A 55,737-nucleotide genomic window follows, 5' to 3' on the forward strand; every position below is an offset into this window, starting at 1 on the left:
CTGGCCGCTGGCGAACGCTCCAACACATCACCGCCAGCCCCCGCAAAACCGGCGACATCGTCCAAGCCACACTCGTTCTCACCCACCACGAACACAACCGAATCCACTGAGATCACCTCAATGGAAATCGGGTTTCCGGTTTCCATTGAAATCAGGGGCGGGACGGGGGTTGTGGGGCCAGGACGCAGCGGCTGCCGGTGAAGATGGTGACCATGCAGCGGTTGTTGTGGTTGCACAGGGACCTGGTCTCCGGGTCCTGCGCGATGCGGTGGACCAGGTCCGGTTCGCGGAGCAGGGCCCGACCCATCGCGACGAACTGGAACCCCTCGTGCATGGCGGTGTCCATCATCTGCCGGTCGGTGATGCCGCCGAGCAGCACCATCGGCAAGCCGACCGCGGCGCGGATCTGGCGGGCGTCGTCGAGCAGGTAGCCGGCCTGGTAGGGGTATTCGCGCAGGAACCTGCTGCCGACCAGCCGCACCCCGGTGCGCACGGGTTCGCGCATCACCTCGGCGAACTCGCGGACCGGAGCGGCTCCCCGGAACAGGTACATCGGGTTGAGCAGCGAACTGCCCGCGGTCATCTCCAGCGCGTCGACCGTGCCTTCGGCCTCCAGCCACTGGGCCACGGTGATCGCCTCGTCGAGCCAGAAACCGCCGGGCACGCCGTCGTCCATGTTCAGCTTGGCCAGGATCGCGATCCGGTCACCCACCGCCTCGCGCACGGCGCGCATGATCCGCAGGGCGAGCCGGGCGCGGTTGCCGAGATCGCCGCCGTAGTCGTCGGTGCGCTTGTTGAGCTTGGGACTCAGGAACGAGCTCGCCAGGTAGTTGTGTCCCAAGTGGACTTCGACGGCGTCGAAACCGGTTGCCACGGCCATCTTCGCCGCCTCACCGTGGGCTTGCACGACACGGTCGAGGTCGGCGCGGGTCGCGGCCTTGACCGGGCGCAGCGACTGCAGGCTCAGCGACCTGCTCGGCCCGAGCGCGGGCAGCTTCGTCTTCGTCGAGTCGGCAACGGGACCGGCGTGGCCCACCTGCGCCGAGATCGCAGCGCCCGTGGCGTGCACGGCCTCGGTCAACCGGCGCAGCCCCAGGACCGCTTCCTGGCGCCAGACGATCTGGTGCCCGTCGGTGCGCCCCTCCGGCGCGACGGCGCAGTAGGCGACCGTGGTCATCGCGATCCCGCCGGAGGCGTGCCGGACGTGGAAATCGATCAGCTCGTCGGTGACCAGTCCGCGCCGGGCCCGCTTCTCGTAGGTCGCGGCCTTGAGCACGCGGTTGCGCAGCCGTACCGGCCCCAGCTGAGCAGGGCCGAGGACGTCGGGGATGGCCTTCTCACGCATGGGCAGCTCCTCCCGCAGCGTTGCGATCAAGACCCTACCAGCCTTTTGGCGCATTGAGCCAAAAACATCCGCGGCGCCGCTGACCAGCGCTGAGATCGACTAAGGTCGGGCGCGTGAGCAACAGCGACGCCTCCGCTGCGCAGCGCGGCCGCCCGACCGTGCTCGACCGCGGCGCCATCGCCACCGCGACCTTCCGGCTCTGGGCCGAACGCGGTTACGCCGCCGTCGGCTGGAAGGACATCGCCGAGGCGACCGGCGTCAGCGTCCGCACGCTCGTCCGCCACTTCGCGCACAAGTCCGACATCGCCTGGATCGGCGTGCCCGCGGCGACCCGTCGCCTGCGCCAGGCGCTCGAGGACACCCCCGAGCAGACTCCGGTCAGCGACGCGGTGCGCCGCGCGATCGTCGCCTCCATCGCGGACGACCCGATGACGCCTGCGGGTCCCGACTGGATTCAGGTGGTGTGCACCGAACCGGAACTCGCCGTTACCGCACCCGCTGCGTACCGGCCGTGGATCGCCGAACTCGCCCGTTTCCTCGATCAGCGCGTGCCTGACATCACCCCGACTGCCGCCGCTGCGCTGGCCAGCGGTTACCAGGCCGCGACTTTCTCCGCCCTGGTGAGCTGGTGCGAATCCGGCTCGCACGAGCGCGCCGCCGACGCCGCCGATGAGGCCCTGACCTGGCTTTCCGTCCGCGCCGGCTGACCGGAATTCCGCCGGTATCCGCGGCGCCGGAAATCACAATTCAAAATGATTTCACCTCGCACTCCAAAAGCTTCGAACAGTACCGGAACGCTTTCTGCTATACTACTGATGTACCAGAATTTCGATGCGCCAGAACTGCGTTCTGATGAAATCGAGGCGATGATGACTGCGAGCGAGGAGCAACCGGCCACCCTGTCGATGGCGGAGAAGGCCTACCTGGCGATCCGGGACCGGCTGATCATGCTGGACATCCCGCCGATGACGGCCATCGACGACGCCGCGCTGGCGCGGTCGCTCGAGATCGGCCGGACCCCCGTGCGCGAGGCCCTCAAGCGCCTGGAGATCGACCGGCTGGTCGTGTCCTACCCGCGCCGGGGCACCTTCGCCACGTCGGTGGACATCACCGACCTCGCCTACATCTCCGACCTGCGCGTGCACCTGGAGCCGCTGGCCGCGCGCCGGGCCGCCGAGGTCGCCACGGAAGCCGACCTGGAGGAGATCGACTCCCTCCTCGACCGGCTCGACGGCGCGGACTTCCGCTCGATGGAGCGCGACGAGATCATGCGCTGGGACCTGCACGTGCACCGCACGATCTACCACGCGACCGGCAACCCGCACCTCGAGGACACCCTGATCCGCTACGACAACCTCGCCACCCGGATCTTCTGCGTCTTCCTCGACCGCATGCAGGACTTCGACAGCCACGTCATGGAGCACTCCGCGCTGCTGCGCGCGATCGGCTCGCAGAAGCCCGACAAGGCCGAGCAGCTGGCCAGGGAGCACGTCCTCAACTTCGACAAGGCCATGCGCTCGCTGGTCTGAGCCCTCGCGGTGCGGCGCCGGCTGGAACAGCAACCGCCGCACCGCGGAAAGCACCTACAGCCGCTGAGCGAGCTTCCTGCGCCACTGGCCGAACGGACGCGCGCGGTCCACGGCGAGAACACCGACCGGTTCGTCGGCCTCGTCGAGGTAGAGGGCCAGGAAGTCGCCGGATTCCGGGTCGCCCTCCTCGATCTGGACGGTGCAGCCCTCGGTGCGGTGACCGGCGAACTGGATCTTGTGCCCGTACTGGTCGGACCAGAAGTAGGGCACCGCGTGGTGCGCCGGAGCCGAGTGCTCGCGACCGAGCAGCGCCGCCACCGCGGCGGCCGGTTGCTGCAGGGCGTTGGTCCAGTGCTCCAGCCGCATCGGGCGCGCGGTGTAGTCCCGGAAGGAGTGGGCGCAGTCGCCCGCCGCGACCACCTCCGGCAGCTGCGTGCGCCCGCTGGCATCGGTGCGCACACCGTTGTCGACGTCGAGTCCGGAACCGGCCAGCCACTCGGTGTTCGGTTCGGCCCCAATGCCGATCACCACAACGTCGGCGGGCAGTTCGCGGCCATCGGTCAGCCGCACGCCGCTCACCCGCGACTCGCCGACCAGCTCGGCGACTCCGGTCAGGCCGTGCACCCGGACTCCGTTGCGCGCGTGCAGGCGGGCGCACACCTCGCCCATCTCCGCGCCCAGCGCTCGCCGCAGCGGTACCGGCCCGTTGTCGAGGACGTCCACCTCGCACCCGAGGTTCACCGCGGTCGAGGCGACCTCGGCGCCGATGAACCCGGCGCCGACGATCACCAGCCGCGCGCCGGGGACGAGTTCGGCCCGCAGCGCGATCGCGTCGTCGAGGGTGCGCAGCGTGTGCACTCCACCCAGCGCGGAACCGGGCAGTGCGCGCGCCCGCGCGCCGGTGGCCAGCACGACGCCGTCGGTGGCGATGCGAGTGCCGTCGGCGAGCACGACGGCGCGCTCGGTGGTCTCCAGCGCGCTCGCGGGCTGCCCGAGGCGCCAGTCCACGTCGAGCTCGTCGTCGTCGGAGTCGGTGAGCCGGATGTCGTCCTCGCCCGCGCTTCCGGCGAGGAACTCCTTGGACAGCGGCGGCCGGTCGTAGGGCTGGTGCGACTCGTCGCCGATGGCCGTGATCCGGCCGTCGAAGCCCTGCTCGCGCAGCGCGCGGACCGCCGAGAGCCCAGCCAGGGACGCCCCGACGACGGTGATGTGCCGCATCAGACGACCCCCTCCGCCACGGCGCTGTCGACGCGGGTCGACTCGTGCACGTAGATCAGCCCGTCCTCGATCGTCACGGCGTGGGTGCGGACCGGCTTCTTGGCGGGCGGACCGCTGGGCATGCCGGTCTTGAGGTCGAAACACGCGGCGTGCAGCGGACATTCGACCGCGCACCCCTCCAGCCACCCGTCGGACAGCGACGCGTCCTGGTGCGAGCAGGTGTCGTCGATCGCGTAGAGCTCACCATCCACGTTGAACACCGCGATCGCCACGTCACCGTGCACGCGGACCGACTCCCCCGGTGGCAGGTCGACCAGCTCACCAACCAAGATCATTTCGCCTCCTGTTGCAGATAGCGGAACACCGCGTGCCATGCGCAACAACAGGATGGGGCTCCGCTGCCCGCTCGTCAATGGGGAAATTCTGCTGGAAACACAGGATTTTCGAGCGCCACCGGCCGCCGGGCGCGCTGGATCGCGGGGCCGCTCTGGAGCGTCACGACCCCGCGTTCGGGTTCAATGGGGGCTTGCTTCGGCGATACCGAGGGGATACCTTCTCGCCAACAGATATATCAGTTGCCGACCGTTGCCACAACCGTGCGGCCACCAGGAGCGCAGCACCAGCGCTGCACCGCACCCGGGGGAGCCCTGATGACCGATCGCCCCAGACGGCCCCGGCGAGGCCTGAGGCCCCCTGTCGTGCAAGAAGAACGCACGGTCCACCGGGCGGTCGCGGCGGCCTCGGTGGGCAACGTCGCCGAGTGGTACGACTTCGGGCTCTACTCCTACCTGGCCGCCGGCGTGCTCGACCGCGTCTTCTTCCCCGACTTCGGCCCGTGGGCGGCGGTCTACACGCTCGGCGCGTTCGCCGCGGCGTTCGTGATGCGCCCGCTGGGCGGCTTCGTGTTCGGCCGCCTCGGCGACCGGTTCGGCCGCACGAAGGTCCTGTCGGCGACCGTGCTGATGATGGCAGCGGCCACCGTGCTGCTCGGCCTGGTCCCCAGCTACGGCACCGCCGGGCTGCTGGCACCCCTGCTGGTGCTGCTCGTGCGCATGCTGCAGGGCTTCTCCGCCGGCGGCGAGTACACCGGCGCGCTGACGCTGATCGCCGAGTACGCGCCCGACCGGAGGCGCGGCTTCTTCGGCAGCTGGCTGGAGTTCAGCACCATCACCGGCTACACGCTCGGCGCGGGCACCTGCGGCGCGGTGATCGCCCTGCTTCCCACCGACGACCTGCTCTCCTGGGGCTGGCGGGTGCCGTTCATGCTCGCGCTGCCGCTGGGCGTCGTGGGGATCTACCTGCGGATCCGCCTGGAGGACACCCCGGCGTTCCGGCAGCTCATGGAGCGCTCCCCCGTGCTGGCCACGATGTCGTCGCGCCGCGCGCTGCAGATCGTGCGCCGCCACTACCGCACCCCCGCGCTGGTGGCCGCCGGGGTCGTCGTCGCCTGGAACGTCACCAACTACGTGCTGACCAACTACGTGCCGACCTACCTCACCAGCACGCTCCCCCGCCACGGCGAAGGCGGCACCAGCGGCGCGGTGGCCACCGGACTGCAGGTGGCGGTCATGGTGCTCATGCTGTGCGCCATCGTGGGCGTGGGCAGGCTCAGCGACCAGATCGGCCGCAAACCCGTGCTCATGACCGGCAGCGTCGCCCTGGTGCTGCTCGGCCTGCCCGCGGTGTGGCTGCTGCGCGAGGGCATCGCCGGTCAGGTGCTCGGGCTGCTGATCATCGGCATGTGCCTGATGTGCTTCGCCGCGGTCTCGCCGTCGACGCTGCCCGCCCTGTTCCCGACGATGATCCGCTACAGCAGCCTCGCGGTCATCTTCAACCTCGCGGTGTCGCTGTTCGCCGGCACAGCACCGACGATCATCGAGGCCGCGGTCACCACCACGGGCAACCTGGACTGGCCCGGCTACTACCTCATCGGCGCGGGCGTCATCGGCATCCTGGCCACGCACTTCCTGCGCGAGCACGCCGGCAAACCGCTCGACGGAGCCGCTCCGCTGACCTCCAGCGCCGAACTCCCGCCCCCGCCGCTGTCCGACGACGGCGTACCGCTGGAACTCCCCCGCTGACAGAAAAGGGGCCTCGCACCAGCGTGAAGGGGTCCATAGGAGTTGGACTCGGTAATTGAGAGTCTAGGCAGCGAGGGCCTGGGTTCGGTATTGCACCGGGCTCAGGCCCTCGCAGTGTGTGTGGCCCCGGCTGGTGTTGAACCAGGTGATGTAGTCCTCTAGTGCGGTGGTGAACGCCTCGATGCTGAGGTGGCGGGTGTGATGGAACATCTCTTCTTTGAGGTGACCGAAGAAACTCTCGATGACGGCGTTGTCGTGAAAGTTGGCCTTCCGCGACATCGACTGCCTGGCCCCCGCGTTGCTTAACAAGCGCCGCCAGGACCGGTGCTGATACTGGAATCCCTGGTCAGAGTGCACCAACGGTGACTGGCCCTTCTCCAAAGTCGCTAGCGCCTCCCGCAGGGACGCAGTGGTGAGTTCCAGGGTGGGTGAGGCACTGACCGCATAGGAGATGATCTGCCTGTCGAACAGGTCCATCACCGGCGAGAAGTAGATCTTGCGGTCGTTGATACGGAACTCGGTGACGTCGGTAACCCACTTCTGGTTCGGTGCTGTGGCGGTGAAATCCCTGGCCAGGACGTTGTCAGCGACTTTGCCGACCTCGCCCTGATAGGAGACATAGCGCCGCCGCCGGCGGATCGGGCAGACCAGCCCCAGTTCACGCATCAGCTTGAGCACGGTCTTCTTCGCAACTCGCCATCCGGCTTTGCGCAGCTCACGGTGCACGACGCGATGTCCCCGGCGCCTGTTTTCGGCAAAGGCCGTCGTGATCGCCGTCTTCAGTTCGGAGTGGGGATCGGGCCGGTCCCAGCGAGCCTGGTGATAGAAGAACGTCGATCGTGCCAGGCCCGCGATCTCGATCAGCACGTCGAGACGATGCTTGGCCCTGAGGTCGATCACAGCGGCTACTTTCGCCGCTGTTGACGCATCCTCAGGGCACGCAATTTTCCCAGGTAGGCGTTCTCCGCCCGCAACCGCTCGTTCTCGGCCCGCAACCGCTCCAGCTCACTGTCCTGGCCCGAAGCGGTGCCAGCGGGTGATTTGGGCGGACGACCTGCCCGCTTGGGGCGCAACCCGTCCTCACCCTCGTTGCGGTAGGTCCGCACCCACGTCTCGATCAATTTCGGCGATGACAGGCCGAACTCGCAAGCCAGATCAAGCTTGGTCTCGCCGGCCAGGAACCGCTGCACCACAGCAAGTTTGAACTCAAACGAGAACGACTGCTTCGACGGCTTCTTCATCAGCGCCGCCTCCCCACGAACCCGCCACAGGTCAAACAGCCGAGTGATCGCCGAGTGCGACACCCCAAGCCTGGTCGCGACCGACCTCCTCGCCCAACCGTCACCGAACAACCCTATCGCCGCAGCACGCTGCTCCACGGTCAACGAACTGTCCCTACGCATGCAACTGCTCCCCGCAGGTCGGAACTGAATTTCCAGTCCAACCCGCGGGGAGCAGTTCAGCGCGGTGCGAGGCCCCTTCTCGTCGGGCGGGCTCAGCCGGTGCGCTCACGCACCCAGTCGTGGAACTCGGCGATGTGGTGCTCGCTAGGGACGAGGACGCCGCCCGCGGCGTAGGAACGGGAGTCCATCGCCAGCTGGCAGCGCTCGCAGGCGTCGAAGTCCTGCTGGTTGACCCGGTGGAACAGCTCCACCGAGCGGTCGATGTCGGCGCCCGAGTCGACCACCTCCGGCAGGTACAGCCAGTCGCAGCGCACCAGCGTGCGGTCCGGCGCCAGCGGGAACATCCGGTGGAACACCACGTGATCGGGCACCAGGTTGATGAACACCTGCGGCCGGACGGTGATGGCGTAGTAGCGGCGGTCCTGCTCCTCGTTGACCCCCGGCAGCTTGGTGAGCCCGGCCGAACCGTCCACCGTGAAGCCCTCAACGTCCTCGCCGAACTCGGCGCCGTGGCCCACGAAGTACTGCGCGGCCAGACCGTCGGCGAACTCCGGCAGCACCTCGGTGAGCTCCGGGTGGATCGTGGCGCAGTGGTAGCACTCCATGAAGTTCTCGACGATCTGCTTCCAGTTCGCCTTCACGTCGTACTCGATGCGCCTGCCCAGCTTCAGATCGGCGACCTGGTAGCCCACGATCGCGTCCGGCGTGCCCAGCCGCTCCGTGACATCACCGATGACGGTGTCCTCGAACGACGGCGGCTCGTCGGCCAGGCACAACCACACGTAGCCCAGCCACTCGCGCACGTGGACCTCGTTCAACCCGTACTGGGAGCGGTCCACGTCGTCCATCGCGTTGAGGTTCGGCGCGGCGATCAGCTCGCCGTCGAAGGAGTAGGTCCAGGCGTGGTACGGACACTGGAAGGACCGCCGCACCTCTCCCTTCTCCTCGGTGCACAACCGCGCCCCGCGGTGCCGGCACACGTTCAGGTAGGCCTTGATCGCACCCTTGCGGTTGCGGGTGACCAGCACGCTCTCCCGTCCGATCTGGACGGTCTCGAACTTGCCCGGGCCGGTCAGGTCCGCGCTGAGCACGGCGCAGAACCAGCCGGCCTCGAAGATCGTCGCCTGCTCCAGGCGGAAGATCCCCGGGTCGGTGTAGTAGTGCCCCGCCAGCGTCTCGCGCAGGCTCTCGGGCAGTGGGGACTCGGACAGCTGGGAATCGGTGGTGGGAAGCTCACCGGTGGTCATGGGCAAGAACTCCTCAACGCAGAAGTGGGGTCAGGGGAACACGACGGTGCTGTTGCCGTTGAGCAGGACGCGGTGCTCGCAGTACCAGCGCACCGCCCGGGACAGCGCGAGCGCTTCGGCGTCCCGGCCGACGGTCTGCAGGGCTTTCGGGTCGTAGGTGTGATCGATGCGGATGACCTCCTGCTCGATGATCGGCCCCTCGTCGAGGTCGGGGGTGACGTAGTGGGCGGTGGCGCCGACGAGCTTCACACCGCGGTCGTAGGCCTGGTGGTAGGGCTTGGCGCCCTTGAAACCGGGCAGGAACGAGTGGTGGATGTTGATCGCTCGGCCGTGCAGCGCCTTGCACGTCTGGTCGGAGAGCACCTGCATGTAGCGGGCCAGCACGACCAGGTCGGCGTCGTAGTCGTCCACCATCCGCAGCAGCCGCGCCTCGGCCTCCGGCTTGGTGTCAGCGGTGACCGGGACGTGGTGGAACGGCAGGCCGGCGGCCTCGGCCATCGGGCGCAGGTCCTCGTGGTTGGACACCACGGCGACGATCTCGGCGCCCAGCGCGCCCGCACGCCAGCGGTAGATCAGGTCGTTGAGGCAGTGGCCCTGCTTGGAGACCATCACCAGCACGCGGGCCGGCTGGTCCGAGTGGAAGGCGTAGTCCATGCCGAACTCCGTTGCCACCGGCTCGAATGCACGAGCCAGGTCGTCCGGGTCGACCTCGCCGGTGGCCTGCACGCGCAGGAACAGCCGACCGCGCACGGCGTCGTCGAACTGGCGGTACTCGCCGATGTCGCAGCCGTGCTCGAACAGGAAGGAGCTGACGGCCTGCACGATGCCGGTCCGGTTCGGGCAGCTCAGGGTGAGGGTGAACGTCACGGGATTCTCCTCAGCATTCCACGATGTTGAGCGCGAGGCCGCCGCGCGCGGTCTCCTTGTACTTGTCCTTCATGTCGGCGCCGGTCTCGCGCATCGTCTTGATGGCCTTGTCCAGCGAGACGTGGTGCTCCCCGTCACCGCGCAGCGCCATCCGGGCTGCGGTGATGGCCTTGATCGCCGCGACCGCGTTGCGCTCGATGCACGGGATCTGCACCAGCCCGCCGACCGGATCGCAGGTGAGCCCGAGGTTGTGCTCGATGCCGATCTCGGCGGCGTTCTCCACCTGCTCGGGCGTGCCGCCCAGCAGTTCGGCGAGCCCGGCCGCGGCCATCGAGCAGGCCGAGCCGACCTCGCCCTGGCAGCCCACCTCCGCGCCGGAGATCGAGGCGTTCTCCTTGAACAGCGCGCCGACCGCACCCGCGGTCAGCAGGAACCGGACCGCGGCGTCGTCGTCGAAACCCGGCAGGAAGCGGTGGGCGTAGTGCAGCACCGCCGGCACGATCCCGGCGGCACCGTTGGTCGGGGCGGTCACCACCCGCCCGCCCGCGGCGTTCTCCTCGTTGACCGCCAGGGCGTAAAGGGTCACCCACTCCATCGCATCGGCGGTGTCGTCCAGGCTCGCCCGCAGTTCCCGGGCCCTTCGGCGGACCTTGAGCCCACCGGGCAGCACCCCGCCGGTGCGCACGCCCTGCTCGACGCACTCGCGCATCACCTGCCAGATGTGCAGCAGGTGCGCGCGGGTCTCGGCCTCGGTGCGCCAGGCGGCTTCGTTGGCCAGCACGACGTCGCTGATGCGCAGCCCGGTGCGGGTGGTGTGGGCGAGCAGTTCGGCGGCGGTGCTAAACGGGTGGGCCACCGGGGTGGCGTCCTCGACCAGCACCGGGTTGCCCGTTTCGTCCTCGTCGAGGACGAAACCGCCGCCGACCGAGTAGTACTCGCGGTGCACGAGCCGCGCACCGTCCTCGTCGACGGCCTCGAAGGTCATGCCGTTGCTGTGGAACTCCAGCCGCTTCCTGCGGTGCAGCACGACGTCGGTATCCACGTCGAAGGCGATCTTGTGCTCGCCGCCGAGGCTGATCCGGTGCTCCTCCCGCACCGCGCGCACCTGCGGTTCCACGGCCACCGGGTCGACCAGGTGCGGCTGCTCCCCGGTCAGCCCGAGCACGACGGCCTTGACGCTGCCGTGCCCGTGCCCGGTGGCGCCCAGCGAGCCGAACAGCTCGCACCGCACCCGCGCGACCCGGGGCATCGCCCCGGACTCGCGCAGGTGGTCGACGAACAGGTTCGCCGCCCGCATCGGCCCGACGGTGTGCGAACTCGACGGCCCGATGCCGACCTTGAACAAGTCGAAGACGGACAGGCTCATGTGTGCTCCATCTGGTCGTGGACGGCGTTCGGCTCGGTGCTGGCGGTCATCGGCGGATGCGGTGCATCTCGGGGTCGACCAGCGGTTCTGCCGCGACCGTGGCCGAGACCAGGCGGTCGAAGTACTTGATCTGCACCTGCGTTCCGACCTCGGCTGCGGCCGGGAGCCAGGCGTAGGCGATCGGCGTGCCGAGGGTGTGGGCGAAGGCCGCCGAGGTGACGTAGCCGGCGGGCTCGCCGTCGAGGAACACCGGCTCGGAACCGAGGACGACGCTGCGGCCGTCGTCGATCGTCAGGCACGCCAGCCGCCGCTCGACGGAGTCGGGCTCGATGCCCGCCAGGGCCTCGCGGCCCACGAACTCGCCCTTGTTCATCCGCACGGCGAACCCGACACCGGCCTCGTAGGGGTTGTGCTCGGTGGTCATGTCCGCGCCCCACGCGCGGTAGCCCTTCTCCAGCCGGAGGCTGTTGAACGCGGCCCGCCCGGCGGCCACCACCCCGAGGTCGCGGCCGGCCTCGAAGAGGACGTCCCACAGCCGCTGCCCGTACTCGGCGCTGGTGTAGAGCTCCCAGCCCAGCTCGCCGACGTAGGACACCCGCATGGCGGTGACCGGGATCCCGGCGATGTGGATCTGCTTGCAGCGGAAGAACTTCAGCCCCTCGTGCGACAGATCGTCGCGGCTCAAAGGCTGCACGAGGTCGCGCGCCAGCGGGCCCCACACGCCGATGCAGCAGGTGCCGCCGGTGATGTCGCGCAGCGCCACGCTCCCGTCCTCGGGCAGGTTGCGCCGCATGTACTCGTGGTCGAGGTTGCCGTTGGCGCCGACCTGGAACAGCTGCTCGCCCAAGCGCGCCACGGTGAGGTCGCTGCGCACGCCGCCGGCCTCGTCGAGCATCAGCGTGTAGGTCACCGACCCGACCGACTTGTCCACCTTGTTGGTGGTCAGCCGGTCCAGGAAGGCCAGCGCACCGGGTCCGCTGACCTCCAGGCGCTTGAGCGAGGTCATGTCGTAGAGCGCGACGGCGGTGCGGGTCTTCCACGCCTCCACCGCGGCGACCGGGCTGTGGAACATCGCCGACCAGGCGTCCCGCGACGGCGGCTGCCACTCCATCGGCAGGTCCTTGACCAGCGGTGCGTTGGCCTCGAACCAGTGCGGGCGTTCCCAGCCGTGGGCTTCCAGGAACACCGCACCGAGCTCCTGCTGACGCGCGTGGAAGGGGCTGACCCGCAGCTCGCGCGGTGAGAACTTCGGCTGCAGCGGGTGCTTGACGTCGTAGATCTCCACGAAGTTGCGCGAGGAGGTCTCCTCGACGTAGTCGGGCGCGGTCTCGATCTCGTCGAAGCGGTGCACGTCGCAGCCGTGCAGCTCGACCTCGCTGCGCCCGTCGACCAGCAGCTGCGCCACCGAGCGGGCCACACCCGCGGAGTGGGTGACCCACACGGCCTCGGCGATCCAGAACCCCTGCACGTCAGGGGATTCGCCGACCAGCGGCCCGCCGTCGGGGGTGAAGGAGAAGACCCCGTTGAAGCCGGTCTCGACCGTGGCGGTCTCCAGCGCGGGCAGCAGCTGCTTGCTGTGCTCCCAGGACGGCGCGAAGTCCTCCTCGGTGAACGGCAGCATCGAGGGCATCGCCCGCTCGGAGGTCTCCTCGTCCTGCGGCAGGTCAGCGAGCCGCACCGGCATCGGGCGGTGCGCGTAGGTGCCGATGCCCAGGCGGTCGACGTGCTCGCGGTAGTAGAGGTCGCGGTCCTGGTGGCGCAGGATCGGCAGGTTGGCCTCGGTGCGCTCGTCGTTGCGCCCGGCGAGTTCGGGCAGCGGCGCGGTCTTGGCGTACTGGTGGGCCATCGGCAGCAGCGGTACCGTCATGCCGACCATCTCGCCGATCGCCTGACCCCAGAAACCCGCGCAGGACACCACGATGTCGGCGGGGATATCGCCGTGATCGGTCTCCACCCCGGTGACCCGGCCGTGGCTGTGGTTGACGCCGGTGACCTTCACCGCCCCGCGGAACCGCGCGCCGCGCGCCACCGAGCGCCGCGCCAGCGCGACCACGGCGCGGGCGGCCTTGGCCAGACCGTCGGTGGGCGTGTGGAAGCCGCCCAGGACCTTCTCGACGTCCAGCAGCGGGTGCAGCTTGGCGCACTCGTCCGGCCCGATGACCTCGCCCGGAACGCCCCACGAGGTGGCCCAGCCCTGCTTGCGGTGCAGGTCGGCGAGCCGTTCGGGGGTGGTGGCGATCTCCAGGCCGCCGACCTGGTTGAAGCAGGTGCCGCCGTCGTCGTCGAGGCCCTGCAGCTTCTCGACGGTGTAGGTGGCGAACTCGGTCATCGTCTTCGACGGGCCGGTCTGGTAGACGAGGCCGGGCGCGTGCGAGGTCGAGCCGCCGGTGAGCGGCAGCGGCCCCTGGTCGAGGACGGTCACCTGGTTCCACCCGCGGCTGGTGAGCTCGTCGGCCAGGTTCGCGCCAACGATCCCGGCTCCGATGATGACGACGCGTGGGGTCGTGCTCATGCTGGTCTCCTAACGGGGCGGCGGGGTCTGAAGCTGGGGAAGATCCGCCTGCGGCGAGGCGGAGAAGCGTTGCGAGATCAGGAGTTCCGGCACCGGACGGAGCCGCGCGAACATCATCAGCGACCTCTGCACGAGGACTGATATATCAACTGCGCATCACGGTAAGCGGCCGCGCTCCCCCGGTCAACACGTGGCCGAAAATTCCGCCGCAACCCGATCGAGCGACTGCCGCCAGACCCGAGCACCACCGGAATCGCCATGACGAGAGCAGCGGTTTTCACCGCTGCAGCGCGAGGGGCTTGACCGCGCGGCGTGCGGTGCTACCTTGGTATCCATCTGATATGTCAGTTGTCTTTTAGCGCCTCTCCCCTGTTGGGCACCTGTTCCACCGCACCTCGAACGGAGGGCTCTCATGCCGCGCACGCCCGGCGCCGAGCTACCCGAGCACCCGGACTGGCTCTGGGGCCCCGCCGACCCGAAACCCTCCTACGACGTGGTGATCGTCGGCGGCGGGGGTCATGGGCTGGCCACCGCCTACTACCTCGCGGTCAACCACGGCATCACCAACATGGCGGTGCTCGAAAGCGGTTGGCTCGCAGGCGGGAACATGGCCCGCAACACCACGATCATCCGCTCCAACTACCTCTGGGACGAAAGCGCCGGGCTCTACGAGCACGCGCTCAAGCTCTGGGAGGGCCTCGAGGAGGAGCTGGACTACCCGCTGCTGTTCTCCCAGCGCGGCGTGCTCAACCTCGCCCACTCGCTGCAGGAGGTCCGCGACAGCGTCCGGCGCGTGGGGGCCAACCGCCTCAACGGCATCGACGCCGAATGGCTCGACCCCCAGCAGGTCGCCGAGATCTGCCCGATCCTCAACACCTCCCCCGACCTGCGCTACCCCGTCATGGGCGCCACCTGGCAGCCCCGCGCCGGCATCGCCAAGCACGACCACGTCGCCTGGGGCTTCGCCCGAGCGCTGGACCGGATGGGCGTGGACCTGGTGCAGAACTGCCAGGTCACCGGCTTCGAACGGGTCGGCGACCGGATCGTGGGCGTGAAAACCACGCGCGGCGACATCGCCACCGGCAAGGTCGCGCTGGCCGCCGCTGGGCACACCTCGGTACTGGCCGACGAGCTCGGGCTGGCGCTGCCGATCCAGAGCCACCCGCTGCAAGCGCTGGTCTCCGAACTGCTGGAACCGGTGCACCCGACAGTGGTCATGTCCAACGCCGTGCACGTCTACGTCAGCCAGGCCCACAAGGGCGAACTCGTCCTCGGTGCCGGCATCGACGCCTACAACTCCTACGGGCAGCGCGGCTCGTTCCACACCATCGAGCGGGAACTGACCGCGGCCGTGGAGCTGTTCCCGATGTTCGCCCGCGCGCACGTGCTGCGCACCTGGGCAGGTGTGGTGGACGTGACCCCCGACGCCTCGGCGATCATGGGCCTGACCCCGTTCGAGAACCTCTACATCAACTGCGGTTGGGGCACAGGCGGTTTCAAGGCCACACCCGGTGTCGGCTGGTGCTACGCCCACACCATCGCCCACGACGAACCGCACCCGCTCAACGCCCCGTTCAGCCTCGACCGGTTCACCACCGGAGCCCTGGTCGACGAACACGGCGCAGCCGGTGTCGCGCACTAGGAGGAGCCCGCCATGATGTTGATCCCCTGCCCGTGGTGCGGGCCGCGCAACGAGACCGAGTTTCACTACGGCGGACAGGCCGACGTGTCCTACCCGGCCGAACCGCACGCGGTGTCCGATGTGGACTGGGCGCGGTTCCTGTTCTACCGCGCCAACCCTAAGGGAACCTTCGCCGAGCGGTGGAACCACCAGGCGGGCTGCCGCCGCTGGTTCACCGTCCGCCGGGACACCCGGACCAACGAGATCTTCCACGACGACGGGGCGGTGACGAGGTGAGCAACGAGTTCAGGCTGCCCGCAGGCGGCCGGATCGACCGGGAGCAGGTCCTGCGCTTCCGCTTCGACGGGCGCGACTACGAGGGCTACCAGGGCGACACGCTGGCCTCGGCGCTGCTGGCCAACGGCGTCCACCAGGTCACCACCAGCATCAAGCACGGGCGCCCGCGCGGAATCATGGCCGCAGGCCCCGAAGAACCCAACGCGCTGGTGCAGCTCGACGAACCGTTCCCGGAGCCGATGCTGACCGCCACGACCGTCGAGCTGCGCGACGGCCTGGCCGCCACCGGCCTGCCCGGCCAGGGGCGCCTGGCCACCGAAGCCGACCCCGCCCGCTACGACGCGAGGCACGCCCACTGCGACGTGCTCATCGTCGGCGGCGGCCCCGCCGGCCTGGCGGCCGCGCTCAGCGCCGCCCGCAGCGGGGCCCGGGTGATCATCGCCGACGCCAGCACCGAGTTCGGCGGGCAGCTGCTGGGCATCGGCGAAGACCTCGCCGGCAAGCCCGCCGCGAGCTGGATCGCCCGCGTCGTGGCCGAGCTGGAAGCTTCGCCGGAGGTCACCGTCCTGCCGCGCACCACGGTGTTCGGCCACCACGACCACAACTACCTCGTGGCCGTCGAGCACCACGGCGAGGACTCCTACATCCGGCAGCGGACCTGGCACATCCGGGCCCGCGAGGTCGTGCTGGCCACCGGATCGCACGAGCGGCCGCTGGTGTTCCCCGGCAACGACCGGCCCGGCACCATGCTCGCCGGAGCCGCCCGCACCTACCTGCACCGCTACGGCGTGCTGCCCGGCAAGCAGGCCGTCGTGTTCACCACCAACGACAGCGCCTACGCCGCCGCCATCGACCTGCACGACGCCGGGGTCGAGATCACCGCGGTGGTCGACGTGCGGCCGGTCGTCTCCACGGTGTGGGCCACGCGCTGCGTCGAGCGCGGCATCCCCATCCGCAACGGCTCGGCCATCATCGGCACCTGCGGCACCGACCGCGTGACCGGCGCGACCGCCCAGCGCCTCGACGACTCCTCGATCGCCGAGCTCGACTGCGACCTGCTGCTGGTCTCCGGCGGCTGGAACCCGGCGGTGCACCTGCACAGCCAGTCGCGCGGAACCCTGCGCCACAGCCCCGAGATCGGCGCGTTCGTGCCCGCCCGCAGCGCCCGCGGCGTGCGCTCGATCGGCGCTGCGGCAGGCGTTTTCGCCACCTACGACTGCCTGCGCACCGGGTCCGAGGCCGGCAGCGACGCGGCGCGCGACGCCGGGTTCGACGCCGACTTCGCCGAGGTCCCCACCGCCGCCTCTCCCCCGGTCGCCGCTGCCCAGCCCACCTGGCTGATCACCGCCGCGGCCGAGGACGAGCAGTACGTGGACCTGGCGCGGGACGCGACGGTCGCCGACGTGCGCAAGGCCGTCGGGGCCGGCATGGACTCGGTGGAGCACATCAAGCGGTTCACCACCATCGGCACCGCCCACGACCAGGGCAAGACCTCCGGCGTCCTGTCCTCCGGGGTGATCGCCGCGCTGCTGGGCGTGGAGCTCTCCGAGGTGGGTGCCACGACCTTCCGCCCGCCCTACACCCCGGTGGCCTTCGCCGCCCTGGCCGGCCGCGACCGCGGCGACCTCTACGACCCGATCCGGGTCACCGCGATGCACGACTGGCACGTCGAGCAGGACGCGCCGTTCGAGGACGTCGGCCAGTGGAAGCGCCCGTGGTACTACCCGCAGCCGGGTGAGGACATGCAGGCCGCGGTGCTGCGCGAGTGCGACGCGGTGCGCACGGCCGTGGGCATGCAGGACGTCTCCACGCTCGGCAAGATCGACGTGCAGGGCCCGGACGCCGCCGAATTCCTCGACCTCGTCTACACCAACAAGATGAGCACCCTGAAGGTCGGGCGCATCCGCTACGGGCTGATGTGCACCGCCGACGGCATGGTCTTCGACGACGGCACGGTCATGCGCACCGACGAGCAGCGCTACCTGATCTCCACCACCTCCGGCGGCGCGGCCGGCGTGCTGGAGTGGCTGGAGGACTGGCTGCAGACCGAGTGGCCGCACCTGCGCGTGCACCTGACCTCGGTCACCGAGCAGTGGGCCACCATCGCCCTGGCCGGTCCGCGCTCGCGCGAGGTGCTGGCCAAGGTCAGCTCGGGCATCGAGCTGGACAACGAGTCCTTCCCGTTCATGGCCTGGACCGACGGGATTGTCGCGGGCCGGCAAGCCCGGGTGTGCCGGATCAGCTTCTCCGGCGAGCTCGCCTTCGAGATCAACGTGCCCCGCTGGTACGGCCGCGAGGTGTGGGAAACCCTGCACGACGCCGGAGTCCCGTTCGGCATCACGCCCTACGGCACCGAGACGATGCACGTGCTGCGCGCCGAGAAGGGTTTCCCGATCGTCGGGCAGGACACCGACGGCACGGTCACCCCGCACGACCTCGGGATGAGCTGGGCGGTGTCGAAGAAGAAGGACGACTTCCTCGGCATGCGCTCGTACACCCGCGCCGACACCGCCCGCGCCGACCGCAAGCACCTGGTCGGCCTGCTGCCCCCCGCCGACGGCGAGGTCGTGCCGGAGGGATCGCAGCTGGTCGAGGCCGGGGAGCTGCCGGAACCGCCGGTGCCGATGCTCGGGCACGTCACCTCCAGCTACCGCAGCGCCGCCCTCGGCCGCCCCTTCGCCCTCGCGCTGGTCAAGAGCGGGCGCGACCGCATCGGGCAGACCATCTACAGCCACGTCGGCGACCGGCTGGTGCCCGTGGAGATCACCGAACCGATCTTCTACGACAAGGAAGGAGCCCGCCGCGATGGCTGAGCTCTACGGCGAATCCCCCCTGGCGGCCCACGCCGAGGAGCTGGCCGGTTCCTCGGTGCCCGGCCAACTGCGACTGTCCGAAGTGGCCTTCACCGCCCAGGTCACGCTGCGGGTCGATCCGAAGAGCCCCGCGGCGGAGCGGATCGGCACCGCGCTCGGCGCGATGCTGCCCAACCAGGCCGGGCAGGTGGCGCGCACCGAACGGCTGCTCGTCGCCTGGCTCGGACCCGACGAGTGGCTGCTGATCGGCCCGGAAGGCGAGGCCGACCAGCTCCAGACCACCCTCACCCAAGCCCTGGGTGACGAGCACGGCGCGGTCGTGGACGTCTCCGCGCACCGCACGATCATCGAGGTTTCCGGCCTGCGAGCACCGGAGCTGCTGGCCAAGGGCTGCGCCCTGGACCTGCACCGGCGCAACTTCGGCCCGGACCGGTGCGCCCAAACCCTGCTGGCCCGCGCCGGGGTGCTGCTGCTGTGCCGCGAGGCCGAACCGCCGAGCTACTGGATCTTCGTGCGCGCCTCCTTCGCGCGCTACCTCGCCGACTGGCTGCGCGACGCGGCCGCCGAGTACCACCAGACCCGTTGAACAGGAGCGTTGACGTGACCGAAGCACGCGCAGTGGTGTCCACCGGAAAGGGCAAGCCGGTCGAGGTCACCACCATCCACGTCCCCGACCCCGGTCCGGGCGAGGCCGTGATCCGGGTGCAGGCCTGCGGCGTCTGCCACACCGACCTGCACTACCGCGAAGGCGGCATCAGCGACGACTACCCGTTCCTGCTCGGCCACGAGGTCGCCGGGGTCGTCGAGCAGGTCGGCGACGGCGTGGGCAACGTCGAGCCCGGTGACTTCGTGGTGCTCAACTGGCGCGCGGTGTGCGGCAACTGCCGGGCCTGCAAGCGCGGCCGCCCGCAGTACTGCTTCGACACCCACAACGCCGCCCAGCCGATGACGCTGGGCGACGGCACCCCGCTCTCGCCCGCGCTGGGCATCGGCGGGTTCGCCGAGCGCACGCTCGTCCACTCAGGACAGTGCACGAAGGTCGACCCGGCTGCGCGGCCGGCCGTTGCCGGACTGCTGGGCTGCGGCGTGATGGCCGGCATCGGCGCCGCGGTCAACACCGGGCAGGTCGGTCCCGGCGACTCGGTGGCCGTCATCGGCTGCGGCGGCGTGGGAGACGGGGCGATCACCGGCGCGGCGATGGCCGGGGCGCGGCGGATCATCGCGGTGGACAAGGATCCCGAGAAGCTGGCGTGGGCGCGGGAGTTCGGCGCCACGCACACCGTCAACGCCTCCGAAGCCGACACCGTCGAGGCCATCCGCGAGCTCACCGGCGGCCACGGCGCCGACGTGGTCGTCGACGCGGTCGGCGTCCCGGCGACCTACCAGCAGGCGTTCTACGCCCGCGACCTGGCCGGCACCGCGGTGCTGGTGGGCGTGCCGACTCCGGAGATGACGCTGGAGCTGCCGCTGCTGGACGTCTTCGGCCGCGGCGGAGCGCTGAAGTCCAGCTGGTACGGTGACTGCCTCCCCGAACGGGACTTCCCGATGCTCACCGAGCTCCACCTGCAGGGCCGGCTGCCGCTCGAGAAGTTCGTCAGCGAGGAGATCTCCCTTGACGATGTTGAAGCGGCCTTCGCGAAGATGGGCCGTGGCGAAGTGCTGCGTTCGGTGGTGACGTTCTGATGGGCATCCGGCTCGACCACGCCACCGTCGAGGGGAAGTTCTCCCTCGACGGCGAGGTCCACGAAGTCGAGAACAACCTCTGGGTCGTCGGCGTCGACGACCAGTGCCTGGTCATCGACGCACCGCACGACGTCGCGGCGGTCCGCGAGCTCATCGCGGGCCGCGAGGTGATGGCCGTGCTGGCCACCCACGCCCACGACGACCACGTGCGGGTCGCCCCGCAGCTGGCCGACGCCGTCGGCGCCCCGATCTACCTGCACCCGGCCGACCGGCCGGTGTGGGAGCTCACGCACCCGACCCGGGAACCCGACGGGCGCCTGGTGGACCGCCAGACCTTCCACCTCGGGCGGTTGAACCTGCAGGTCATGCACACGCCCGGTCACAGCCCGGGTTCGGTGTGCTTCTACTGCCCGGACCTGGCGACCGTGTTCACCGGCGACACCCTGTTCGCCGGTGGACCGGGGGCCACCGGCCGCTCGTTCTCCGACTACGACACCATCGTCGCCTCGATCCGCAACCGGCTGCTGCCGCTGCCGCCGCGCACCAGGGTCCGCCCCGGGCACGGTCCCGGCACCACGATCGGCGAGGTCGTGGAGCAGTTCGACGAGTGGGTGTCGCGGTGAGCGCGGCCCTGGCCGGCGCGCTGCGCAACGCCTCCTACGAGGTCCTGCCGTTCCGCAGCACCGAGGAGAAGGTCCTCGCCCACGTCCCGCGCGACGTGCCGCTGACGATCACCACCACCGAGGCCCGCGGGCTGGAACCGACGATCGACCTGGCCGTGCGGCTCGGCAAGAACGGCTACACGGCCGCTCCGCACCTGGCGGCGCGGCTGGTCCGCGACCGCGCGGAGCTCGACGAGATCGCCGAGCGCCTGCTGGAATCGGGTGTGGAGCGGCTGTTCGTCGTCGGCGGTGACGCCGCCGAGCCGGCCGGGGAGTTCTCCGACGCCGAGGGCCTGCTGCTCGCCCTCGCCGAGGGCGAGCACCGCTTCGCCCACATCGGCATCGCCGGCTACCCGGAGGGCCACGGCAAGATCCCGGACGCGGTCATCTCGGAAGCGTTGCGGCGCAAGACCGATCACGCGGACGAGATCGTCACGCAGCTGTGCTTCAACCCCGACACCACCATCGACTGGGCCACCGGCCTGCACGCCTCCGGCGTCGGCACGCCGGTGCGCGTGGGCATTCCCGGCAGCGTCAACCGGCAGAAGCTCATCCGCGTCTCGGCCGGTCTGGGACTCGGGCAATCCGCGCGGTTCCTGGCCAAGCAGTCGGCGATGTTCTGGCGCTTCTTCGTGCCCAGCGGCTACCGCCCGGACAAGCTCGCCACCGCCCTGTCCACCCAGATCACCAAGCCCGGCAACAACATCAGCGGCTTCCACATCTTCACCTTCAACGACCTCGAAGGCACAGAACGCTGGCGGCAGAACCAGCTCGCCCGCCTGAACTAGACCTCAGCTCTGCTTGCGGGCCTTCTTGGCGGCGCGGCGCATCTGGATCATCCGCGCCGTGCCCGCCAGCCACACCAGGACGCCCCCGACGATGGCGGCGAACAGCAGCGCCAGGCCCAGCGGCAGGCTGAACTGCAGGCCCAGGAAGTGCACGGTCACCGACATGAAGTTCTGCGCGACGAAGATCAGCAGGAAGACCAGCACGACACCGGCCACCGCCAGCGCCGTCCACAGCACACCGGTGCGGCTCTGAGACGACGCCAGCTCGTGCTTGCCTGCCCCGGGCCGGCTTTCCCCGACCTTCTCCACGGCACCCGTGCCTCCGGAGCCCGGCCCGGTGGCGTCCGTCGCCGCGGCGTCCTTGGCGGTTCCGTTCCCGGTGGTGGCGTCCTCGGCGGTCGGGTCCAGCGCGCCGGACTCCCGCTCCGCACCGTTCCCAGCGCCCTTCGACCCGTTCTCAGACATGAGAACATCATCAACCCCAACCCGGGGCGCACCCCACGACACACACCGCCCCGTCACCGGTTCGATATCTCCCACCCCGCACAAGCCCACCCGATCACCCTCCGCGCACGCACCCCGCCGCCCGCACCGACCACCCACGCGCACCCCGACCCAACCGGACCCGCACCCGACCCCGGCTGCACCTCGCCAGGCGACGACCCGAGCGTAGGCATTCAAATTTCGCGCGAAATTCGACCGCCCCAGCCGGCACGGCACCCTGACCTGCACGTACACGCCCGAGCGCGGGGAACGTTTCACACTTCGCGCGAATTTCGACGGCGACGCGAAGCCTTCGAATTTCGCGCGAAATTCGAAGGGTGGGGGTGGCGTCAGGCGACGGTGGAACCGTGGGTCTGGAGGACTTCGGCGTTGGTCGCCAGCAGGTCGTAGGGGTCGTGGTCGGTGGTGTCGATCTCGGCGACGTGCCACGGGGTGGACGCGGTGGCGGCCAGGACCTGCTCGAGGTCGAGGGCTCCGGTGCCCAGCGGCGTCTGGGGCGTGTCCCGGGTGGCCGGGCCGTCCTTGAGGTGCACCGAGACCACCCGCGAGCCGAGGGTGCGCAGGACCTCGCCGGGGTCCGCTCCGGCCGCGACCGCCCAGTAGACGTCGAGCTCGGCGAGCACACCGGGGTGGGTGCGCTGCCAGAAGCGGTCGTAGGCGGCACCGCCGGCCACCTCCGCCCACTCGAACCAGTGGTTGTGGTAGCCCAGGGCGAGGCCGTCCGGGGCGTCGGCGGCGGCCTGACCGAGCACGTCGGCGAAGGCGTCCAGCGCCGCGGTGTCGGCGAAGGTCTCCTCACCGAAACCCGGGATCTGGCGCGGGTGCGGGATGAAGGCGGTCTCAGCGCCGAGTTCGGCGCACTCCTCGGCCAGTTCGGCCACGCTTGGCAGCGCGGCGTGCACGGCCGAGACCGCCAGGCCCGCGGCGTCGAGGTCGGCGCGGAGCTTGCGGGTGGCCGCCAGCCGCTCGGCCTGGCTCGTGCCCAGCGAGCCCAGCCCGAACGGTTCGACGTACCGGAACCCGATCTCGGCGAGCCGGGCGAGGGTGGCGGGCTGCTCGGCGGCCAGCTGGTCGCGGACGCTGTAGAGCTGAACGGACAGTGTCGGCAAGGTCCTCTTCCTCCCAGGAGAGCGGATCAAGCCACGATCAGCGGCCGCAGGCTCCGCTGCGCGATGCGCAGGCCCTGGGTGATGCGTTCGTCGTCGCCGCCCCACACCGGGTCCTCGTGCTCGACCGAGAGCGTGCCGGTGAACCCGTGCTCGTAGAGCCGGTCGACGACCTTGGGCCAGTCAACCTGGCCGAGACCGGGCACCCGGTAGCGCCACCAGCCCATGTCCCACGGGTTGCCGACCTTGTCGACCTTGCCGAAGAAGCCGTAGCGGTTGCGCGCGCCCGCATCCAGCTCGACGTCCTTGGCCTGGGCGTGCACGATCCGGTCGATGTAGGGAGCGATGGTCTCCACCGGGTCGATCCCGATCCAGGTCAGGTGCGACGGGTCCCAGTTGAGGTAGAAGCCCAGCGAGAACATCCACTCCCACAGCTCCGGCGAATAAGCCAGGTTGCCGGGGTAGCCGTCGGGGTGCCAGCCCTCCATCACGCAGTTCTCCACGATGAGCTTCACCCCGCGCTCACCGGCGTAGTCGACCAGCTCGGGCAGCACCCGCTGCCCCTCGGCGAGGTTGTCGGCCACCGATTTGGTCCAGTCCCGGCCGATGAACGTCCCCACGTAGGGCACGCCCAGCGCTTGGGCGGCGTCGATGGAGTGCTTGAGGTGGGTGCGGATCTCCTCGCGGCGCGCGGGATCGGGGTGCAGGTTGTTCTCGTAGTAGGCCAGCGCCGACAGCTCCAGGCCGTAGCGCTCGAACAGCTGCGTGGTCTCGTCGACCTGCTGCGATCCGAACTCGGCCACCGGCAGGTGCGCGGCCTCGAAGTCGCGGCCGCCGGTGCGCGGCCAGACCGCGACCTCCAGCGCCTCGTAGCCGTTGACCTTCGCCCAACCGGCGAGCTGTTCCAGCGTCCACTGCGGAAGACACGCGGTGAGCATTCCGAGTCGCATCATCACACCTTCGTCCAGGAGCCGTTTCCGGAAGCGCGCACGACGGCCTCGACCAACCTGGCCGAGCGGAGCCCGTCGGTGAACGTGGGGAGTCCTTCGGGTTCGTCGCCGTCGATGGCGGCGTAGGTGTCGGCCACGAACGCGTCGAAGCAGTCGGCGTAGCCCTGCGCGTGCCCGGCCGGCAGCTTGGAGAGCCGGCGGTGCTCGGCGGATCCGGTGCCGATGTCGCGCACCAGGACGCGGTTGCCCTCAGCGCCGCCGAGCCAGACCTGCTCGGGGTTCTCCTGGTCGAACACCGCGCTGCCGCCCGAGCCGTCGAGCTCGAACCACAGCCGGTTCTTCCGGCCCGCGGCGACCTGCGAGATCGTGGCCGAGGCGAGCACGCCGGTGCCGGTGCGCAGCAGCAGCGCCGCGGTGTCCTCGGTGCGCACCTCGACGCGCTCAGCCGTGTCGCCCCTGGGGCCGCTGAAGCTGGCTCCGCCCGCGGCCGGTCGGGTGGGCACGGCGATGGAGAACTCGGCGAAGACGTCGGTGAAGGTCTCCCCCGACACCCATTGCACGAGGTCGCACCAGTGCGAGCCGATGTCGGCGAACGCCCGCGACACCCCGCCCCGCTCGGGGTCGACGCGCCAGCCGGAGGCATCCGGGTCGAGCATCCAGTCCTGCAGGTAGCTGCCGTGCAGCAGGTGCCAGTCACCGAACTCGCCGGCCTGCCGCCGGGCCCGGATCTCGCGCACCAGCGGGTGGTAGCGGTAGACGAAGGGCACGGTGGCCACGAGTCCGCTGGTGTCCGCGGCGGCGGCCATCCGCTCGGCCTCCGCCAGCGAGATCCCCAGCGGTTTCTCGCAGATGACGTGCTTGCCCGCCGCCAGCGCGGCCTCGGCGAAGGGCGCGTGGGTGGCGTTGGGGGTGCAGATGTGCACGACGTCGACGCGCTCGTCGGCGAGCACCTCGTCGACGGAGGCGAAGGCGCACACGCCCCACTCCCCCGCCTTCTCCAGCGAACGCTGCGGTGTGGACGCCAGCACGCCGACGATCTCGGCGCCGACCAGCAGCGCGGAGCGCCGGTGCACCTCGCCGATCATCCCGGCGCCCACGATCGCCGCGCCGCGCCTGGACTTCCCAGGGCTCACGCGCCTGCCTCCTCGTAGTCGGATCAACGAACAACGACGGGTGTCTCACGCCCGATTTTCGTCACCGCTCACGCTAGGACCCCTTTTTTAAGCCGACAAGGGCTATCATTTATTTTCTTTTCGGTCATAAATCAGCCCTAAATCGGCCAAGAGGGGGCCAGCATGGGATGGGAACCGGTCCGGCTCACCGTGCCGAGAACGTCCGGGCGCGCCGACGGCGACCTGGTGCTCAGCGGCCTGACCAGGCTGATCGCCTCCGGCACCGCCGAAAGCCGCGCCGAACTGGTCAAGCGCACCGGCCTGGCGCGCTCCACGGTCAACAGCCACCTCGACGCCCTCATCACCTCCGGAGTCGTCGCCGAACGAGGCGCGGTGGGCGGCGGCGGCCGCGGCCGACCCGCGCACCGGCTGACCATCGCCCCGCGCGCCGGGGTCGTGCTCGCCGCCGACGTCGGCGCCCACAGCACCCGCCTGGCCGTGGCCGACCTCGGCCAGGACCTTCTCGCCGAGCAGCAGGTCGCGCTGGACATCTCGGTCCGGCCGGAGAAGGCCCTCGACGTGCTCACCGAGCAGCTGCGCGCACTGCTGCGCAACAGCGACATCGCCACCGACGAGGTCAAAGCCCTGGTCATGGGCCTGCCCGGACCGGTGGACCCGCGCATGGGCATGCCGGTGCGCCCGCCGATCATGCCCGGCTGGGACGGCTTCCCGGTCGGCGACACGATGGCCGACCGGTTCGACTGCACCGCCTCGGTCGACAACGACGTGAACCTCATGGCGCTGGGCGAGGCCCGCGCGCTGCCCGCCGAGGAATCACCGCTGCTGTTCCTCAAGATCGGCACCGGCATCGGCGGCGGCATCGTCTCGGCCACCGGCGAGCTGCACCGCGGCTCCGACGGCGCCGCCGGCGACATCGGGCACATCCGGGTCCCGGGCGCCGACGACGTGACCTGCCAGTGCGGCAACGTCGGCTGCGTGGAAGCGGTCGCCTCCGCCGCCGCCGTGCTGCGCGGGCTGCGCTCCGAGGCCGGCGGGCCGGAGACCATAGACGACCTGGCCCGGCTGCTGCGCGACGGCGACGCCCTCGCCATCCGCCGGATCCGCACCGCCGCGGCCACCATCGGCGAGGTGGTGGCGATGCTGGTGCACTTCTACAACCCGAAGCGGATCGTCCTAGGTGGACTGATCACCTCGGTCGGCGACGACCTGCTGGCCGGCATCCGCAGCGTCGTCTACCGCCGGGCGCTGCCGCTGGCGACCCGCCACCTGTCGCTGGCCAACAGCACCCTCGGCCGCTCTGCCGGACTCGCCGGCGCGGTGGTCGCCGGCATCGAGAACGTGCTGTCCCCGGAGGGAATTCCCGTCCTGGTCCGAGAGATCCCTTGACACCCCGCATCCGCGCGGCAACGATTTGATCCGTCTCACGCCGCCGTTTCGACCGGTGCCCGGGTCTGCCCGGCGTCACCGCCGACGAACCGCGAAGCGGAGACATCCATGCCTTCACCCCGGCCCTGGGCCGCCGTCGCCGCCGCGGCGCTGGTCCTCAGCGGCTGCGCGAGCGCTCCCCCGACCGGCCCGCCGGGCGAGCACGCACCCCCGGCCCACATCGCCGATCCCGCCTCAGCGCGGGGTGCGCGCGGCGAGGTGACCATCTGCGGTGTGCGCGACACCGGCGTTTTCGAAATCCTCACCCAGGAGTTCAACGCGCGCGGCACCGGGCTGACCGCGCGCTACATCGAGATCGGCCAGGACACCGACTCCACCCGCGCCCAGGCGTTGCAGCGGCTGGAGGGCGGCTCCTCGGAGTGCGACATCTACCTCACCGACGTGACCTGGACCAGCGAGTGGGCCACCCAAGGCTGGCTGCTCGACCACAGCAAGCTCACCGAAGGCCACCGCGACCGGCTGATCCCGTCCACATTGGAAACGGTCCGCTACGACGGGCGCGACTGGGCGGTGCCCTTCTACACCAACGCCGGACTGCTGTTCTACCGCGCCGACCGCGTTCCCCCGCCCACCACCTGGCGCGAGGTCTACGCCCAGGCCGGGCAGGACGGGTCGCAGCGGGTGGAGATGCAGGCCAAGCGCTACGAGGGGCTGACCGCCAACTTCCTGGAACTGCTCTACTCCGCCGGTGGTTCGGTGATCGACGACTCCGGGAGGGTCACCGTCGACTCGCCGCAAACCCGCGAGGTGCTGCGGCTGATGACCCAGGGCCTGGAATCCGGGGCCATCGACCGCGCGTGCCTGACCTACGACGAGGACTACGCCCGCCGCGCCTACGAGTCCGGCGCGGCCGGCTACCTGCGGCAATGGCCCAGCGCGCACAAGCTGATCGAGGAGACCCCGGCAGGGCCGGTCACCGAAGCGGTGGCGCTGCCGGCCTTCGATGAGCGCAGCAAACCGGCCGCGGTGCTGGGCGGCTGGAACCTCGCCATCGCGGCCAAGTCCGACGACCCGGGCGCGGCGATCGCGCTCATCGACTACGCCACCAGCGCGCAGTTCCAGAAGAAGATGGTGCTCGACACCGCCCAGGCCCCGGTGTTCGCCGCCCTCTACGACGACCCGCAGGTGCGCGCCGAGCTGCCGTTCATCCCCCAGCTCAAGGAGTCGCTGCTGCAGGCCAAACCGCGCCCGCGCTCACCGGTGTACGCGCAGGTCTCGCGCGCCATCTACGACAACGTCTACGAGGTGATCTCCGGGCAGACCGACGTGGAATCGGGCGTGCGGAAGATGGCCGCAGACGTCGAGACCGCCCAGGAGACGTTCTGATGAGCCGAGTCGACGCCCAGCAGCGGCGCACCGCGGTGTGGATGGTCTCCCCCGCCCTGGTGATCATGTTCCTGGTGGCCGCCGTACCGATCGGGTACGCGATCTGGCTGTCGCTGAACGTCTACAGCGTCCGGCACGCGGGCCTGTCGCAGTTCGTCGGGCTCAGCAACTACTGGAACGCGCTGCTCTCCGAGCAGTGGTGGCAGGCCTTCGGGCAGACCTTCCTGTTCGCCTTCACCTCGGTGGCCCTCGAAGTCGCGCTCGGCGTGGCGATGGCGCTGCTGCTCAACATGGCCTTCCGGGGACGCGGCCTGCTGCGCTCGGTGCTGCTGGTGCCCTACGCGGTGCTCACGGTGGTCTCGGCGATCACCTGGCAGGCCATGTTCGAGTCCAACCTCGGCCTGGTCACCGGGCTGCTGCGGGCGCTGGGCCTGCCCGGCGGCGAGCAGGTGTGGCTGGCCGAACCGGGCTACGCGATGGTGGTGATCATCGTCGCCGACGTGTGGAAGACCGCGCCGTTCGTCGCGCTGCTGGTCCTGGCCGGGCTGCAGGTGATCCCCGGCGAGGTCTACGAAGCCGCCGATCTGGACGGGGCCAGCCGCTGGCAGACGTTCTGGCGGGTGACCCTGCCGCTGCTGCGCCCGGCGATCGCGCTGGCGGCGATCTTCCGGCTGCTCGACGCGCTGCGGATCTTCGACCTGCCGTTCGTGCTGACCAAGGGCGCCAACGGCACCGAGACGATGTCGATGATCGCCTACCAGGAGTTGCGCGAGCAGCGGCTGATCGGGCAGGGCTCGGCGCTGTCGATCCTCACCTTCATCACCGTGATGGCCGTGTCGCTGGTCTACATCCGCTTCGCCGGCGGCAACATCCGCGAGGTCGCGGAGGAGGAGTCATGACCAGACCCCTGACGTTGCTGTTCGCGCTGCTGGTGATGCTGGCGTCGCTGGTGCCGTTCTACTGGCTGATCAACACCTCGCTCAAGACCGGCGCCGAACTGTCCTCCGGGTCGCTCTACCCCGGTTCGCCGTCGCTGCGCAACTACCTGGAAGTGCTGCAGGACGAGGACTTCCTGACCGCGCTGGGCAATTCGCTCGTGGTCGGGGTGGTCACGACAACGCTGGCGCTGCTGCTGGCATCGCTGGCGGCCTACGCGCTGGCGCGGTTGAAGCTGCCGCGCAAGGGGACCATCCTCGGCCTGGTGCTGTCGGTGACGACCTTCCCGGTGATCGCCATCGCCGCGCCGATGTTCAAGATCTGGAGCGACATCGGCCTCTACGACACCCTCGCCGGGCTGATCATCCCCAAGCTCACCTTCGCGCTGCCGATGGCGATCTTCGTGCTCACCTCGTTCTTCCGCGAAATCCCCTTCGAGCTGGAAGAATCCGCGCTGATCGACGGGGCCAGCCCGTTCACCGCGTTCCGCAAGGTGATCCTGCCGCTGGCCGTGCCGGGCATCGCCACCACCGCCATCCTCGTGTTCATCTCCGTGTGGAACGAATTCCTGCTGGCGGTCACCCTGACCTCCACCCCGGAGGCCAGGACCGTCCCGGTCGCCATCGCCTACTTCTCAGGAACCAGCGATTTCGACCACCCGATCGGCACGATCAGCGCGGCCTCGGTGCTCGTCACCCTGCCGCTGCTGGTGCTCGTGCTGGTCTTCCAGAAGCGCATCGTGGCCGGTCTCACCGCCGGCGCGATCAAGGGCTGAAACCACCGCAGAATGAAGGAGTCCGTGAGATGAGTGACCCCACGTTCCGGGTCGGAGTCGTCGGTGTCGGCTGGGCGGGACAGCAGCACCTCGCCGCCTACCAGGCGTTGCCCCACGTCGAGATCGTGGCGATCGCCGGGCAGGAGACCGACACGCTGGCCTCGCTCGGCCGGCAGTACGGCGCCCGGCACCTGTTCGACAGCTGGGAGCAGCTGGTCGAGCTGGAGGAGCTGGACGCGGTGAGCATCGCGGTGCCGAACTTCCTGCACGCGCCCATCGCCATCGCCGCGCTCAAGCGCGGGCTGCACGTGCTCAGCGAGAAGCCGTTGGCGCGCAACGGCATCGAGGGCAGGCAGATGGTCGAGGCCGCCCGTTCGTCCGGTCGGGTGCTCGACGTGGCGTTCAACCACCGGCTGCGCGGCGACATCCAGACCCTCGGCGAGATCATCCGCAGGGGGGAGCTGGGACGGCCCTACTACGCCAAGGCCTCCTGGATGCGGCGGCGCGGCATCCCCAAGATCGGCAGCTGGTTCACCAGCCGCGAGATGGCCGGAGGCGGACCGCTGGCCGACATCGGCGTGCACGTGCTGGACTACGCGCTGTTCCTGCTGGGCGAACCGAAGGTGGAGTCGGTCAGCGCGGTGACCTACGCCGAGCTCGGACCGCGCGACATCGGCGGCATGAAGTGGGAAACCGCGCAGGCCAAGGGCGGTTTCGAGGTCGAGGACTTCGCCTCGGCGTTCATCCGCCTGCACGGCGGCGGCACGCTGGTGCTGGAGACCTCGTGGGCGGCGTTCCGCAACCCCGTCGATCTCATCGACTTCAGCGTGCTGGGCACCGAGGGCGGCGCCGAGCTCAAGGCGATCGGCGCCACCAAGGCGCAGGTCGGCGACCTGCACGTCTACCGCGACGTCGACGGCGAGATCGCCGACTACCAGCCCACCGCCGAGCCCGGGCGCGCGCACGCGGCCGTGGTGGAGAACTTCGTGCGGGTGCTGGGCACTCCGGCGGAGTGGGCCGACAACGACGGGTCGCAGGCGCTGCGCCGCGCCGAGGTGATCGACGCCTGCTACCGCTCGGCCGCCGAGAAGCGGGAGGTGGCGGTCGCGTGAGCGGGCTGCGCATCACCGTCTGGAACGAGGGCGTGCACGAGGCGGAGCAGGATCCGCCGGTGATGGCCGAGATCTACCCGCACGGCATCCACGGCGCGCTGGCCGAGGGCATCCGGGAGGCGATGCCGGAGGCCACCGTGCGCACCGCGCTGCTGGCCGATCCCGAGCACGGGCTGGCCGAGGAGGTGCTGGCCGACACCGACGTCCTGCTGTGGTGGGGGCACCGCGCGCACGGCGAGGTCGACGACGCCGTGGTCAACCGGGTGCAGCGGCACGTGCTCGGCGGCATGGGGCTGCTGGTGCTGCACTCCGGGCACTTCTCGAAGATCTTCCAGCGGCTGCTGGGCACCACCTGCTCGCTGGGCTGGCGCGACGCCGCCGAGCAGGAGCTGGTGTGGACCGTGGCCCCGCACCACCCGATCACCGAGGGCGTGCCGAACCCGCTGGTGATCCCGGAGCAGGAGACCTACAGCGAGTTCTTCGACATCCCCGCCCCGGACGAGCTGCTGTTCCTCTCCTCCTTCGACGGCGGCGAGGTCTTCCGCTCGGGCGTGACGTTCTTCCGCGGCCACGGCCGCATCTTCTACTTCAGCCCCGGCGACCAGCGCTACCCCGTCTACCACCAGCCCGAGATCCGCAGGATCATCGCCAACGGCATCACCTGGGCCGCCCAACCCGACCGCCCCCGCACACCCCCGCAGGTGGCCAAGCTCGACCGCCACTGGCGCTGACCAGCAGCATTCGAATTTCGCGCGAAATTCGACCGGCCACATCCGGACTCGAACTTCGCGCGAAATTCGAAATTCGCACTCAGGTGGTGTTGGCCGGGTAGTAGTGCTTGGGGTCGCCTCGCTTGTCCGGTGGTGGGTAGTTGCGGGGTGGGGTTTCCACCAACGGGGCGTTCGCGGGGAGCCGGCCCTGAGCGCGGTGCCAGGCCGTGCGGGCGCGGGGGTGGTAGCGGAAGTGGAAGGGCACGAGGGTCCACAGCGCGGCGAAGGCGCGGCCCACCGCGCGCAGCAGCAGTTCGTCGCGGCGACTCCAGCGCAGGCCGAGCTTCTCGCGGATCGGCGGGTCGTAGCAGCCGGTGGTCAACCAGTGCATGAGCCGCACCGTCGGGCGCCGCAGGAGGCGCCACGCCGAATCCGGCAGCCACCGCAGCAGCGGGGGCGCGCCGATGCGGGAGAGGTCGCGGACGTTGAGGGTGGCCTTGTTGACCTCCAGCACGTCGCGGCACATGTGGTCCCAGTAGCGCTGGAAGCTCGGCCAGTCCGGCGGGACCGGGCGCATGCTCATGCCGTAGAGCCGGTACCACTGCACGCCCTCGGCGTAGACCTGTGCCTTCTGCTGCTCGGTCAGGGGTCTGCCGAGCCGCTCGTTGATCAGGATCGGCATCACCAGGAACGTCGCGTGCGCCCAGAAGAATGTCTCCGGGTTGAGCGCGTGGTAGGGCCTGCCCCGCCCGTCGACGCCCTTGATGCCGTTGTGGAAACCGCGCACCAGCCGCGCCGTCTCCGCAGCGCGCGGACCGTCGTAGACCACGCCGCCGATCGGGTACAGCGACCGGTAGAGCCGCTCCCAGCGCTCGTCGAAGAACTCCGAGTGCTCCTCCACCCCGGCGCCGAGCTGCGGGTGCATGTTCTGCATCGACCCGGCCCACAGCGCCAGCAGCAGCCCCCGCCAATCACCGAAGTAGCGCCACATCAGCGAATCCGGACCCAGCGGTTCGGGCATGCGGCGCTCCGTTTCGATCTGCGGACACCCGTTGTCGAAAGTAAGCGCGCCGACACGCAGCGTCAATGCCGCACGCCCGCACCGACACCGCCGCGACGACGCCTAGACTCGGGCACCGGAGGTGGTCCGGCCGTGATGAACAAGAGCCGACTCGGCATCCTGCTGGTGCGCACGCTGCTGTTCTTCGTCGTGGCGGTGGTGCTCGGCGTGATCAACGGCTGGCCCGCCTACGCGGTCGTCGCGGTGGCCCTGACCGGCGGTGCCGCGCTCGTGCAGTTCGGCGGCTGGCTGTGGATGCGCCGCGCCGAGCAGGACGAACCCGCCACCGAGCGGCCGGCGGCGCGCTCCGAATTCCTCTGACTGGCCTGAATTACCCCCCTGGGGTATAAAGGGTGGTGGGTCCACCGACCCAGGGGAGGTAAATCGATGCACGGCTACGCCCACAACAAGGACGACTACGCCAAGCGACTGCGTCGCATCGAGGGTCAGGTGCGCGGACTGGCGCGCATGATCGACGACGACGAGTACTGCATCGACGTGCTCACCCAGGTCTCGGCGACCACCAAGGCGCTGCAGGCCGTCGCGCTGGGACTGCTCGACGAGCACCTCAAGCACTGCGTGTCCGAGGCGATGTCCGAGGGCGGCGAGCAGGCCGAGGACAAGATCCGCGAGGCCAGCGACGCGATCGCGCGCCTGGTCAAGTCCTGACGGAGCCACCCGTGCGCACCGGAGCGCTCCGCTTCGCCCTGCTGCTGGCCCTGGCGCTGGGCGTGGTGCTGATGCACCACGTGCCCGCCCAGCACGACGCCCACCACCCGCAGCACTCCGCCGCCGCGCACGCCCAGGTCGAGATCTCCGACGACTCCGCCGCGCCCGACGGGCACGGCGCGCTGCACCTGTGCCTGGCCGTGGCCGCGAGCTTCCTCGCGCTGCTGGCCCCACGACTGCGACTGCTCCTCGGCACCATCGCCGAGATGTTGCTGCCCCGCCTCCGGCGCACACTGGAGCGGGCGCGACCTCCGGACCCCTTACCTCGGCGGCTCGCCGCACTCTGCGTACTCCGGCGCTGATCGGCGCTTGCGAACCGGCACGACCGGTCACGCCCGATCCAGCCAACCGAACACGAGGTAATTTCCGATGAAGCACGCCCGCACGGGCCTCGCCGCGCTCGGCGCCGCCCTGTCCCTGTCGTTCCTGGCCGGTTGCGGCCAGCCCGAGAACCCCGCTCCGGCGGCTCCCCCGGCGCAGACCGCGCCCGCGCACAACGAAGTCGACGTGATGTTCGCCCAAGGCATGCTGCCGCACCACCAGCAGGCCATCGACATGTCCCGGATGGCGGCCCAGAACGCCCAGTCCCAGCAGGTCAAGGACCTCGCCGCCCGCATCGAGGCGGCGCAGGGCCCGGAGATCGACAAGCTGGCGGGCTGGCTGCGCGACTGGAACGCCGGGCAGTCCGGCCACGGTGGCCACGGCGGTCACAGCGACCACAGCGGTCACGCGATGAGCGGGATGATGTCCACCGACGAGATGACGACGCTGAGCCAGACCAAGGGCGCTGAGTTCGACCAGAAGTTCCTGATGCTGATGATCAAGCATCACGAGGGTGCCGTGGCGATGGCGCGCACCGAGGTCGAGAAGGGCCGCTTCCCCGACACCCAGCAGATGGCGCGGGAGATCATGATCAGCCAGCAGTCCGAGATCGACTCCATGCGCACGATGCTCACCCAGCACTGAGCACCCGGCTGCCCGGGTCCCACGCGCCCGGGCAGCCCGCGTGGAACTCGGAATTCATGGAATTGTCACCGATTCCGGGAATAGCGTCCACAATAGAGAGACGTGTAACCCGCATCACAGCGAATTCCGCAATTCTGCGGAACAAAAGCCACTCCCACCACGCTCCCCCTCAGGTACCGAACGGAATTCCCGAGAGGAAGCGATGGAAGACGTTGCCGTGCACTCCCCGGAGGCACCGGCCCGGACCACCGAGGTCCGCGCCGACGAACCGACCGGGCTGAAGCGACTGCGCATCATCGTGGTGCTCGGGGCGCTGATCGCCCTGGGCCCGCTGACCATCGACATGTACCTGCCCGCGCTGCCCTCGATCGGCGCGGACCTGGGGGCACCGGACTCCACCGTGCAGCTCACCCTCACCGGAACGCTGCTCGGACTGGGGCTCGGGCAGCTGCTGATCGGCCCGCTCTCCGACGTCGTGGGCCGGCGCAAACCGCTCATCGCGGGCACCGCGCTGCACATCCTCGCCTCGCTGGCCTGCCTGGTCGCGCCCAACGTGGCGGTGCTCGGCGGGCTGCGGGTGATCCAGGGCGTCGGAGCAGCAGCGGCGATGGTGGTCGCGATGGCCGTGGTCCGCGACCTGTGGTCCGGGCGCGCGGCGGCCACCGCGCTGTCGCGGCTGATCCTGGTCATGGGCATCGCACCGATCCTGGCGCCGACGCTGGGCGGCGCGGTGCTGCTGTCGACCTCCTGGCGCGGGGTCTTCGGCGTGCTGGCCGCGCTCGGGGTGGCACTGCTGGTGCTGGCGGTGCTGGCGCTGCCGGAATCGCTGCCGCCGCGGCGCAGGCAGGACCCGCACTTCGCACCCGTGCTCAAGACCTACGGCACGCTGCTCACCGACCGCGAGTTCGTGCTGCTGCTGGTCGTGGCGGCGCTGGCCATGACGGCGCTGTTCTCCTACGTGTCGGGCTCGTCGTTCGTGCTGCAGGAGCAGTACGGGCTCAACCAGCAGAGCTTCGGCCTGGTCTTCGGCGCCGGAGCGGTCGCCCTCATCGGCGCCTCGCAGCTCAACGTGGTGCTGCTCAACCGCTTCACCACCATGCAGATCGTGGTGACCTCGCTGGTCGTGGCCACCCTCTCCGGCCTGGTCATGGTCGCGCTGACCACAACCGGAACCGGTGGACTGATCGGCTTCCTGGTGCCGTTGTGGCTGGTCCTGGGATCGATGGGCTTCGTGATGCCCAACGCCCCGGCACTGGCCCTGGGCCGCCACGGCGAGGCGGCGGGCACCGCCGCGGCGCTGCTGGGCGCCTGCCAGTTCGGCCTCGGCGCGCTGATCGCGCCGCTGGTGGGAGTGCTGGGCAACGACGGCCCGGCGATGGCGCTGATCATGACCGCCGGTGCGGCGATCGCCCTGGTGGCGCTGGCGGCGGTGGTACGACTCAGCAACCGAACCGTGGCCGCCGCTTGACACCGAATCGGGCCGATCGGGCATTAGCATCACGGCTGGGCGGTGCCACCGCCCAGCCGTGAGGAGGTTTGCGATGACCGAGCCCGACGAGGTCGACCTGGACAGGCCCAACGCGGCTCGGGTCTACGACTACTACCTCGGTGGCAGCCACAACTTCGCCGTCGATCGCCAGATGGGTGACGAGGCGATCGCGATGTGGCCGGAGCTGCCGCAGATCATGCAGGCCAACCGAGCCTTCCTGCGCCGGGCCGTGCACTACTGCGTCGAGCAGGGCATCCGCCAGTTCCTCGACCTGGGATCGGGGATCCCGACCGTGGGCAACGTGCACGAGGTGGCGCAGCTGGCCGCACCCGGCGCCCGCGTGGTCTACGTCGACACCGACCCGGTCGCCGTCGCCTACAGCAAGACGCTGCTCACCGACAACCCCGACGCCGACATCGTGCGGGCCGACGCGCGCGAACCGGACGAGGTGCTCGCCTCCCCCGAGGTCTCCGCCCTGCTGGACCTGGACCAGCCGGTGGCGGTGATGATGGTCGCGCTGCTGCACTTCATCGGCGATGAGTCCAAACCGCGCGAAGTCATCGCCCGCTACCGGGACGCGGTGGCGCCGGGCAGCTACCTGGCCATCTCGCACGCCACCGCCGAAGGCCGCCCGGACCTGGCCGGCGACCACGCAGATCTCTACCAGCAGCGGACCACGACTCCCATGACGTTCCGCTCGCGAACCGAGATCGGCGCGTTCTTCGACGGTTTCGAGCTGGTCGACCCCGGCCTGGTGTTCCTGCCGCAGTGGCGGCCGGTCTCGCCCGCCGAGGTCGGCGACAACCCGGAGCGACTCACCGCGCTGGTCGGCGTCGGCCGCAGGCTATGAGCGGACGCGGCGCTTGCGGCCGGTGAGCTTGTTGTAGATGACCAGCACGATCACCGCACCGATGACCGAGCCGATGAAGCCCGCCGGCTGGAAACCGCGCAGTCCCACCGTGAGCAGGCCGAACACGAAGCCACCGACGGCCGAACCGGCGACGCCGACCACGATCGTCATCAGCAGGCCGATGTTGTCCTTGCCCGGCACGATGGCGCGGGCCAGGAAGCCGGCGACCAGGCCGAACACGATCCAGCCGAGAATGTTCAGGAACACCGAGTTCCCCCGTTTCGTTTCGCGGACGCTGTGAATTCCCAGGCTACGCCGATCATGACCGCCCGGTCGCGGTGATCGTCTTCACCCGGGTTTCGCAGCGGTCACGAATCGGCTGATCTCGAGCATCGGGCCACTCGCCAAGCGCGGGTCCCGGCCGAGCCGGTGCGCGGCGTCCTCGCTGCGCTCGCCCTCGCCGTGCCAGCCGAGCTCGGCCAGCACCTCGGTCACGGGCGGGCGGCCGTCGTCGTGCAGGATCGCGCGGAGGTCCATGCCCTGCTTGCGGCCGAACTCGGCGATCTTCGGGTCGTCGAGGATCCTGCCGGTGTCGCCGAACTCCTCCACCGCCAACCGGCTGCCGGGTGCGGAGAGCTCAGTCATGGTCTCCAGGAGGGCTCGTTCGGCCTGCGCGGGCAGGTACGGCAGCAGCCCTTCGGCCAGCCACCCGGTGGGCGCGGTGAGGTCGAGGCCTGCGGCGATCAGCGCGGCGGGCCAGTCCTCGCGCAGGTCGACGCCCACGGTCCGGTGGTGGCACGCCGGTTCGAGGTGGTCGAGGTTCTCCCGCTTGAACTGCAGGACTTTGGACTGGTCCAGCTCGAACACCGCGGTGCCGGACGGCCAGTCGAGCCGGTAGGCGCGGGTGTCCAGGCCGGCGGCCAGGATCACGAACTGACGCACGCCGGATTCGGCCACCTCGGCCAGGAAGTCGTCGAAGACGCGGGAGCGCACGCCGATGTAGTGGTCGATGCGTTCGGCCCAGCTGCGTTCGTCGTCCGGGATGGCCGCCAGCGCCTCGGGCGTGGTCGGGAACGCCACGCCCTGCCCGGCCGCGCGCACCAGCGTCGCGGCGTGCGGGTCGTCGATCAACCGGTCGTGTCGGCAGCTCTCGATGGCGCGCACGGCGGCCACCGCCAGCGCGGTGCGGCCCACGCCGCTGATGATGTCCCAGTCCTGTTCGGCCACTCCCCGATCCTAGGACCCGCCGGCTCGCGGTGCCGTGGCCCGAAAGAACCTGCCGACCAGCTCCTTTCGGGTCGCGGGCCTCATTCGGGCTTGCGGGCCTCCACGAACCGGCTGGCATCGGTCATCTTCCCGAACATCCCGGCCAGGTCGCGGCCGTAGCGGGCGGCCTTGTCCTCGGCGCCTTCGACCTCGGTCTTCCAACCGAAGCCGCGCAGCACGTCGGGCGCCTCCGGGCGGTCGTCGGAGTGCAGCAGGTCGCGCATGTCCAGACCCCACTCCTGGCCGAAATCGGCGAGGTCGTCGTCCTCGAACAGGCTGCTGACGTCTGCGAAGTCCTCCACGGCCAGCCGGCTTCCCGGCGCTGACAGCTCGTCGATGCTCGACAGCAGCTGCTGCTCGGCCTCCGGCGGCAGGTACGGCAGCAGGCCCTCGGCCAGCCAGGCGGTCGGCGCTGCGGTGTCGAAACCGGCTCGGAGCAGCGCCGAGGACCAGTCCTCGCGCAGGTCGATCGGCACGGGCCGGTGCCCGCACTTCGGGGAGGCTGCCAGGCCGTCGAGGACGGTCTGCTTGAACTCAAGGACCTGGGGCTGGTCGATCTCGAACACGGTGGTGCCCGCGGCCCAGTCCAGGCGGTGGGCGCGCGCGTCCAGGCCGGAGGCCAGGATCACGACCTGCCGGATGCCGGCCTCGCCCGCGTCGGTGAAGAAGTCGTCGAAGCAGCGCGACCGCACGCCCATGTAGTCCTCCATCTTGGCCTGCGCCCAGATGGAATCGGCCGGCAGCTGCGCCACCTCCTGCGGTGAGGTCGGCATCGGTGCCGGGGCGTCGGCGGCCTTGACGAACGCCGCCGCGTAGGGGTCGGAGATGAGCCGGTCATCGCGGTGGGTTTCCAGCGCACGCGCGGCGGCCACGCCCAAGGCGGTCAGCCCGACGCTGGTCACGATGTCCCATTGCTGGCCCGTTGTCACGCTTGCGCCCTTTCCGACCCCGCCTCGCCCTGGGGGGCCTCATTCGTTCCGGTCATCCGCGCCGAACGCGCTGAGCAAATTTCGGTACTGCGTGACCGTAACAAGTTAGTTGTATAGCGCAACTAAATGTGCGTCAGGGCACATCTCAGAGCGGACGAACCGTCGAAAGCCGCTCAACCAGGCAAAAGCCACTCCGAACGGACATGAGCGGAAACAAGCGGCATCATTGCTCGGCAGGACCTGGCGCTCTCACCTTCCGAAAGGAATTCGGAGTTGAAAGGGCGAGAGGACGGGTCGCCATGAGCTCTCCGTTGCACCGGAGCAATGAGTTCCACCCATGTGGGTGATCAGCGGCCGAGCACATTGTGCCGTTCAGCGCATAGACTCCCGCCTCGTGACTGCACTACCGCACAGCTCGACCGAGGCGGCCCTGCGCGACGCGGTGGACACAGCCCTCATCGACTTGCTGACCAAGCCGAACAACCCGGCCGACCGCGCCCGCCAGGAGCTCACCCGCGCGGTCGGGTTGCTCGACGAGCACCCGCAGATCGAGGTCTCGGCCGACGCCGCGACCGCAGTGCGCTCCGCGGCCGAGCACCTGGCCCACGGCGAACGCGCCAACGCGCGCACCGCCCTGGTCACCGCCCGCGGCCGACTCTCCGCCCCCGGCTCCCGGCAAGCCGCCCGCAACAGCTGAGCACACCGACGCGGAGATCATCTCCGCTCGATAACGGTTCGACGATCACGACCCCGGCGCAGCAACCCGCGCCGGGGTCGATGCGTCTCCAGGCGAAGCACGGTTCGCACTGGAGGATCATGTCCGACCACATCGCTTCCCCCTCGGTGGTCTCGCCGCACCCGGTTCCGGCACCCCCGCTGTTCGACTCCTTCTGGCCCAAGCCCGACACCGGCGCACCCCGCGCACTGCTGGCCGCCCTGATCAGCGGGCTGGCCGCCGCGGTGTTCCTCCCGCTGGAAGGCCCCGGCATCGGCTGGACCCTGTTCGGGGCCATCACGACAGCGGCCCTGCTCTTCGCCGTCCGCGACGCCGGCACCGCCCGGCTGCTGTGGGCGGCCACCGGTGCGCTGCTGCTGACGGTGTGCGCGCTGCGCAGCGCCGAATGGCTGGCCGCGCTGTGCGTGCTGACCTCGGCCGTGGCCGCCGCGCTGGCGATCACCGGCGCCCGCGCCGTGCGCGAGCTGGTGCTGATGACCGTCGCGGTCCCCATCGCCGCCTGCCGAGCGCTGCCGTGGGCCGCCCGCGGCATGCGCGGACGGCTGCGCGGCAGCCGTGCGCTGCGGATGGCGCTGTCGGTGCTGGTCGCGCTGGCACTGCTGCTGATCTTCGGCGCGCTGTTCTCCGGTGCCGATGAGAACTTCGCGCGGATCGCCGATGCGGTCATGCCCGAGCTGGACTTCGAAACCTTCTTCCGGGCGACGTTCGTATTCGGCCCCTTCACCCTGCTCGCGCTCGGCGCCGCCTTCACCGCGCTGCGCCCGCCCCGGCTCGACCCACCCGCAGAGCAGCGGCGCACCCTGCGCGGACCGGAATGGGCCATCCCGATCGGCGTGCTAGTGGCGCTGTTCGCCCTGTTCATCGTCGTGCAAGCCGCGTCGCTGTTCGGTGGACCGGCGCACGTGCGCGACAGCGCGGGACTGACCTTCTCCGCCTACGCGCGCAGCGGCTTCTGGCAGCTCACGCTCGTGACGATCCTGACCCTGCCGGTGATCGCCGCCGCCGCGCGCTGGGCCCCGAAGCGCACCACCGCCGAGCGCAACCTGCTGCGCGGGCTGGCCGGCGCGCTGGCGGTGCTCACGCTGGTCATCGTCGGCTCCGCGCTGGCGCGGATGGTGGCCTACCAGGACGCCTACGGCTACACGGTCCTGCGGCTGCTGGTGATGACCTGCGAGATCTGGCTCGGCGTGGTCTACGCGATGATCATCGCCGCCGGACTCCGGCTGCGCGCGCACTGGCTACCCACCGCGGTGCTGGCCACCGCGATGGGCGCGCTGCTGGCGCTGGCCGCGCTCAACCCGGAGGGCGCGGTCGCCGGGGCCAACGTCACCCGCTTCGAGCAGACCGGCAAGATCGACCCGGAATACCTCGCCACGCTCTCGCCCGACGCCCTCCCGGCGATCGACCGGCTGCCGACCGACCTCAAGCACTCGATCGTCGCCGACATCAACGCCGACGCCGACGAACTCGGCTGGCGCTCCTGGAACCTCACCACCCACCTCACCCGCCCCTGAGCGCACGATTTCAGTGGAAATCGCAATCCCGATTTCCACTGAAATCGCGCTGGTCACCTCAGCTCGCCGAGGCGCTCCCGATATTCCTCGCCGCTGAGCTCGCCGCGCGCGTAGCGCTCGGCCAGGATCGTCCGCGCGCTCTCGGTCGCCGAGGGCCGCCGGGTCTTGCGCAGCAGCGCGTAGATCACCGTGCCGATCAGCGACGCGATCAGCACCATCCACACCACGCCGAAGATCCAGAACGGACCCCCGCCGTGCCCACCGTGTCCGGGGCCGCCGGGGCCCCACTGCATGAGGAGTTCGGTCACCATCACTGCTCACCTTCTTCGTCGGTGGGTCCAGGATCGGCCGCAACAGCCCCGGCGTCGTCGGGCCAGGAGCGACACCCGCACTACGGCCCGCGTCGTAGACCGGCACCGGCAGCCTGCGCCGAGGGCTCACCCGGCATCCGGGGGATTGTCGGCAGTTCACCCTCGGTTGCCACGCCGTTCCTTGCGATCAGCAGCGCCTCGGGGTTTGGTGGGCGATGCGGGACATTCCGCGCACGACGCGAGGAGCTCTAGTTGGACGCTGCTGAGATCACCGGACCGAAGCCCATCCTCGCCGGTCGCAGGCCCTGGGGGCCGCAACTGTCGGTCTACGTGTTCATCCTCGGCCCGTTCCTCGCCCTGGTGGCCGCGGTGCCGCTGGCCTGGGGCTGGGGTTTGCGCTGGTGGGACGTGGCGCTGGCCGCGGGGTGGTACGTGCTGACCATCCTCGGGGTCACGGTCGGTTACCACCGGTACTTCACCCACGGCGCCTTCCGCGCGAAGCGGTGGCTGCGCATCACCCTGGCGGTGGTGGCGAGCATGGCGGTGCAGGGACCGATCCTGCACTGGGTCTCCGACCACCGCAGGCACCACGCCTTCGCCGACCGCGAGGGCGACCCGCACTCCCCCTGGGCCTACGGGACCTCACCGGCCGCGCTGGTGCGCGGCTTCTGGCACGCGCACATGGGATGGGTGTTCGAACGCGACCTGACCAACCAGGAGCGCTTCGTGCCCGACCTGCTGGCCGATTCAGACATGCGGCTGGTGCACAAGCTCTTCGGCCCGCTCACGGTCGCGACGTTCCTGCTGCCGGGCCTGATGGGCTGGCTCATCACCGGCACCGCGTGGGGCGCGCTGACCGCGTTCTTCTGGGCCGGGCTGGTCCGGGTGGCCTTCCTGCACCACGTGACCTGGTCGGTGAACTCCATCTGCCACCTGGTGGGTGAGCGGCCGTTCAAGAGCCGGGACAAGGCCGCGAACTTCTGGCCGCTGGCGATCCTGAGCATGGGCGAGTCCTGGCACAACCTGCACCACGCCGACCCGACCTGCGCCCGGCACGGCGTCCAGCGCGGTCAGATCGACATCTCGGCCCGGGTCATCTGGCTGTTCGAGAAGGCCGGCTGGGTCCACCACGTCCGCTGGCCGACCCCGACCCGCCTGTCCCGCCTGGCCGTGGGCAAGGACTGACCCCAGCGAGGTGTCGAATTTCGCGCGAAATTCGACTCGGAACTTCGGGACTCGAATTTCGCGCGAAATTCGAAACTCCCCGGGCAGGGCGCTCCGGGGCTGGCGGCGCCGAGCTCGTGGAGACACCGACAGGGGATGGAGTCCGCTTTCGGGCGGGGGTGATCAGCGTCGCGCCGAGGCGCAGCGGATGCACACGGTGGCCGCGGGCAGGGCTTCGAGGCGTTCCTTGCTGATGCGCTTGCCGCAGCGCTGGCACTGGCCGTAGGTGCCGGTCTCGATGCGCTGGGCGGCCTGGTCGAGCGCATCGAGCTCGGCCTTGGCGTCGGCCAGCAGGCCCTGTGTCTGGGCGCGCTCGTAGGCGATCGTGACGCCTTCGGGGTCGTGCTCGTCGTCGTTGGTGGTCCAGGTCGCCGACTCGACGATGGACGCGAGGTGCCGCTGCAGCGACTCGATGCGGTGCTGCACCTCGGTCCGGTGGTCGGCCAGGAGCCTCTCCGGCGTCTTGCGCGCCATGCCTGGTCAACGCCGTGCGGCCCGCTTTATTCCGACTCGGCGCCGGAGGTCACCGGTTCGGGTGTCGGCTGCTGCTTGCCGCGCGAGCGGGCGAGGCTGACAACCGTGGTGATGGCCAGGGTCAGCACGATGAAGCCCAGCGAGGCGGCGATGCCGATGGTGGGCACCGGGAAGTGGATCTCCTCGATGTGCGAGCCGTGCAGCGCCTCGATGATCAGCTTCAGCCCGATGAAACCGAGGATGACCGCCAGCCCGTAGCTGAGGTAGATCAGCCGGTCGAGCAGTCCGCCGATGACGAAGTACAGCTGTCGCAGCCCCATCAGCGCGAAGGCGTTGGCGGTGAAGATGATGAACCCGTCCTTGGTCAGCCCGAAGATGGCCGGCATCGAATCCAGCGCGAAGATCACGTTGGCCAGCCCGAGCGCGGCCACCACCAGCAGCAGCGGGGTGAACATCCGCTTGCCGTCGACGCGGGTGAGCATCTTGCCGCCGTCGTAGGTGTCGGTGGTGGGCACGAACTTCTGCAGCGCGCGGATCATGCCGCTGCCCTCGTCGTCGGACTCCTCACCCCCGGCGTCGCGGGCGAGTTTGATCGCGGTGTAGATCAGGAACGCTCCGAAGAGGTAGAACACCCAGTTGAACGCGTTGAGCACGGCGACACCGGCGGCGATGCACACCGCGCGCAGCACCAGCGAGATCAGGATGCCGATGTAGAGCACCCGGTGCTGGTGCTCGCGGGGCACCGCGAAGCGCGACATGATGATCACGAAGACGAACAGGTTGTCCACCGACAGGCTGTACTCGGTGACGTAGCCGGCGAAGAACTCCGCGCCGCTGGTGGACCCGGCGAAGACGAACAGCAGTCCGCCGAAGATCGCCGCCAGCGCGACGTAGCAGGCCACCCACAGGCTCGCCTCCTTGACGCCGACCGCGTGCGGCCGCCGCCCCACGACCAGCAGGTCGGCCGCGATCAGGCCGAGCAGCGCGACCAGCGTCACCGCCCACACCCACACCGGGAAGTTCATCCGCGTCCCCTCACACCGACAGCTGCGCGACCCGCCCCCGAAGGACGAGCGCATGCAGAATACTGTATGGAAAACCGGACCCCGGGCGAGCAGAGCGACAATCCCGCCCAATTCGGACGGAAAAACACGCCTTTCAGAGAAAAATCACAACCGAACCAGGCCCTTTGAACCCTTACGTCCGATTCATCCTGGCCAGTACCGTTTTTCCATTCGTCCACACTGGACTCAGTCTCCCACGCGAGGCGCGATCCTCGTGCCCCGGCCACCCCGCGTCAAGACGTGGCCCGCAGCACGGCGAACCAGCGCCGCTCCACCTCGAAAACCCGCGTGCGAAACCCGGCCGCCAGCGCACCGATCGCCTCAGCACCCACCCTCGCCCAGCCGAAAGTCCGGCCGCGCCCACCGGAATCGACGACCACACCGGTACCGCGCCACAACCCGGCCCCAGGCGGCTCGACCTCCACCCACGCCACTCCCCCGGGCCGCAACAGCCCGCGCACCCGGCGCAGCAGCGCGGCCGGATCCCCGCCGATGCCGATGTTGCCGTCGAACAGCAGCACCTCCTGCCACCCGCCGTCACCCGGCAGCGGACCGAACACGTCACGGCGCAGCGCCACCGCCCCGCGCGCGAGGGTCATCTCCACCGCCAGCGGCGAGTCGTCGATGCCCAAGCACATCACTCCGCTGCAGGTCAGCTCGGCGGCCAGCCGGCCGGGCCCGCACCCGATGTCGAGCACCGGGCCCCGGCACGCGGACAGGACCTGGCGGTCAGCGGCATCGGGCGCGGCCATCCAGCGGTGCCCGGGAAGAGCGCTGGCACGGCCGTCGCTGGTCTCCAACATCGCGGCGACCCCGCGCAGCGCCGCGTCGAACTCCCCGCTCACCGCGCGCACCCGGCCAGCGCCGCGGCGAAGCGGGTGCGCGGGATCCCAGCGGCCACCGCGCGGGCGTCGAGCATCGTGTCGACATCGGCGAGCTCGGGCAGCTCGGCCACCCGCAGCCCCGCCTCGCGCAGCGCGGTCAGGGTGCGGCGGCCGGTGTCGGGACGCGAGGTCGGGATGGCCGCAAGCAAACTCGCGGCCCGAGGGTCGCGGAAGCCGACCGCCCACCAACCCCCGTCCACGGCCGGTCCGAACACCGCATCAGCGCCGGTCAGCACCCGGCAGGCCTCGGCGAGCAGCTCCGCGCTGACCTGCGGGGTGTCCATGCCGATCTGCAGCACCGGCAGCCCCGGATGCGCCGCGGCGGTGTCGGCGTGGGCGGCGGCCAGGCGCTGCGGGAACCCGCCGCCGCGCTGGTCCAGCAGCGTGCCCAGCGCCAGTCGTTCGCGCAGCTCAGCGGCGCGGGCAGCGCGTTCGAGCTCGCCGGTCAGCGCCACCACCGGGCGCGCTCCCGGCGTGGCGTGCACGGCCTCGAGGGTGTCGAGCAGGCTCGCCGCGGCGATCGCCGCGGCCTGCTCGGGCGTCGCCGGCGGGCACAACCGCGTCTTGGCCAGCCCGGGCACCGGCGCCTTGGCAACCACCAGCAGCGCGGTCATCGCAGCATCCGAGCCATGTCGCGGGTGGCGCGCAGCGTGCCGCGCACCGAGCCGGAGACCTTCGAGCGGGTGCCCGCGGCCCGGGGCCGGTACTCGACGTCGGTTTCGGCGATCCGCCAGCCCGCCCGCCCGGCCTTGCGCAGCAGCTCCAGCGGATAGCCGAAGGCCCGGTCGAGAACGTCGAGCTCCAGCAGCGCCGCGCGCCGGACCGCCCGCACCGGGGCGATGTCGTGCACCGGCACGCCGCCGCGCCGCAGCAGGGCGGCGATCAGCGCGTTGCCCGCCCGAGCGTGCCAAGGCCAGGCCCCCGGCGCGGTCGGGACGCGACGGCCCACCGCCAGGTCCACGCCACCGCGCACCTGCGCCACCAAGCCCGGCAGGACTGCCGGGTCGAGCGAGCCGTCGCAGTCTGCGAAGCAGACGATCTCGGTGGTCGCGGCTCGCAAGCCGGTGTGGACCGCGGCACCGTAGCCGCGCCGAGGCTCGCAGACCACCCTCGCGCCGTGGGCGGCGGCCACCTCCGGCGATCCGTCACGTGATCCGTTGTCCACCACCAGGGCCCGGTAGCCGGCCGGCAGGGCCGCCAGCACTCCGGGCAGGGCCGCGGCTTCGTCCAGGCAAGGCAGCACGACGTCGACTTCGTTCACACCCACCATGCAAGCGCACAGTGGACGGAGCGAAAACTACTGCGGCGCTTACCGAATCCTTACGCCCGACCAGTTATTACGAGGTTCTGACGGATCGCGGCGACGCGTTGGCCGACCACGGGTGCGCGACTACCTTCACGGCAGTGCCTCCCCTGCCTCGACGCACCGACCTGGTCGCCTTCGGCCTCGCCCTGCTCGTCATCGCCGCCACGGCCCTCGCCGGTGCCGCGCTCAACCGCGCCGGTGCGCCGCTGCACGCCGACGCCGCGCCGCTGTTCGGCTTCTGGCACCCGCACCTCGGCCCCGGCACACCGCTGGCGGTGGCCCTCGCCGCGGCCGTGATCGCCTGGGGACCAGCGCTGTCGGCCCGACTCCCGTGGCGCGGGCTGCTGGCCGCCAGCTACGGCGCCGCGCTGGCCTGGACGGTCTCGCTGGCGCTGGTCGACGGGTGGCGCGCCGGGATCACCGAGCGGCTGACCGACTGGACCGAATACCTCCACGACGTGCCCCGGGTGCACGACATCGGCCTCATGATCGAGGAGTTCACCCAGCACGTCCTGGCAGGTCAACCCGGATCCTGGACGGTGCACGTCTCGGGCCACCCGCCGGGCGCGCTGTTGGTCTACACGTGGCTGGACCGGCTCGGCCTCGGCGGCGGGACCTGGGCCTCGGTGGTGACGCTGCTCATCGGCGCGCTCGCGGCCGTCGCCGTGCCGGTGACGGTCAAGGCGCTGCACGACGAGCAGGCCGCCCGCGCGGTGGTGCCGTTCGTGGTGCTGTTCCCGGGCGCGGTTTGGATGGGCGTCTCCGCCGACGGGCTGTTCACCGGCGTGACCGCCACCGGCCTCGCCCTGCTGGCGCTGCGCCGCACACCGCTGGCGCTGCTCGGCGGGATGCTGCTGGGCTTCGCGCTGTTCCTCAGCTACGGGCTCACCCTCATCGCCGTGATCGCCGTCGCCGTGACAGGCCGCGCGTGGCGGAGCCTGCTCGTGGCCGCGGCCGGAGCCCTGCTGGTGGTCGGCGCGTTCGCCGCCGCCGGGTTCTGGTGGCTCGACGGCTACCACCTGGTCGTCCAGCGCTACCACCAAGGCGAGTTCGCCCAGCGGCCCTACGCCTACTGGGTGTTCGGCAACCTCGGCGCCCTGCTGCTCACAGCCGGTCCGCTGACAATCGCAGCACTGGGCCGAGCGCGCCTGGCCGCGCTGCCGGTCCTGGTCCTGGCAGCCGGGCTCGCGGTGCTGCTGGCGGATCTGTCCGGGTTGAGCAAGGCTGAGGTCGAACGGATCTGGCTGCCGTTCGCGGTGTGGTTCGCCGTGGCCGGGGCGCTGCTGCCCGCCGCATCCCGGCGGTGGTGGCTGGCAGCGCAGGCGGTGACCGCGTTGGGAGTCGAGCACGTGATCGCGACGAGCTGGTGATGGGGATGCGCGAGCAGGCCGGGCGGGTGCTGGTCGTCGACGACGACCACGCGGTGCGCGACGTCGTCCGCCGCTACCTGGAACGCGCCGGCTACCAGGTCTTCCTGGCCGGTGACGGGGAAACCGCGCTGCGCAGCTACGCCGAGCGCAGACCCGACCTGATCGTGCTGGACCTGATGCTGCCGGGCATCGGCGGACTCGAGGTCTGCCGCCGGGTGCGCGAGCACGGCCCGGTTCCGGTGGTGATGCTCACCGCGCTCGGCGAGGAATCCGACCGGGTCGCGGGACTGGAGCTCGGCGCCGACGACTACGTCGTCAAACCGTTCAGCCCCCGCGAGCTGGTGCTGCGGGTGAGCTCGGTGCTGCGCCGCGCCACCCACGCCCCACCCGCCACGCAGGAGTCCATCGTGGACGGATCACTGGTGCTCGACCCGGCAGCCCGCCGCTGCACCCTCGAGGGCACCGAGCTGTCGCTGACGACCCGCGAGTTCGACCTGCTGGCCCACCTGATGCGCCACCCGCGACGCGCCTTCACCCGGGCCGAACTGCTGGAATCGGTGTGGGGCTGGAACTTCGGCGACCAGTCGACGGTGACCGTCCACATGCGGCGGTTGCGGGAGAAGATCGAGTCCAAACCCGACCGCCCCGACCGGATCAGCACCGTGTGGGGTGTGGGCTACCGCTACGACCCCGAGGCCGGCTGATGGACCTGCTCACCGAACTCACCCACGTCGCGCCGTACGCGATCGGCCTGTCGCTGCCGGTCGCGCTCGCCGGTGCCGGGCTGCTCTACCTGCTGCGGCACCGCTCGCTGGCCACCGCGCTGACGGTGCTGGTGCTGGTGCCGCTTTTGGCCACGATGGCCGGTGTTCTCGGTGTCACCGGGTTCATGTTCGGCCCGCTTTTGACCACCGTGGTCGTCATCTGCACCGCCGTCGGCGTGATCACCGTACCGGTGGCGGTGGTGCTGGGCCGCAACATCGCCCGACGCAGCGTCTGGGAACGCGAGGCCCGCGCCCGCGAGCGCGCCGCCGAGGCCGCCCGCCGCGAACTCGTCGCCTGGATCAGCCACGACCTGCGCACCCCGCTGGCCGGCATCCGCGCGATGGCCGAGGCGCTGGCCGACGGCGTGGTCGACGAGCCCGGCGAGATCTGCTCCTACGCCGCGCGGATCCAGGGCGAGACCGAACGGCTCTCGCGGATGGTCGACGACCTCTTCGAGCTCTCCCGCATCACCGCCGGCGCGCTGCACCTGGAGTTCTCCGCCGTCCCGCTGCACGACGTCGTCAGCGAGGCCGTGGCTGCCGAGAACCCGCGCGCGCAACGCCGGGGCGTGCGGCTGGCCACCGAAACCCAGCGGTGGCCGGTGGTCGCCGGCAGCGACGCCGAGCTGGCGCGGGTGGTGCGCAACCTGCTGTCCAACGCCATCCGGCACACCCCACCGCAGGGATCGGTCGTGCTCACCGCCGGCCACGAAGGCGGGCAGGCGTGGCTGCGCGTCGACGACGCCTGCGGCGGCATCGACGCGGCCGAGCTGGAGCGGGTCTTCGAGGTCGCCTACCGGGGAGATCAGGCCCGCGGCGACGGCGACCGGGAACCGGCCGGGGCCGGGCTCGGCCTGGCGATCGCGCGCGGACTGGTGCAGGCCCACCACGGCGAGATCCACGCCCGAAACCACGGCCCGGGCTGCCGTTTCGAGGTCCGGCTACCGCTGGCCGACAGCCTCGCGTAGCGGAGCCGCGGCGAACTCCCGCACCCCGTCGGCGAAGTCGACCCGCGCCCGAAACCCCAGCACCCGCTCGGCCTTGGTCGGATCGGCCACCACGTGCCGGACGTCGTTGGCACGCGCCCCACCGACCACCTCCGGCGCCGGACCACCGCAGGCCAGCGCCAGCGACTCGGCGAGCTCACCGATCGTGCGCGGCTGCCCGGAGCAGATGTTCACCGCGTCCAGCTCCCCTTCCGGCGCAGGCGCTTCCACCGCTGCCAGGTTGGCCGCCGCGACATCGCGGACGTGCACGAAATCGCGCCGCTGCCCACCGTCCTCCAACACGTGCGGCGCCTGGCCGCGCTGCAGCGCGGAGCGGAACAACGACGCCACACCCGCGTAGGGCGTGCCGCTGGGCATCCACGGGCCGTAGACGTTGTGGTAGCGCAGCGCCCGCACGTCTCCCCCGCTCTGCCGCGCCCACGCCGCGGCCAGGTGCTCCTGGGCGAGCTTGGTGGCCGCGTAGGTGCTGCGCGGGTCGAGCACGGCGTCCTCGGGCACCAGCTCGGGCTCCAGGGGCTGGCCGCAGTGCGGGCACGGCGGCTCGAACCGGCCCGCGGCGATGTCCTCGGCACGTCGCTTTCCAGGCCGCAGCCGACCGTGCTCGGCGCAGCGGTAGCGGCCCTCGCCGTAGACGACCATCGAGGAGGCCAGCACCAGCCGCCGCACCCCGGTCTCGTGCATGGCCGCCAGCAGCACGGCCGTGCCGAGGTCGTTGTGGGCGGCGTAGTCGGGCATGTCCGACGGGTCGACGCCGTGACCGACCATCGCGGCCTGGTGGCAGACGACGTCGACTCCGCGCAGCAGCTCGCGCACCAGCTCGGCCTCGCGCACGTCGCCGCGCACCAGCGGGTGCCGGGTCGGCGGTGGCGCGCCGTGGGCCTGGGGCAGCAGCGCGTCGAGCGCGACGATCTCGTGGCCGCGGTCGGTCAGGGCGTCGGCGATGGCCGAGCCGATGAACCCGGCGGCGCCGGTCAGCAGAATTCGCACACCCCGACGCTAGGACGACACCGGCGCGGCGAAACCCGGTCGAGCCGCGATGTCATCGTTCCACAAGAACTTTCGGCTCCCTTACGCCTGCGCCCGGCCGCTGGCGGTGGTCCGCGAACCCGGCTCGAATGGAGCCATGACCTCGCTCTCCCGCGGCCGCGCGGCCGCGATCGGACTCATCGCGGCGGGCTCGGCGCTGGCCGCCGGGCACCTGGTGGCCGGCTTCGGCGATCCGCGCACCTCTCCCCCGGTCGCCGTCGGCGCCGCGTTCATCGACCTGGTGCCGCCGGGGGTCAAGGAGCTGGCGGTCGCGTTGTTCGGCACCGCCGACAAGCTCGCGCTGCTGATCGGCATGGCGCTGGTCATCGCCGCCCTGGCGGTGGCCGCCGGGCTGGGCTCGCGCCGCCGGGTGCTGCCGGGCGCGGGGCTGATCGCCGCGTTCGGGCTGGTCGGCGTGGCCGCGGCGCTGACCCGCCCCGAGCGCGGCGCGCTGCCCGCGCTGGTGTCGCTGCTGGTCGGGGTCGGCGTGTTCACCTGGCTGCACCGGCTCGGCCAGACCCCGGCGGCCACCGAGATCGACCGGCGCCGGTTCCTGGCGACCTCCGGTCTGGTCGTCGTCGGCGCCGGGCTGGCCGGAGTCACCGGGAGCTGGAAGGGATCCGGGGTGGCCTCCTCGCAGCAGGCGGTGGCCGCGCGGCTGCCGAAGGTGCCGCCGCCCCCGATCCCGGCAGGAGCCGACTTCGCCGCCGAGGGCACCCCGTCGTTCCTGACCGCCACCCGCGACTTCTACCGCATCGACACCGCCCTGGTCGTGCCGCAGCTGCGCGCCGAGGACTGGCGGATGCGGCTGCGCGGCATGGTCGAGCGCGAGCTGGACCTGTCGTTCACCGACCTGATCAACCGGCGGCTGGAATCGCGCACGATCACCCTCGCCTGCGTGTCCAACGAGGTCGGTGGCAACCTCATCTCCACCGCGAACTTCGTCGGCGTCCCGGTCCGCGACCTGCTGCTGGAAGCCGGGGTGCGGCCGGGCGCGCAGCAGCTGATCACCACCAGCACCGACGGCTACAGCGCGGGCACGCCCGTCGAGGTGCTGCTGGAGCCCGACCGCGGCGCGCTGCTGGCCTTCGAGATGAACGGCGAACCGCTGCCCGCCGAGCACGGCTTCCCCGTGCGGATGGTCGTTCCCGGCCTCTACGGCTACGTCTCGGCCACCAAGTGGCTGGTCGACGCCGAGGTCACCACCTTCGACCGGCTCGCCTACTGGCAGCAGCGCGGCTGGGCGCAGCAGGGCCCGATCAAGACCCAGTCCCGCATCGACCGGCCCCAGCGCAACGCCCAGCTCCCGCCAGGTCCGGTGACCCTCGCGGGCATCGCCTGGGCCCAGCACACCGGGATCGAGGCCGTGCAGGTGCGCGTCGACGGCGGGGCGTGGCAGGTCGCCGAACTGGCCACCGAGGTCAGCCGCGACACCTGGCGCATGTGGCGGCTGAGGCTGGACCTGCCGCCGGGCGAGCACCGCGTGCAGTGCCGCGCCATCGACGCCACCGGCACCCCGCAGACCGAGGCCCGCCAGGGCGTGGTCCCCGACGGCGCGACGGGCCTGCACGACACCACCTTCCGCTGCGCGTGACCGGCATCACTTCCGTTGGACACGAGCGCTCGAACTGAGCAACCGTTCGGTATGGGTTTCGGTGAGGGGAGCGTGCGGTGACCGACGGCGGGACGGGCATCTTCGAATCGGTCGACGACGTCGTCGACAAGCTTGCCGAAACCGGCTACCTCGCCTCCACGGCGGTGGCCACCACGGTGTTCCTGGCCGACCGGCTCGGCAAACCGCTGCTGGTCGAAGGACCGGCGGGCGTGGGCAAGACCGAACTGGCCAAGGCCGTGGCCGCCGTCGCCCACGCGCGGCTGGTGCGGCTGCAGTGCTACGAGGGCATCGACGAAGCCCGCGCGCTCTACGAGTGGAACCACGCCAAGCAGCTGCTGCGCATCACCGCCGGCCGCGACGAGACCTGGGACCAGGCCCGCACCGACATCTTCAGCGAGGAATTCCTGCTTCCCCGACCGCTGCTGACGGCCATCAGCAGCGACGAGCCCACCGTGCTGCTCATCGACGAGACCGACAAGGCCGACGTCGAGGTCGAAGGCCTGCTGCTGGAAGTGCTCAGCGACTTCCAGGTCACCGTCCCCGAGCTCGGCACGGTCACCGCCTCCCGCCAGCCCTTCGTCGTGCTGACCTCCAACGCCACCCGCGAGCTGTCCGAGGCGCTGCGGCGACGCTGCCTGTTCCTGCACATCGACTTCCCCGACCCCGAGCTCGAGCAGCGCATCGTGCGGCTCAAGGTCCCGGGCCTCGACGAAGCGCTCGCCGGCTCGGTCGTGGAGGTGGTGGGCGCGCTGCGCGGCATGCAGCTGCGCAAGTCGCCGTCGGTGGCCGAAACCATCGACTGGGCCCGCACGCTGCTCGCCCTCGGCGCCGACACCCTCGACGAGGACGTGGTGCGCGACAGCCTCGGGGTGATCCTCAAGCACCAGGACGACGTCCGCCGGGCCACCGACAAGCTGGTCGTGCCATGACCTTGCCCGCCCGCCTGGTCGGTTTCGCCGGGGCGCTGCGCGAGCAGGGAGTGCGCATCGGCCCGGGCGAAACCGTCGATGCGGCAGCGGCTCTGGAAGCCCTCGGGATGGCCGACCGCGAACGCCTGCGCGAAGGACTGGCCGCCGCGCTGCTGCGCGCCGACGGCCAGCGCAAGATCTTCGACGCGGCCTTCGACCTCTACTTCCCGATCGGCGTCGGCGCACCCGAAAGCGCCCGCAACGGCGACGATGCCGACCTCGAACAGCGACTGGTGCAGGCCCTGGCCGCCGACGACCCGGGTGCCCTGTCGCAGCTGGCCGGAGAAGCGGTGGACTCGCTCGGGCACTTCGGCGGCGAAGACGGGCCGCAAGGCTGGTCAGCGCACCAGACGCTGGAACGGCTGCAGCCGCAGACGCTGCTGGCCCGGGTGCTCGCGGCGATGCGCGGCGATGCCGGGCAGGACTTCACCGACCGGCTCGACCGCGACGAGATCCGCCGCCGCATCGACACCTTCCGCGACCGCGCGCGCACCGAGGCCCGCCGCCGCTCGGCCGAGCTGCGCGGCCTCGACCACGTCGCCAAGTACGCCATCACGCCCAGCGCCGACCAGGTCGACTTCCTCAACGCCGGACGCGATCAGCTCGCCGAGCTGCGCCGCGCCGTGCAGCCGCTGGCCCGCAAGCTCGCGACCCGCATGGCCGCCCGGCGCCGCCGCGCCAGCCGCGGCGGCATCGACCTGCGCCGCACGTTGCGCCGCTCGCTGTCCACCGGCGGCGTACCGCTGCGCCCCGCCTACGCCCACCACCGACCGGCCCGCCCGGAGATCGTGCTGCTGTGCGACGTGTCCGGTTCGGTGGCCGGATTCGCCAACTTCACGATGCTGCTGGTCCAAGCCCTGCGCGACCAGTTCAGCAAGGTCCGGGTGTTCGCCTTCGTCAACCGCACCGACGAGGTCACGCACCTGGTCGAACCCGGCGCCGCCGACCCCGCCGAGTTGGGCAGGCGCGTGCTGACCGAGGCCACCGTCACCGGCTGGCACGACAGCAGCGACTACGGCAACGCGCTGGCCGAGTTCACCGAGCGCTACCTGCAAGCGCTGGGCCCGCGCACATCGGTGCTCATACTCGGCGACGCCCGCACCAACGGCTGGAACCCCAACCTCGAAGCCCTGCATGCCATCAAGGAGCGCTCCCGACGGGTCTTCTGGCTCAACCCCGAGCCCGAGAACCGCTGGTCCACCGGCGATTCCGCCGCCCTGTCCTACGCAGGCATCGCCGAGATGCACGAGTGCCGCAACACCCGACGCCTCACCCACCTGGTCTCCACCCTGCTGCCCGTCTGACCGCGACTAGCGGGCGCTGGTGGTGAGGAAGCGCTCGACCGTGGTGGCCAGCGCGATCGGGGTCTCGTCGATGGCGTAGTGGCCGGCGTTGGGCAGGACTTCGACCTCGCAGTGCGGGTACCACACCTGGAAGGTGGCCTTCATCGTCTCCTCGCCCAGGGCCGGGTCGTGCTCCCCGGCGATCACCTTGACCGGCACCGGGTTGCCCTCGATCTCGGCGTGGAAGTCGGTTCGGGCCCAGGCGTGGAGGTAGTCGGCGACAGCGGCCGGGTCGGAGTGCTGCCGCGAGTGCTCGACCACCGCCTCCAGCCAGACCGCGCTCAGCCGGTTGCCGGTGGTCAGGTCGATGATCGCGCGGCGGTTGCCGAGATCATCGGTCGCGCCGGAGAACAGCGCCCAGCCCTGCTCGTCGAAGGGCACCCCGGAGGCCGGGACCGGGGAGATGCCGACCAGCGCGCGGACCCGCTGCGGCGCGTCGGCCAGGACTCGCTGCGCCACCGCGCCACCCATCGAGTGGCCGAGCAGTGAGAACGTCTCGATCCCGAGCTGCACGCATAGCGCGAGGACGTCGGCGGCGGCCTCGGCCAGGGTGTGCTCGCCTGCCTCACCGATGCGCGCGCCGTAGCCGCGGTAGTCGGGGAAGACGTAGCGGAACCGGCGCGTGTCCAGGTGCGGGTGCAGCACGCGCCAGGCCGCCGCCGAGCCGAACCAGCCGTGCAGCGCGATGACCGCGTGCTGCCGTCGCCGATCTCCTCGTGTCCGGTGCTCATCGGTTCCCTTCCGCTCGATCGGGGTGGTGGCGTCGCGACCATCGCTGAGGTGGAGTTTCGCGGGACGTCGATGATCACCGGGCCGACCGAGCGTAAGCGGCGTCACACGCAGTGGCCAATCGCCTGCTCAGGGCCTGTGTGCCGGGCGCACCCCGCTCGGCGCGTACATTTGAGCCGAGGCGTGCCTGGGCACGCGGCAACGTCAGTGGCCCCGCACCGGGGCCGACAAGCACCGAGAAGGTTGGTCGGGTGGTAGTCCCCACGGCTCCTGCGCAGGAGGTCGCGCAGCCGGATCGCCGCACTCCCGGACGCCGGGCCGCCTGGGCGCTGCGCCTGGTCGCCGTGATCGCCGCCGGGTTCGCCCTCTACGCCGGTTCCCCACCGCGCGAGACCTGGTGGGTGGCACCGCTGGCGGTGGCCGTGCTGGCCGCCGTCGTGCACCACCGCAGGGCCCGCGCGGGCTTCGGCTACGGCGTGGTGTTCGGCTTCGCCTTCCTGCTGCCGCTGCTGGGCTGGTTGCAGGACTTCCTCGGTGCCGACTTCGGCCCGTGGCCGTGGCTGGGCGTGGCGGCCGTGGAGGCGCTGTTCATCGGCCTCGCCGGCGCCGGGATGGCGCTGGTCAGCCGCCTGCCCGCGGCACCGGTGTGGATGGCGGCGGTGTTCGTCACGGCCGAATCGGTG

57 protein-coding genes (1 of these 57 only partly in view) are annotated in these 55,737 nt (G+C 70.7%); 32 read left to right on the forward strand and 25 right to left on the reverse strand.

Annotated features, from left to right (window positions below):
• Positions 1–151: 151 nt before the first annotated feature.
• Positions 152–1,345 carry an NADH:flavin oxidoreductase gene (locus R4I43_RS27715; protein WP_324268639.1) on the reverse strand — a complete coding sequence of 398 codons (1,194 nt, stop codon included), beginning with the start codon at positions 1,343–1,345 and terminating at the stop codon, positions 152–154.
• A gap of 113 nt (positions 1,346–1,458) precedes the next feature.
• Here R4I43_RS27715 and R4I43_RS27720 point away from each other — a divergent pair, with 113 nt between their 5' ends.
• Both R4I43_RS27720 and R4I43_RS27725 read left to right on the forward strand, forming a co-directional pair.
• On the forward strand, positions 1,459–2,052 hold the full coding sequence (locus R4I43_RS27720) for a TetR/AcrR family transcriptional regulator (RefSeq protein WP_324268640.1): 594 nt from the start codon (positions 1,459–1,461) through the stop codon (positions 2,050–2,052).
• A 162-nt stretch (positions 2,053–2,214) separates the two neighbouring features.
• Positions 2,215–2,874: a GntR family transcriptional regulator gene (locus tag R4I43_RS27725; RefSeq protein WP_407691326.1), complete on the forward strand. Its 660-nt coding sequence runs from the start codon at positions 2,215–2,217 to the stop codon at positions 2,872–2,874.
• A gap of 54 nt (positions 2,875–2,928) precedes the next feature.
• On the opposite strand, the gene R4I43_RS27730 is transcribed toward R4I43_RS27725, so the two are convergent.
• Together R4I43_RS27730 and R4I43_RS27735 are read right to left on the reverse strand one after the other, a co-directional pair.
• Positions 2,929–4,092 carry an NAD(P)/FAD-dependent oxidoreductase gene (locus tag R4I43_RS27730; protein WP_324268642.1) on the reverse strand — a complete coding sequence of 388 codons (1,164 nt, stop codon included), beginning with the start codon at positions 4,090–4,092 and terminating at the stop codon, positions 2,929–2,931.
• Complete coding sequence (locus tag R4I43_RS27735; protein ID WP_324268643.1) at positions 4,092–4,427, reverse strand: bifunctional 3-phenylpropionate/cinnamic acid dioxygenase ferredoxin subunit; 336 nt, start codon at positions 4,425–4,427, stop codon at positions 4,092–4,094. Before R4I43_RS27735 ends, R4I43_RS27730 begins: the two co-directional genes overlap by 1 nt.
• 315 nt (positions 4,428–4,742) lie before the next feature.
• On the opposite strand from R4I43_RS27735, the gene R4I43_RS27740 reads away from it, so the two are divergent.
• A complete protein-coding gene (locus tag R4I43_RS27740; RefSeq protein ID WP_324268644.1) occupies positions 4,743–6,173 on the forward strand; it encodes an MFS transporter in 1,431 nt (476 codons plus the stop codon).
• Positions 6,174–6,236: 63 nt separating this feature from the next.
• Here R4I43_RS27740 and R4I43_RS27745 read toward each other — a convergent pair whose 3' ends face one another.
• The 6 genes from R4I43_RS27745 to R4I43_RS27770 form a co-directional block, all read right to left on the reverse strand.
• A complete protein-coding gene (locus R4I43_RS27745) occupies positions 6,237–7,073 on the reverse strand; it encodes an IS3 family transposase (RefSeq protein ID WP_324268645.1) in 837 nt (278 codons plus the stop codon).
• A 5-nt stretch (positions 7,074–7,078) separates the two neighbouring features.
• Positions 7,079–7,552, reverse strand: a complete 474-nt coding sequence (locus R4I43_RS27750) for a helix-turn-helix domain-containing protein (protein WP_324268735.1) — start codon at positions 7,550–7,552, stop codon at positions 7,079–7,081.
• Positions 7,553–7,668: 116 nt separating this feature from the next.
• Positions 7,669–8,823, reverse strand: coding sequence for an aromatic ring-hydroxylating oxygenase subunit alpha (locus R4I43_RS27755; RefSeq protein WP_324268646.1), 1,155 nt, complete (start codon positions 8,821–8,823; stop codon positions 7,669–7,671).
• Between the two features lie 30 nt (positions 8,824–8,853).
• Positions 8,854–9,690 carry a formyltetrahydrofolate deformylase gene (purU, locus tag R4I43_RS27760; RefSeq protein ID WP_132624120.1) on the reverse strand — a complete coding sequence of 279 codons (837 nt, stop codon included), beginning with the start codon at positions 9,688–9,690 and terminating at the stop codon, positions 8,854–8,856.
• A gap of 10 nt (positions 9,691–9,700) precedes the next feature.
• Positions 9,701–11,056, reverse strand: a complete 1,356-nt coding sequence (locus tag R4I43_RS27765) for an L-serine ammonia-lyase (protein WP_324268647.1) — start codon at positions 11,054–11,056, stop codon at positions 9,701–9,703.
• A gap of 46 nt (positions 11,057–11,102) precedes the next feature.
• Positions 11,103–13,568 (reverse strand): GcvT family protein, encoded by a 2,466-nt coding sequence (locus R4I43_RS27770; protein WP_324268648.1) that lies wholly within the window; start codon positions 13,566–13,568, stop codon positions 11,103–11,105.
• 412 nt (positions 13,569–13,980) lie between these two features.
• Between R4I43_RS27770 and R4I43_RS27775 the strand changes: the two genes are divergently transcribed.
• From R4I43_RS27775 to R4I43_RS27805, 7 genes are read left to right on the forward strand one after another with little or no spacing between them, the layout of a single operon-like run.
• Positions 13,981–15,210: a sarcosine oxidase subunit beta family protein gene (locus tag R4I43_RS27775; protein ID WP_324268649.1), complete on the forward strand. Its 1,230-nt coding sequence runs from the start codon at positions 13,981–13,983 to the stop codon at positions 15,208–15,210.
• A gap of 12 nt (positions 15,211–15,222) precedes the next feature.
• A complete protein-coding gene (locus R4I43_RS27780; protein ID WP_324268650.1) occupies positions 15,223–15,486 on the forward strand; it encodes a sarcosine oxidase subunit delta in 264 nt (87 codons plus the stop codon).
• Positions 15,483–18,299, forward strand: coding sequence for a 2Fe-2S iron-sulfur cluster-binding protein (locus tag R4I43_RS27785; RefSeq protein ID WP_324268651.1), 2,817 nt, complete (start codon positions 15,483–15,485; stop codon positions 18,297–18,299). The genes R4I43_RS27780 and R4I43_RS27785 overlap by 4 nt, the downstream gene beginning before the upstream one ends.
• A complete protein-coding gene (locus R4I43_RS27790) occupies positions 18,292–18,885 on the forward strand; it encodes a sarcosine oxidase subunit gamma (RefSeq protein ID WP_324268652.1) in 594 nt (197 codons plus the stop codon). The genes R4I43_RS27785 and R4I43_RS27790 overlap by 8 nt, the downstream gene beginning before the upstream one ends.
• A gap of 14 nt (positions 18,886–18,899) precedes the next feature.
• On the forward strand, positions 18,900–19,982 hold the full coding sequence (locus tag R4I43_RS27795) for an S-(hydroxymethyl)mycothiol dehydrogenase (RefSeq protein WP_324268653.1): 1,083 nt from the start codon (positions 18,900–18,902) through the stop codon (positions 19,980–19,982).
• Positions 19,982–20,605, forward strand: coding sequence for an MBL fold metallo-hydrolase (locus R4I43_RS27800; protein ID WP_324268654.1), 624 nt, complete (start codon positions 19,982–19,984; stop codon positions 20,603–20,605). Before R4I43_RS27795 ends, R4I43_RS27800 begins: the two co-directional genes overlap by 1 nt.
• A complete protein-coding gene (locus tag R4I43_RS27805) occupies positions 20,602–21,432 on the forward strand; it encodes a methylenetetrahydrofolate reductase (RefSeq protein WP_324268655.1) in 831 nt (276 codons plus the stop codon). The genes R4I43_RS27800 and R4I43_RS27805 overlap by 4 nt, the downstream gene beginning before the upstream one ends.
• 3 nt (positions 21,433–21,435) lie before the next feature.
• Here the strand turns inward: R4I43_RS27805 and R4I43_RS27810 are convergent, their stop codons facing one another.
• From R4I43_RS27810 to R4I43_RS27825, 4 genes are all read right to left on the reverse strand, one after another.
• Positions 21,436–21,897, reverse strand: a complete 462-nt coding sequence (locus tag R4I43_RS27810) for a LapA family protein (RefSeq protein ID WP_324268656.1) — start codon at positions 21,895–21,897, stop codon at positions 21,436–21,438.
• Positions 21,898–22,265: 368 nt separating this feature from the next.
• Positions 22,266–23,045, reverse strand: a complete 780-nt coding sequence (locus tag R4I43_RS27815) for a sugar phosphate isomerase/epimerase family protein (RefSeq protein WP_324268657.1) — start codon at positions 23,043–23,045, stop codon at positions 22,266–22,268.
• Positions 23,046–23,071: 26 nt separating this feature from the next.
• Positions 23,072–23,992: a sugar phosphate isomerase/epimerase family protein gene (locus R4I43_RS27820; RefSeq protein ID WP_324268658.1), complete on the reverse strand. Its 921-nt coding sequence runs from the start codon at positions 23,990–23,992 to the stop codon at positions 23,072–23,074.
• Positions 23,993–23,994: 2 nt separating this feature from the next.
• Positions 23,995–25,125, reverse strand: a complete 1,131-nt coding sequence (locus R4I43_RS27825; RefSeq protein WP_324268659.1) for a Gfo/Idh/MocA family protein — start codon at positions 25,123–25,125, stop codon at positions 23,995–23,997.
• Positions 25,126–25,287: 162 nt separating this feature from the next.
• Here R4I43_RS27825 and R4I43_RS27830 point away from each other — a divergent pair, with 162 nt between their 5' ends.
• From R4I43_RS27830 to R4I43_RS27855, 6 genes are all read left to right on the forward strand, one after another.
• Positions 25,288–26,511: an ROK family transcriptional regulator gene (locus tag R4I43_RS27830; protein ID WP_324268660.1), complete on the forward strand. Its 1,224-nt coding sequence runs from the start codon at positions 25,288–25,290 to the stop codon at positions 26,509–26,511.
• A 108-nt stretch (positions 26,512–26,619) separates the two neighbouring features.
• The gene (locus R4I43_RS27835; protein WP_324268661.1) at positions 26,620–27,897 is read left to right on the forward strand and encodes an ABC transporter substrate-binding protein; all 1,278 of its coding nucleotides are present in this window, start codon (positions 26,620–26,622) and stop codon (positions 27,895–27,897) included.
• The gene (locus R4I43_RS27840) at positions 27,897–28,796 is read left to right on the forward strand and encodes a carbohydrate ABC transporter permease (protein ID WP_324268662.1); all 900 of its coding nucleotides are present in this window, start codon (positions 27,897–27,899) and stop codon (positions 28,794–28,796) included. Before R4I43_RS27835 ends, R4I43_RS27840 begins: the two co-directional genes overlap by 1 nt.
• Positions 28,793–29,608 carry a carbohydrate ABC transporter permease gene (locus R4I43_RS27845; RefSeq protein WP_324268663.1) on the forward strand — a complete coding sequence of 272 codons (816 nt, stop codon included), beginning with the start codon at positions 28,793–28,795 and terminating at the stop codon, positions 29,606–29,608. Before R4I43_RS27840 ends, R4I43_RS27845 begins: the two co-directional genes overlap by 4 nt.
• A gap of 29 nt (positions 29,609–29,637) precedes the next feature.
• Positions 29,638–30,720 carry a Gfo/Idh/MocA family protein gene (locus R4I43_RS27850; protein ID WP_324268664.1) on the forward strand — a complete coding sequence of 361 codons (1,083 nt, stop codon included), beginning with the start codon at positions 29,638–29,640 and terminating at the stop codon, positions 30,718–30,720.
• A complete protein-coding gene (locus R4I43_RS27855) occupies positions 30,717–31,451 on the forward strand; it encodes a ThuA domain-containing protein (RefSeq protein ID WP_324268665.1) in 735 nt (244 codons plus the stop codon). Before R4I43_RS27850 ends, R4I43_RS27855 begins: the two co-directional genes overlap by 4 nt.
• Positions 31,452–31,530: 79 nt before the next feature.
• Here the strand turns inward: R4I43_RS27855 and R4I43_RS27860 are convergent, their stop codons facing one another.
• The gene (locus tag R4I43_RS27860; RefSeq protein WP_324268666.1) at positions 31,531–32,451 is read right to left on the reverse strand and encodes an oxygenase MpaB family protein; all 921 of its coding nucleotides are present in this window, start codon (positions 32,449–32,451) and stop codon (positions 31,531–31,533) included.
• A 135-nt stretch (positions 32,452–32,586) separates the two neighbouring features.
• Here R4I43_RS27860 and R4I43_RS27865 point away from each other — a divergent pair, with 135 nt between their 5' ends.
• The 6 genes from R4I43_RS27865 to R4I43_RS27890 all read left to right on the forward strand — a co-directional run bounded on the left by R4I43_RS27865 (position 32,587) and on the right by R4I43_RS27890 (position 36,524).
• On the forward strand, positions 32,587–32,811 hold the full coding sequence (locus R4I43_RS27865; protein WP_324268667.1) for a hypothetical protein: 225 nt from the start codon (positions 32,587–32,589) through the stop codon (positions 32,809–32,811).
• Positions 32,812–32,877: 66 nt separating this feature from the next.
• Positions 32,878–33,159: a metal-sensitive transcriptional regulator gene (locus R4I43_RS27870; RefSeq protein WP_324268668.1), complete on the forward strand. Its 282-nt coding sequence runs from the start codon at positions 32,878–32,880 to the stop codon at positions 33,157–33,159.
• A gap of 11 nt (positions 33,160–33,170) precedes the next feature.
• The gene (locus tag R4I43_RS27875) at positions 33,171–33,521 is read left to right on the forward strand and encodes a hypothetical protein (RefSeq protein WP_324268669.1); all 351 of its coding nucleotides are present in this window, start codon (positions 33,171–33,173) and stop codon (positions 33,519–33,521) included.
• Positions 33,522–33,588: 67 nt separating this feature from the next.
• Complete coding sequence (locus R4I43_RS27880; protein WP_324268670.1) at positions 33,589–34,185, forward strand: DUF305 domain-containing protein; 597 nt, start codon at positions 33,589–33,591, stop codon at positions 34,183–34,185.
• A 202-nt stretch (positions 34,186–34,387) separates the two neighbouring features.
• The gene (locus R4I43_RS27885; RefSeq protein ID WP_324268671.1) at positions 34,388–35,653 is read left to right on the forward strand and encodes a Bcr/CflA family efflux MFS transporter; all 1,266 of its coding nucleotides are present in this window, start codon (positions 34,388–34,390) and stop codon (positions 35,651–35,653) included.
• Between the two features lie 73 nt (positions 35,654–35,726).
• Positions 35,727–36,524, forward strand: a complete 798-nt coding sequence (locus R4I43_RS27890) for an SAM-dependent methyltransferase (protein ID WP_324268672.1) — start codon at positions 35,727–35,729, stop codon at positions 36,522–36,524.
• On the opposite strand, the gene R4I43_RS27895 is transcribed toward R4I43_RS27890, so the two are convergent.
• The 3 genes from R4I43_RS27895 to R4I43_RS27905 all read right to left on the reverse strand — a co-directional run bounded on the left by R4I43_RS27895 (position 36,519) and on the right by R4I43_RS27905 (position 38,719).
• Positions 36,519–36,791: a GlsB/YeaQ/YmgE family stress response membrane protein gene (locus tag R4I43_RS27895; RefSeq protein WP_407691324.1), complete on the reverse strand. Its 273-nt coding sequence runs from the start codon at positions 36,789–36,791 to the stop codon at positions 36,519–36,521. The genes R4I43_RS27890 and R4I43_RS27895 overlap by 6 nt on opposite strands.
• Before the next feature lie 81 nt (positions 36,792–36,872).
• Complete coding sequence (locus R4I43_RS27900) at positions 36,873–37,751, reverse strand: SAM-dependent methyltransferase (protein WP_324268673.1); 879 nt, start codon at positions 37,749–37,751, stop codon at positions 36,873–36,875.
• Positions 37,752–37,831: 80 nt separating this feature from the next.
• Complete coding sequence (locus R4I43_RS27905) at positions 37,832–38,719, reverse strand: class I SAM-dependent methyltransferase (protein WP_324268674.1); 888 nt, start codon at positions 38,717–38,719, stop codon at positions 37,832–37,834.
• A 394-nt stretch (positions 38,720–39,113) separates the two neighbouring features.
• Here R4I43_RS27905 and R4I43_RS27910 point away from each other — a divergent pair, with 394 nt between their 5' ends.
• Positions 39,114–39,416, forward strand: a complete 303-nt coding sequence (locus R4I43_RS27910) for a hypothetical protein (protein WP_324268675.1) — start codon at positions 39,114–39,116, stop codon at positions 39,414–39,416.
• Between the two features lie 119 nt (positions 39,417–39,535).
• A complete protein-coding gene (locus R4I43_RS27915; RefSeq protein WP_324268676.1) occupies positions 39,536–40,969 on the forward strand; it encodes a DUF4153 domain-containing protein in 1,434 nt (477 codons plus the stop codon).
• A gap of 53 nt (positions 40,970–41,022) precedes the next feature.
• Here the strand turns inward: R4I43_RS27915 and R4I43_RS27920 are convergent, their stop codons facing one another.
• On the reverse strand, positions 41,023–41,280 hold the full coding sequence (locus tag R4I43_RS27920; protein WP_324268677.1) for an SHOCT domain-containing protein: 258 nt from the start codon (positions 41,278–41,280) through the stop codon (positions 41,023–41,025).
• Between the two features lie 252 nt (positions 41,281–41,532).
• On the opposite strand from R4I43_RS27920, the gene R4I43_RS27925 reads away from it, so the two are divergent.
• Positions 41,533–42,465 (forward strand): acyl-CoA desaturase, encoded by a 933-nt coding sequence (locus R4I43_RS27925; protein ID WP_324268678.1) that lies wholly within the window; start codon positions 41,533–41,535, stop codon positions 42,463–42,465.
• A 162-nt stretch (positions 42,466–42,627) separates the two neighbouring features.
• On the opposite strand, the gene R4I43_RS27930 is transcribed toward R4I43_RS27925, so the two are convergent.
• The 5 genes from R4I43_RS27930 to R4I43_RS27950 all read right to left on the reverse strand — a co-directional run bounded on the left by R4I43_RS27930 (position 42,628) and on the right by R4I43_RS27950 (position 46,187).
• Positions 42,628–42,978, reverse strand: coding sequence for a TraR/DksA family transcriptional regulator (locus R4I43_RS27930; RefSeq protein WP_324268679.1), 351 nt, complete (start codon positions 42,976–42,978; stop codon positions 42,628–42,630).
• A 26-nt stretch (positions 42,979–43,004) separates the two neighbouring features.
• Positions 43,005–44,003 carry a TerC family protein gene (locus tag R4I43_RS27935; protein ID WP_324268680.1) on the reverse strand — a complete coding sequence of 333 codons (999 nt, stop codon included), beginning with the start codon at positions 44,001–44,003 and terminating at the stop codon, positions 43,005–43,007.
• Between the two features lie 272 nt (positions 44,004–44,275).
• Positions 44,276–44,887, reverse strand: coding sequence for a methyltransferase domain-containing protein (locus R4I43_RS27940; RefSeq protein ID WP_324268681.1), 612 nt, complete (start codon positions 44,885–44,887; stop codon positions 44,276–44,278).
• Positions 44,884–45,540, reverse strand: a complete 657-nt coding sequence (locus tag R4I43_RS27945; protein ID WP_324268682.1) for a TIGR04282 family arsenosugar biosynthesis glycosyltransferase — start codon at positions 45,538–45,540, stop codon at positions 44,884–44,886. Before R4I43_RS27945 ends, R4I43_RS27940 begins: the two co-directional genes overlap by 4 nt.
• Positions 45,537–46,187 carry a glycosyltransferase family 2 protein gene (locus R4I43_RS27950; RefSeq protein ID WP_407691325.1) on the reverse strand — a complete coding sequence of 217 codons (651 nt, stop codon included), beginning with the start codon at positions 46,185–46,187 and terminating at the stop codon, positions 45,537–45,539. The genes R4I43_RS27945 and R4I43_RS27950 overlap by 4 nt, the downstream gene beginning before the upstream one ends.
• Positions 46,188–46,330: 143 nt before the next feature.
• Here R4I43_RS27950 and R4I43_RS27955 point away from each other — a divergent pair, with 143 nt between their 5' ends.
• From R4I43_RS27955 to R4I43_RS27965, 3 genes are read left to right on the forward strand one after another with little or no spacing between them, the layout of a single operon-like run.
• On the forward strand, positions 46,331–47,602 hold the full coding sequence (locus tag R4I43_RS27955) for a hypothetical protein (RefSeq protein WP_324268684.1): 1,272 nt from the start codon (positions 46,331–46,333) through the stop codon (positions 47,600–47,602).
• A 5-nt stretch (positions 47,603–47,607) separates the two neighbouring features.
• Positions 47,608–48,306, forward strand: coding sequence for a response regulator transcription factor (locus tag R4I43_RS27960; RefSeq protein WP_324268737.1), 699 nt, complete (start codon positions 47,608–47,610; stop codon positions 48,304–48,306).
• Positions 48,306–49,334 carry a sensor histidine kinase gene (locus tag R4I43_RS27965; protein ID WP_324268685.1) on the forward strand — a complete coding sequence of 343 codons (1,029 nt, stop codon included), beginning with the start codon at positions 48,306–48,308 and terminating at the stop codon, positions 49,332–49,334. The genes R4I43_RS27960 and R4I43_RS27965 overlap by 1 nt, the downstream gene beginning before the upstream one ends.
• Here the strand turns inward: R4I43_RS27965 and R4I43_RS27970 are convergent.
• Positions 49,308–50,360, reverse strand: coding sequence for an NAD-dependent epimerase/dehydratase family protein (locus tag R4I43_RS27970; protein WP_324268686.1), 1,053 nt, complete (start codon positions 50,358–50,360; stop codon positions 49,308–49,310). The two genes, R4I43_RS27965 and R4I43_RS27970, sit on opposite strands and share 27 nt — an antisense overlap.
• Before the next feature lie 136 nt (positions 50,361–50,496).
• On the opposite strand from R4I43_RS27970, the gene R4I43_RS27975 reads away from it, so the two are divergent.
• The 3 genes from R4I43_RS27975 (at position 50,497) to R4I43_RS27985 (ending at position 54,286) form a co-directional block, all read left to right on the forward strand.
• Positions 50,497–51,993, forward strand: a complete 1,497-nt coding sequence (locus tag R4I43_RS27975; RefSeq protein WP_324268687.1) for a molybdopterin-dependent oxidoreductase — start codon at positions 50,497–50,499, stop codon at positions 51,991–51,993.
• A 77-nt stretch (positions 51,994–52,070) separates the two neighbouring features.
• Positions 52,071–52,943 carry an AAA family ATPase gene (locus R4I43_RS27980; RefSeq protein WP_324268688.1) on the forward strand — a complete coding sequence of 291 codons (873 nt, stop codon included), beginning with the start codon at positions 52,071–52,073 and terminating at the stop codon, positions 52,941–52,943.
• Positions 52,940–54,286, forward strand: coding sequence for a vWA domain-containing protein (locus tag R4I43_RS27985; protein ID WP_324268689.1), 1,347 nt, complete (start codon positions 52,940–52,942; stop codon positions 54,284–54,286). Before R4I43_RS27980 ends, R4I43_RS27985 begins: the two co-directional genes overlap by 4 nt.
• Positions 54,287–54,292: 6 nt before the next feature.
• Here R4I43_RS27985 and R4I43_RS27990 read toward each other — a convergent pair whose 3' ends face one another.
• Positions 54,293–55,162 carry an alpha/beta fold hydrolase gene (locus tag R4I43_RS27990; protein WP_324268690.1) on the reverse strand — a complete coding sequence of 290 codons (870 nt, stop codon included), beginning with the start codon at positions 55,160–55,162 and terminating at the stop codon, positions 54,293–54,295.
• Between the two features lie 143 nt (positions 55,163–55,305).
• Here R4I43_RS27990 and lnt point away from each other — a divergent pair, with 143 nt between their 5' ends.
• Positions 55,306–55,737 carry the beginning of an apolipoprotein N-acyltransferase gene (gene lnt / locus R4I43_RS27995; protein ID WP_324268691.1) on the forward strand. The gene runs 1,125 nt beyond the window's last position, so 432 of the gene's 1,557 nt are visible here — the first part of the coding sequence; its start codon is at positions 55,306–55,308; its stop codon lies beyond the right edge, outside the window.

Source organism: Saccharopolyspora mangrovi (assembly GCF_035320975.1).
In the GTDB taxonomy this organism is placed as follows: domain Bacteria; phylum Actinomycetota; class Actinomycetes; order Mycobacteriales; family Pseudonocardiaceae; genus Saccharopolyspora; species Saccharopolyspora mangrovi.

Coding starts and splice junctions, on each gene's coding strand:
- R4I43_RS27715 (WP_324268639.1), bottom strand. CDS start 1,345: ATGCGTGAGAAGGCCATCCCCGACGTCCTCGGCCCTGCTCAGCTGGGG.
- R4I43_RS27725 (WP_407691326.1), top strand. CDS start 2,215: ATGACTGCGAGCGAGGAGCAACCGGCCACCCTGTCGATGGCGGAGAAG.
- R4I43_RS27730 (WP_324268642.1), bottom strand. CDS start 4,092: ATGCGGCACATCACCGTCGTCGGGGCGTCCCTGGCTGGGCTCTCGGCG.
- R4I43_RS27735 (WP_324268643.1), bottom strand. CDS start 4,427: ATGATCTTGGTTGGTGAGCTGGTCGACCTGCCACCGGGGGAGTCGGTC.
- R4I43_RS27740 (WP_324268644.1), top strand. CDS start 4,743: ATGACCGATCGCCCCAGACGGCCCCGGCGAGGCCTGAGGCCCCCTGTC.
- R4I43_RS27755 (WP_324268646.1), bottom strand. CDS start 8,823: ATGACCACCGGTGAGCTTCCCACCACCGATTCCCAGCTGTCCGAGTCC.
- R4I43_RS27765 (WP_324268647.1), bottom strand. CDS start 11,056: ATGAGCCTGTCCGTCTTCGACTTGTTCAAGGTCGGCATCGGGCCGTCG.
- R4I43_RS27770 (WP_324268648.1), bottom strand. CDS start 13,568: ATGAGCACGACCCCACGCGTCGTCATCATCGGAGCCGGGATCGTTGGC.
- R4I43_RS27775 (WP_324268649.1), top strand. CDS start 13,981: ATGCCGCGCACGCCCGGCGCCGAGCTACCCGAGCACCCGGACTGGCTC.
- R4I43_RS27780 (WP_324268650.1), top strand. CDS start 15,223: ATGATGTTGATCCCCTGCCCGTGGTGCGGGCCGCGCAACGAGACCGAG.
- R4I43_RS27790 (WP_324268652.1), top strand. CDS start 18,292: ATGGCTGAGCTCTACGGCGAATCCCCCCTGGCGGCCCACGCCGAGGAG.
- R4I43_RS27800 (WP_324268654.1), top strand. CDS start 19,982: ATGGGCATCCGGCTCGACCACGCCACCGTCGAGGGGAAGTTCTCCCTC.
- R4I43_RS27810 (WP_324268656.1), bottom strand. CDS start 21,897: ATGTCTGAGAACGGGTCGAAGGGCGCTGGGAACGGTGCGGAGCGGGAG.
- R4I43_RS27820 (WP_324268658.1), bottom strand. CDS start 23,992: ATGCGACTCGGAATGCTCACCGCGTGTCTTCCGCAGTGGACGCTGGAA.
- R4I43_RS27830 (WP_324268660.1), top strand. CDS start 25,288: ATGGGATGGGAACCGGTCCGGCTCACCGTGCCGAGAACGTCCGGGCGC.
- R4I43_RS27835 (WP_324268661.1), top strand. CDS start 26,620: ATGCCTTCACCCCGGCCCTGGGCCGCCGTCGCCGCCGCGGCGCTGGTC.
- R4I43_RS27840 (WP_324268662.1), top strand. CDS start 27,897: ATGAGCCGAGTCGACGCCCAGCAGCGGCGCACCGCGGTGTGGATGGTC.
- R4I43_RS27845 (WP_324268663.1), top strand. CDS start 28,793: ATGACCAGACCCCTGACGTTGCTGTTCGCGCTGCTGGTGATGCTGGCG.
- R4I43_RS27850 (WP_324268664.1), top strand. CDS start 29,638: ATGAGTGACCCCACGTTCCGGGTCGGAGTCGTCGGTGTCGGCTGGGCG.
- R4I43_RS27860 (WP_324268666.1), bottom strand. CDS start 32,451: ATGCCCGAACCGCTGGGTCCGGATTCGCTGATGTGGCGCTACTTCGGT.
- R4I43_RS27865 (WP_324268667.1), top strand. CDS start 32,587: ATGAACAAGAGCCGACTCGGCATCCTGCTGGTGCGCACGCTGCTGTTC.
- R4I43_RS27870 (WP_324268668.1), top strand. CDS start 32,878: ATGCACGGCTACGCCCACAACAAGGACGACTACGCCAAGCGACTGCGT.
- R4I43_RS27880 (WP_324268670.1), top strand. CDS start 33,589: ATGAAGCACGCCCGCACGGGCCTCGCCGCGCTCGGCGCCGCCCTGTCC.
- R4I43_RS27885 (WP_324268671.1), top strand. CDS start 34,388: ATGGAAGACGTTGCCGTGCACTCCCCGGAGGCACCGGCCCGGACCACC.
- R4I43_RS27890 (WP_324268672.1), top strand. CDS start 35,727: ATGACCGAGCCCGACGAGGTCGACCTGGACAGGCCCAACGCGGCTCGG.
- R4I43_RS27915 (WP_324268676.1), top strand. CDS start 39,536: ATGTCCGACCACATCGCTTCCCCCTCGGTGGTCTCGCCGCACCCGGTT.
- R4I43_RS27920 (WP_324268677.1), bottom strand. CDS start 41,280: ATGGTGACCGAACTCCTCATGCAGTGGGGCCCCGGCGGCCCCGGACAC.
- R4I43_RS27930 (WP_324268679.1), bottom strand. CDS start 42,978: ATGGCGCGCAAGACGCCGGAGAGGCTCCTGGCCGACCACCGGACCGAG.
- R4I43_RS27935 (WP_324268680.1), bottom strand. CDS start 44,003: ATGAACTTCCCGGTGTGGGTGTGGGCGGTGACGCTGGTCGCGCTGCTC.
- R4I43_RS27945 (WP_324268682.1), bottom strand. CDS start 45,540: ATGACCGCGCTGCTGGTGGTTGCCAAGGCGCCGGTGCCCGGGCTGGCC.
- R4I43_RS27960 (WP_324268737.1), top strand. CDS start 47,608: ATGCGCGAGCAGGCCGGGCGGGTGCTGGTCGTCGACGACGACCACGCG.
- R4I43_RS27965 (WP_324268685.1), top strand. CDS start 48,306: ATGGACCTGCTCACCGAACTCACCCACGTCGCGCCGTACGCGATCGGC.
- R4I43_RS27975 (WP_324268687.1), top strand. CDS start 50,497: ATGACCTCGCTCTCCCGCGGCCGCGCGGCCGCGATCGGACTCATCGCG.
- R4I43_RS27985 (WP_324268689.1), top strand. CDS start 52,940: ATGACCTTGCCCGCCCGCCTGGTCGGTTTCGCCGGGGCGCTGCGCGAG.